Source organism: Acinetobacter sp. CIP-A165 (genome assembly GCF_000367985.1).
In the GTDB taxonomy this organism is placed as follows: domain Bacteria; phylum Pseudomonadota; class Gammaproteobacteria; order Pseudomonadales; family Moraxellaceae; genus Acinetobacter.
The window spans coordinates 1,465,765-1,523,435 of sequence record NZ_KB849202.1; the positions used below are offsets into that span (position 1 = coordinate 1,465,765).

Sequence of the window (57,671 nt, forward strand, 5' to 3'; positions counted from 1 at the left end):
CAAGTCAATGAGATCCATGCACGTGTGGCAGTCCTTAACAGATTTACGGAATTAGGTCGACCACTTACCCAAGTTACGCCTTAAATTTGGCTCAATTAGGGGCGCTTTGCATTTCAAATCTTTGTGCAACAAAGCCGTCTTGTTTAACAACCACACCTTCGCAATATATCAACCCTAACTCAAATAGGGAAAGAGCATCATTTTTTTCGGCTGCTCTTTTTAAATAATTTAACCCTTCTTCAACATTTCCTTCTTCAATATAAATAGAGCCTATAGAGCCCATTGCATCAACATCATTCAACTTAGCAGCTTTAAGATAATATTTTTTTGCATTTTCTATACTTTTTTTAACTCCAGTTCCAGTATAGTACTTAAAACTAGCATTATACATAGCGGAGACATTTCCATTATCTGCCGATTTTTTTGTCCACTCAAATGATTTTTTAGCATCATAAGTTCCACTCAGCGCTTTAAAATAAATATCAGCCAATATTAGTTGAGCATCACTATTACCCTCTTTTGCCAAATTTTCATAAATAGGTTCGAGTCTTTTATAATATTCTTTCTTTTCATCTGAGTTTGATAGCGCAGCTTCTGCTTGTGATCTTAACTGCTCAGCTTGTTCAAATGTCATATTTAAATCAGATGATGCATTTGAAGCATTACAAGCAGTAATACATATACTTACAGCGAGACTCACCAATAATTTCTTTTTCAGCATTCTTATGCAATCTCTTAAAATTTCATTTTGAATGACTAATATCTCTCAAAACACTTATTTGATAATTAAACAAGTAATTTAACTAATCTCATCGGATCTCTCATTAGGTTAGACCATTAGCATATTTATCAACAGGCTAAAAAGCCCCAAGCTATATAGAATACGCTTCATAGGGGCAAAGTCAGTTTGAGTAAATAGACCAAACTACTTATCATTCTCCATAAGAAGTTTTATATCATCTGGTATTGATGCATCTGGTATTTCATTATTCTTTATTTGACGTAAATAATTTTTAGCAATTTCTTCATTATTACTTGCAGCAAGTGTTAGCCACTTTTCCGCTTTTACCAAATCTTGAGTTACTCCATTAGTTCCAAAAAAATAGGCTGTGCCTAAATTCAGCTGAGCAAGCGAATATCCTTTTGATGCAGCTAACTCCGACCAATAAATGAATTTCTCTCCACTTTTTGGTACTCCATCACCAAATGCATATAATCCAGCCAATTCATTTTGGGCAATTACATCCCCACTTTCAGCAGACGTTTCTAAAAGTTTTAAATAATTTTCCTTATCGCCAGCTTCAGAATATTTCTGTATTTTTTGATATGAATCTTGCTCCGTTGATGTAATCTTTTCTGAATCAGGAAGTGTATTCGTTGATGTACCATTACTACAACCACTTACCATCAATAGGGGCTTTGTTGCACAAAGATTTGAAATGCAAAGCGCCCCTAATTGAGCCAAATTTAAGGCGTAACTTGGGTAAGTGGGCGACCTAATTCCGTAAATCTGTTAAGGACTGCTACACGTGCATGGATCTCATTCACTTGGCTATCAAAACTCCTTGCACTGAGTTTATCTCCTAATAATTTGATGCAATGCATCTTAGTTTCAACCAAACTTCGCCGATGATAGCCTGACCATTTTTTCCATAGTGTCCTGCCTAAACGTTTAATTGTTCGAAGTAATTCATTTCGCTCTAGCGAGCTACTCTTTGTATCTTTCCATGGTTTCGCATTTTTTCTAGGTGGAATCACCGCATGCGCTTGCCGATCTGCAATGACCTGACGGCATTGCTTGGTGTCATAAGCTCCATCGGTATAAACAGAGTTAATCTGCTCATCTTGTGGAATCTGATTAAGTAAATCACCAAGCACCTGTGAATCACTGACATTATTGGTTGTAAGCTGAACTGCTCGTATTTGTAGGGTTTTAGCATCTATACCAATATGAAGTTTACGCCATTGGCGACGATATTCAGGTCTATGTTTCTTGCGTTTCCATTCGCCCTCACCTAGAAACTTCATGCCTGTAGAGTCCATGAGTAGATGCAGCCCATCGCTACTTTTTTGGTAGCTGATTACAATATCAATATGCTTTTGTCTTCTACAAAGCGTACTGTAATCTGGTGCGGTCCAATTTAATCCGCAAAGTTTAATCAGACTTTGCACAAAGCCAGTGACCATACGTAAAGATAGACGGAATAAGGATTTAATCATTAAGCAGCATTGGATGGCTGCGTCGGAGTAGGTTTGATTTCGCCCTTGTTTGCCTTTTGATGGAGCATACCATTGCGTAGCAGGATCAAACCAAAGGGCAATATTTCCGCGATTAATGAGTGCTCGGTTATATGCGGGCCAATTGGTTGTGCGGTAGATTTTGTGTGTAGGCTTCTTCATTTGAAAATTATATCGCTGAAAAAGCCTTTACAGATAGGTTTGTGCAACAAAGCCTGTTTGAACTACAATCCCTTGTATTAAAAATTGACATAAACCAACCCACTCTATCTGAATATTCAAAAGATTATCTCTTATTTGATCATAATCTTTCAGAAATCATAAAGATCGTCAAAAGCACACAAGAGCAAAGCAATGTCATAGCTGTATTTTCTAAATGGGAAGCAGTTACGGCAACTCGTATTCATCTTCGCTTAATCTTTATGGTTAAAAAAGAATTTTCTGATACAAGACCTCTTGAACAGTTAGAATTATATGTGTCCTTGCAGCACTTGATTGATCCCACAGGTATTATCCAAACAACTTGGTCAAATTTGCCAGAGTTTTTAGGCGGACCGGAATATCACTGCAATGAGTTTAATTTTGGAAAGCGTCTTGAAATTCTTGAATCTTATCTTGTTAGTACTGATTTATATTGTCGCATTGTGGATGAAAAACCTTCATTTGAGGTGCAATTTCTTCAAAATTCCAAATGAATTGAGGAGTATCTAGCGTATATGTTAATCGCTAGTTACTCCACGAACCAGATTGATGATTGTGAGCATATGAAATGAAGTGAGATTTCGAAAATGATCGAAAAATACTATCGAGTGAAAGATTTAGTAAATTACCCTGAACGCCCTGCTAAAGATTATGTGGATCGTAGTGGTCGTCGCCGAAGACTTTCACATAAACCCGCAAGCACTGGCTTATTAAATATCGCAGAATCGACTTTTTGGAAAATGATTCGTCGTGGTGACTTCCCGGAACCGACATACTTAACCGCAAGTATGCCAACTTGGAAAGAAAGTCAGATTAAACAGTGGCTTGAACAAAAAGGGAAACAAGTCGCATAAGTATAACCAGCCTATCATCGATAGGCTGGTTTTTTATATAGACACTTAAAGTGTAGATTCCATAAGAAATTGCTATCTTAATTACAGTGTTTTCTCCCATCAGTATATTATGTACAAAATATTGTCTGTACAGAATATTGACACTTAAATAAAAGAGACTTATAGTTAGTATGCTTAGTCGCAATTGTAAGAGTAATAAGCTAACTAGTGTCTACCTAAGTATCTAAATTTAATGCCCAGAAGTGAATGACAAAAATACAGCCAGCCATAGTGTCCAAATGTAATGATCAATGTATCTAAAGAAGTGACCAAAATAGTGCTAAATGAAATGTCAAAATATAGTGGCGAATATCCTACAGATCGTAATTAATGACTTGTAATGCTTGAGTAATAGGAAAATTAAGACTATGCAAATTTTCACTTATACCGATGCTCGCAATAATCTGAAAACGGTTTTAGATCGTGTTATTGATGATTCAGATGTTGCAGTAATTACGAGGAAAGAAGGTCAACATGCCGTTGTAATGGGACAAGACTATTACAACAGTATAATGGAAACATTATACCTCATGTCTTCTCCAAGTAACGCAGCACACCTAGCGAAATCAATTGCAGAATTACGGGCATCTAAAGCAATCGAAAGAGAACTTTTAGATGAAACGGAAGACTAGTTTTACTCCAACAGCTTGGGAAGATTATGTGTACTGGCAAAGCCAAGACAAAAAAACGCTTAAGCGCATCAATACATTAATCAAAGAATGTTTACGTACTCCATTTGAAGGTATTGGTAAGCCAGAACCATTGCTTGGTGATTTAGCAGGTTTTTGGAGCAGGCGAATAGATGAGAAAAATAGATTAGTCTATGAAGTAACTGATGTGGCAATCACAATAATTTCTTGTCGTTATCACTATGAATAAAAGACAAGCCCTGACTGAATGTTGGGGCTTCTATCATTTACTACATAGCCCACTTTACAGCAACACGCTTACTTGGGCTGAAAGTCAAATTACTGCTTGGCATGAGCGTAAAGCAGCGTAATTTAAAAAGCAACTTGTGATAAACCAAATTACTTTATTCTCTTTATTTCAAGTATTACCCTTTATATAAATTTTGAGAAAAACATATACCGCATAACATAATGCCCCTAAAAAAAAGCACATATATTGCCCTAGACGCTTTCTTTCATTACTTTTAACAAGCTCTCTTAATTGCCCACCTAGTGGAAGTTTCCTAGTAGGATTTTGAAAAGCCTCAATATATCGACGGTTAAGATCATATCGCTCGGCTTGATTATATAAGTATAATGAACCACAAATAAAACTTAGCCCAAGTAAAACTAAGGCTGCCATCGGAAAGTAAATTAGACTACTCCAATATTCTTCTTTAATTTGAGTTAAAATATAACCAATTGAAGCAGTCGTAGCAGTTAATACCATAAATGCAGTTTTTTCTAGCGTATCAGCATTAAGTTTATGCAGATCACGAATCGCTTGAGCATCTTCTGACATATATATTTCCAAAACCTAATTACGGTTAATTATCAAGTAAAGACTCCAAATAGTCAGCCCATTCCTGCATCATTTCTCGACGGTTATTCAGAAACTTAGTTCGGTTGTAGGCTGTACCATTATTGTCTTTGACCTTATGTGCCAGTTGATGCTCAATAAAGTCCACACGCTGCTCTAGAATCTCATCTAGCATAGTGCGAGCAGTTGCCCTAAAGCCATGTGCCGTTTGCTCACCACCGTAACCTAGACGCTTTAAAGCTGAATTGATGGTATTGTCAGAAATAATGGTTTTGCCATCTCGACCAACAAAAATATGTTCCCTGTAAGGATGCAAATCAATGATGGATTCTATTAGATCAAAAGCCTGATCTGACAAAGGTACAATATGAAGTTGCTTAGTCTTGCTTGCGGTAAATTTGAAGCACCTCTCCTCACGATAGAAATACTCTTTTTTCAATTTACGAATCTCTCCTGGTCTTTGAAAGGTCAGTACAGAGATTTTTAACGCAACTTGGGTGGTCAGTAGGCAGCGTGGATAAAGTTTGGAATAGTTCCAGATTTTATTCAGCATAGGCGCTAGATCTTGCTCTTCTGTCACCGCAGCAAAATTCCCACCCTGTGGCTTTGGTAATTCAATATCCTCAATGGGATTATACTGAATCAGCTTTTTCTTACGCGCTGACTTAAAGATTTGGTTAAGGTCTGATTTAAGGCGCTTGGCAACTGACAAGGCACCACGCTCAATGATTCGTTTAAATACCTTAGCCTCTAGTATCTCTAATGTGAGTTGTGGAAAAGTTAAATCACCAATATAAGGATAGGCATCATGTTTTAAGCGACGAATTGTTTCTTCATCTTGCTTTTGTTCTAACTCACGTTTATACAACCATGCTTGTGTAACAATACGAAAAGTATTTTCGGCTTCTTTTTGTTTTTGAGATTTGGTTTCAATCCGCTCCATTGCTGGATCAATACCCTGCTTGATGAGTTTCTTATATTCATCACGAATAGTGCGAGCATCGTCTAACGAAACTTCTGGGTAAGTACCTAAAGATAAATCATTACGCTTACCTAAGAATGGACGTGTGTAATTGAATATCCAGTATTTGCTACCGCCCTGATCAATACGCAGATAAAGATTTCCACCATCTGACAGCTTATACATCTTATCAGGGTCAGGTTTGGCTTTTTTAACTTGTAAAGCACTAAGCTTATTGATTCCACGAGTTGCCATAGTTCACACATAAAAAAAATGCAGTAAGAAATAATCTTACTGCATTTTTTACTACTTTATAACACCCGATTGGCGTAGTGCGTCACGGCTTGTCATATTGTATATTTCTAACTTTAAACTTATAAATCATAAACTTATATAGTGTTAAACAGTGTCAGAAACTTGAATTTGGCGGAAGCGGTGAGATTCGAACTCACGGAGGGGTATAAGCCCTCGTCGGTTTTCAAGACCGGTGCATTAAACCGCTCTGCCACGCTTCCATGTGCGTAAGAATACAAAGCTTGTTTGCTTTATTCAAGGAATATTTAACTACAATGTATTCAAATGCATATTGTTTCATCAATTGTTAAAGTCGAGCAGCCAACTCTGCGCCATCACGAATCGCACGCTTGGCATCAAGTTCAGCAGCTAACTTAGCACCACCGATAATATGGTAGTTTGCAAAAGTCTGTTCACCCTCTTTAGGCATTAAATCTTTTACCGACTCTTGCCCTGCACAAACCACAATCGTATCAACACGTAATAGCTGATCGTGTCCGTTATGCTCAACCCATAAACCTTCATCCGTTACGGCTTTATATTGCACGCCACGAAGCATGCGCACAGCATGTTTTTTCAATTGTGCACGATGTACCCAACCTGAGGTTTTGCCTAAACCAATACCAAGGGGGGTAGTCTTACGTTGCAATAAAAAGATTTGACGTACAGGCATCTCAACTTCTGGACGCTGCATACCACCTTCAGAAATATAATTCGGGTTTGGATCAACACCCCATTCCCGCTGCCAATCTGCAAGCGGTTGTGGCTGAGGTTGATGTGCTGGTTTTAATAAAAACTCTGATACGTCAAAACCGATGCCCCCCGCACCAATCACTGCAACTTTATGACCGACTTCTGCCCCTCTTAATACTTCTGCATAAGATAGAACTTGTGGAGCGCTACTACCTTGGATTTTTAAAGCGCGAGGAACAACACCCGTTGCCACAATCACTTCATCAAAACCTTCACGCTCTAGTTGTTCACGACTGACTTGGCTATTCAAACGTAAATCAACGCCTGTTTGTTTGAGCTGTACTTTAAAATAACGAATGGTTTCGTGAAATTCTTCCTTACCCGGAACAACTTTAGCCAAATTAAACTGACCGCCGACATCGTTATTTGCTTCAAACAAAGTTACTGCATGTCCACGACTGGCTGCAACAGTTGCCGCTGACATCCCCGCAACACCACCACCAACAACTGCGATACGTTTTGGTTTTTGAGTTTTGATATAGACCAGCTCTGTTTCAAAAGCAGCACGAGGATTGACTAAACAGGTTGCACGTTGATTTTTAAAAGTATGATCTAAACATGCTTGGTTACATGCAATACAGGTATTAATTTCATCAACACGATTGGTCGCGGTTTTATTGACCCAATACGCATCCGCTAAAAATGGACGTGCCATTTGCACCATATCGGCTTTACCAGAAGCGATAATATCTTCTGCGACATCTGGCATATTGATACGGTTTGACGCGATCACGGGAATAGAAACGTGCTGTTTAACAAATGCGGTATAATCCACAAATGCGGCACGAGGAACAGAAGTCACAATGGTCGGAATACGTGCTTCATGCCAACCAATCCCCGTATTTAATAAAGTAACACCAGCTTTCTCTAATGCTTTCGCAACTAGAATAACCTCTTGCATGGTATTACCGTCATGTACTAAATCCAGTAGAGATAGACGGAAAGCAATAATGAATTTTTCACCAACTTTTGCACGAATTGATTTAACAATTTCCACCGCAAAACGCATACGATTTTCAATATCACCACCCCAACGATCAGTACGTTGGTTGACATGACGACTTAAAAATTGATTCAGTAAATATCCTTCCGAACCCATAATTTCAACGCCATCATAGCCTGCTTTCTTCGCTAAACTGGCACAACGCGCATAATCATCAATGGTATCTAAAATATTTTTATTGCTCATTCCACGCGGTTTAAACGGTGAAATGGGTGATTTCACAGAACTTGAAGACACTACAAAAGGCTGATAACCATAACGACCCGAATGCAAAATTTGCATTAAAATTTTAGCACCATGCTTATGTACGGCATGCGTTACCAGACGATGATGCGGAATATCGACTAAGCTATTCATGGTACCACCAGCAGGTAACAACCAACCTTGACGGTTTGGAGAAATACCACCTGTGATGATTAAGCCAACACCACCCTTCGCTCTTTCTTCAAAATAAGCAGCAAGTTTAGGGTAGTTAAAGAAACGATCTTCCAAACCTGTGTGCATAGAGCCCATCACCACACGGTTCTTAATGGTGGTAAAGCCTAAATGTAATGGTTTTAAAATATTTGCATAGCTAGTCATGGTATTCCTTCTCTATTTTTTGGCTTTGCAACTTGTTGCATAGTACTTTAATACTTTTTTTGCATTTTGGGATGACTCTTTTTCATATTTTCGGTGTTGAAAGTGTCAATTTTGCATGAGTATCTCAACAATTTTTATTTAAATAACAAAGCAGAATAATGATTTACAAATAGACTTCTTTCATAAATACCTTTTTGATTATCGCTATGGGAGAAACATAAAGAGATGTAAGTCATTATGAATGGGATCTCATGCATACAATGCTTATGCAATCCTTTGAATAAATTAAAATAAAAATCAGCCATGTACAACATAACTGATTTTTTTGATAAAAAGTCGAAGGACTATATACAGGTCAATTAAGTAATGGCACGATTTTTCGATATTTTGATTTTCAAAGCACTGATAAAAATTCCTAAGCAAATAAACGCCGCGCCAATTAAAATATTGACTGTTAATGGTTCATGCCAAACTAAATAGCCAAATAACAAACTTAAGATTGGAATACACATAATTGAAATTGAAGCAATAAAAGTATCGACCTGACTCACAATCCAATTCCATAACACAAAGGCAAAACCTGTCCCAATCACTGCGATATAGAAAAGCATCGACTCATTCAAAGGATTCAGCCAAACTTTAAAATCAATCGGTTCAAAGATTAAAGCGCCTATCAAAATCGCGCTGCCACCCATCAATAATTGCCAAATGGTCAGTTTTATTTTGTCATAAGTGGCAAAATTCTTTTTGATATAGACCGTTGCCATAGCCCAAAAAAAACCAGAGCCAATTAAAAGTACTTGCCCCATCAAGGATACATTCATGTGTAAATGATGGAGTTGTGGCCAAAGTATCGCGATCAGCCCCAAACTGCCGAACACTAATCCCAAAATTTTCTGAGCATTTAAACGTTCATTTAAAAAATAATGCGCTAAAACCCCAATAAAAATTGGCATGGTAAAAACCAGAACAGCAGATAAACCAGAGTCAACAAATTGCATCGCAAAAGTCTGTGTCGCATAGAATCCGAAACAAATCAATAAACTTGAAATGATCAATGACCTCCATTCCCCCTGTTTCGGCAAAATCGATTTTCTGAGAATGAATTGCAACACCATTAATGTCAAAGCAGCAAGAATCAATCGCGTAGAAATAAATAAGAATGGCGGGAAGACCAGTAAGCTATGTTTAACCAGTCCCCACAACGATCCCCAAACCAGACACAGTAACGCGATTGCGCTGATGACTCTAATATTCACGAGTTCTACTCAACAGATAGAAAGTGTGACCAGTTTAAATAATAAATGACATCATGAATAATGCTATGTTTTAATACATACATCATTTTTTATGATGTCACTTTGAAAAATGATTATGTCCATTTTTTGGAAATAGAGTTCTTTCATAAGCATTCAACCCCGCTGTGTATTTCTTCCATCTGGAGAATGAGCAACGATTGAAGTTCCGCAAGGGATTTATGCAAGCGCTCTAATGAATGAATTGTAATATTGAGGATAGAGCGTGAATATTGACATTAACGATATCAGATCATTTGTCACCGTTGCTGAACTGAAAAGCATTACGGCAGCGGCAAATAAGCTTAATTATTTACAATCCAATATGACCGCTAAAATTAAAAAAATTGAAAATCATTATAAACGGCAGCTGTTTATTCGTAAGCCCAAAGGTGTGGAGTTGACTGAGTCTGGAATGAATTTATATGCTCAATATAAAAAAATGATTTTCACTTGGGAAGAAACTGAAAATAAACTGTATCAGCAAGAAAACTGCTTACGTTTCGGCACCAATACCAGCTTAGGTGGCATGCGATTTTATCCCTCTTTTAGTCAGCTCTATTCAGCCTATCCTGACCTTTCAATCACCATGAAAACAGGTGCTACGGGTTTTATTGAAGATGAAATTTTACGAGGAAATCTTGATATTGCTTATGTACTCGGTCACCCCACACAAAAAAGCCTTCAATACATTCAGAAAGCCGATGATCAACTTGTGATCATTGGTAAAAATGTCATCAATCACGATAATCTTGAGGATTGCCTCAATCATCAGAATATTCTGCTTGCTTCAGAGGAATGTTGTTATGCCACCACACTGAATAATATTTATGCAGACTATCAACTCAGCAAAGGTGAGTTAACTCATATTTATGACCATGAAGCTTTAGTTCATTTTAGCCAATTGGGTATGGGCGTCTCGATGATTGCCAAATCTCTAATTAAAAAATTTAATATCCAATATTATATGGAAACACCTGAACCCTATCGGAATATTGGTTTATATTTGATCGCTCGTCATGATCATGTATTCACCCCGATTGAAAAACAATTGATCGGCTTGAATGATTCACTTTAAGTTAGGTCGATGATTTCGAGAAATCAAAATGCATATTAAACCTAAACTTTTATTCCACGGTTCATCTCAACATCTTGAACGACTGCAACCCACTCAAGCAGTGGGCGATGGACTAAAAGATAATGCTTTTGGTATATATGCAATCGAAAATAAATTGATCGCTCAGTTATTCTCAATTCAATATATCAGCCTAGCTAAAGACGCTAGATTCGCGATTAAGCTTGAGAATGATCAAGTGTTCGTGGAACTAGATCGGTGTACTGTCAATTGGGAGCGTGTGGGTTATGTCTATACCCTGCCGTCTGATCACTTTGTTAAAATTGATGATCTGCAATGGCTATCGACAAAAAGTGTGGTGCCACTGAAGATTGAACAAATTAATCCTTTCGATTTTAAAAAATACATACGCCAGTTGTAAAAATGAAAATATCTGTCCTCACATCCAATGGATATCGCATTTTTTAGCGATCTGATTTGCTTGGTGTGGGTTACTTGAAAATTGCGATTAAGATTAAAGCAATGTAACCTCTAAAAAGGTTTAAATTTTCCTTAAGATCAACTCGATTTTACAAAACCATGACGCACGAAAAGTGTTACAATAGTTCCGATTTTTGATTATCCAAGACCACCTGTTCGGGGTCTTATTTATAATGTTAGGACAAGCAATGACTGATAATGCAACTATCTTGCAGCACGTACCTGTAGGCAAAAAAGTTGGGATTGCCTTCTCTGGTGGTCTCGATACTTCAGCGGCTTTATTGTGGATGAAACAGAAAGGCTCAGAGCCTTATGCTTATACCGCAAACTTAGGTCAACCTGATGAAGATGACTATGATGCGATTCCAAAAAAAGCAGAAGCTTATGGTGCAGTCAAAGCTCGATTAATCGATTGTCGTTTACAACTTGCCTTAGAAGGTATTGCTGCGATTCAATGTGGTGCATTCCACATTAGCACTGGCGGTGTTCCTTATTTCAATACCACGCCTTTAGGTCGTGCAGTGACAGGTACGATGCTTGTAACTGCAATGAAAGAAGATGACGTCAACATTTGGGGTGATGGCTCTACTTATAAAGGTAACGATATTGAACGTTTCTATCGTTATGGTTTGTTGACCAACCCAGATTTGAAAATTTATAAGCCTTGGTTAGACCAAAACTTTATTGATGAGTTAGGCGGCCGTGCCGAAATGTCGCAATTCTTAATCGACAACGGCTTTGACTATAAGATGTCGAAAGAAAAAGCTTACTCAACTGATTCAAACATGTTGGGTGCGACGCACGAAGCTAAAGATTTAGAATATCTCGATGCTGGTATTAAAATCGTTGATCCAATCATGGGCGTAGCGTTCTGGAAAGATGATGTCGAAGTTCTGCCAGAACAAGTGAGCGTGACTTTTGAAGCGGGTACTCCTGTTGCTTTGAATGGCAAACGTATTGATGATCCTGTTGAGCTTATTTTAGAAGCCAACCGTATCGGTGGTCGTCATGGTCTAGGTATGTCTGACCAAATTGAAAACCGTATCATCGAAGCAAAATCTCGTGGCATCTATGAAGCACCGGGCATGGCGTTATTACACATCGCTTACGAGCGTTTAGTGACGGGCATTCATAACGAAGACACCATCGAACAATACCGTATTAATGGTTTACGTTTAGGTCGTTTATTGTACCAAGGACGTTGGTTTGACTCGCAAGCACTGATGTTACGTGAAACAGCTCAACGTTGGGTTGCAAAAGTAATTACAGGTACTGTGACTTTAGAATTGCGTCGTGGTAATGACTACACCATTATGAACACTGAATCTCCTAACCTCACTTATGAAGCTGAGCGTTTAACCATGGAGAAAGGTGATTCTATGTTTACGCCGATGGATCGTATTGGTCAGTTAACGATGCGTAACCTAGATATTACCGATACTCGCGCTAAACTCGGTCTTTATACAGAAACAGGTTTACTTGCTGTGGCGCAAGGTTCAGGTTCTGCGATTCCTCAACTTGAGAATAAATCAAAATAAGTGATTGATAAATAATTTTATCTTACTTGAAAAGGCTGAATAATTCATTCAGCCTTTTTTATTCACCATAAGAAAGATACATAAAACAAAATCATTCTATTTATAGAACAATATGTCGCATTAAAACACTATTAAGCATCATTATGAATCGATAATATGATGTTTAAGCAAAACATAATAATTTGGAGATGAAAGATGAATGCTTATCTACATCGTAGTGAAAACCGTGGCCATGTCAAAGCAGGCTGGTTAGATACTTATCATAGTTTTTCATTTGGTAGCTGGTATGACCCTAAATATATGGGCGTCAGTGCGCTACGTGTGATTAATGACGATACGGTTGCCGCACATAATGGTTTTGGTACCCACCCCCATGACAATATGGAAATCCTAACCTGTGTACTTGATGGTACGATTTCACATAAAGACAGCATGGGAAATGAAGGACAAATCAATGCTGGTGAATGGCAGTTAATGAGTGCGGGTACAGGTGTGACCCATAGTGAAATGAATAAGCATGATAAAGCCGTGCATTTATTACAGATTTGGATTCAACCCAATGTGCAAGATGCTGAGCCAACTTATCAGCAAATTTTGCTCAATCCTAAAGATCATCCAAACCAATGGCATTTAATTGCTGGCGATGAATCTGCACCCATGTTGATTCGTCAAGATGCTGAAGTGAAAACTGCGGTGATTGAAAAAGATCAACATTTAGAGATTGCAGCACAGAAGAAAGTAAATTATGTGCATGTGATTTCGGGTGAAGTAATGATTGCTGATCATTTGGTTAAAGCGGGCGATGCTTTGCTGTTTGATGAAACTGCAACTGTTACCGCACTACAAGACAGCCAAATGATTTGGTTTGATTTACCATAACCCACTATAAGTTGTAGACATTAAAAAAGCCCGATTTACGGGCTTTTCTACAACCTTGAACATTTTTAAAAAAGATCAGAATCGTTTCGTTCGTTGTTAGCTGTTATATACGGGTTTATCATATCTTTGTTCATTTAGGCAAGATCGCTCTTGAATCCCAAATAGTATATGACTTCCGTATTGTTTAAATTATCACCATTTTTAATTCGGGTCAAGGGGTTTGGAATATCACTGACATTCTAAAAAAGCTAAGCAATAAAAAGATTGATAAGATTTGACTTATCAGTCTTTTTTAAATCTTGGTAGGTATATCCAGACTCGAACTGGAGACCTCTACGATGTCAAGATTGCGTCAAAAGCGATCTAATCAATTGAATATTAATAAAATAATGCTCTTTTTTCACCTAAAATTCAGGTCAAAAACTGCTTACCTAACTTCAATAAAATCAGTCATTTAGAAATTCATTCCCCGAAAGTTTTTCGAGCACTTTTTAATCAAACACGAAAGTTTTCACTATAAAATTCGGGGATAAAATTACAGTAATCTTAACCTTTCATTTATGGTTAAATTCCATTGATGAGCATCCAACTTTCTGCGTAATGCTGCTTTCTCAGATTCATCTACATAACCCCAAGCGACGAATGAACCATCTATGAAATAGTCGTGTACGGATGAGGCAATATTCGGGTTAATTTTACGGATAGCATCACCGTACTCCTTCCACCACTGGCGACACCAAATCATGCAATGTGCTAAAGCAATCGTATTCATGTCTGCCGTTCTATGTTCTCTAAAGCTAAATAAAGCAATCAGATGATGGACGTATTCAACCGCTACAGGGATCTGATCAAGTGAGATCTCATCTATGCCTTTCACACTAAAACGTTGGTGAATGAGTTTGTAGGCATCAGAAAAGTTAAGATGTTTTGACTTTGCCACAAGCATATTCACAGCATCGTTTAAAACCACACGTTCCGTTTTATGGTTCTTGGTTTTAGGCTGTACTTCCCTATCCAGAATGTCTAAAACCCATTTTCGGAATTCTTTTGCGACTGCTGTCTTTGCAAACATAGCAATCAAATGACATCCACGTAATGAAAAAACTCTAACTTCTCGCTGTTGACCCTGCAACGTCATTTTGACGTTACGGGACATATGGTAGGAGAACTCATCTAAATTACGCTCGTATATTTTGTTTACTGCATCATCTCTCGCATATCCTAAAGCTTGACCAAGCTCACGAGAAGTAATCCATGCTTGCTGATCACACTCTACAATATTAAAAGTTGTTTCATCGAAAGTTAGTGCTAAACTAGCCATATCAATATCCTCATAGGTATTGGTAAGTGCCCCGCGATCCGCCAAGATTCTTCGGGGCATTTTTCTAAATAATGTCCACTGGACATATTGCAAATATATATGTCCACTTGATACTATGTCAACAGAATTTATTAGGACGATGTCATGGGTAAACATTTAGGTGTTGCTTATAATTTGCGTTTACAGCAAGAACTAAAAGATAAAATTGCAGAATCAGCCAAAGAGTTGAATCGCTCTATGAATGCGGACATTGTAGCGAGGCTGGAAGATAGCTTTGAGCAAAAGTTTGGATTTTTAGAAAGTGTGCCTACTGAGGAGCTTATGAAAGAGTTAGCGAAACGATTAAACGGGTTTAGCATAGTCGTAGATTAGTCTTACGAAATTATATTTTCTATTCAATAGATATATGTAAACATTATTTAAAATTATTTTTTAACGGGGCTTTATTTTGATTATTGGTATTTTTTTGCGTCATATAAAAACATATAAAGGAATTACATTTATCCCTCTTAGTGATGGAAGTAGTTTTTGTGGTATGGTTGGTGAAAATGGTATAGGAAAAAGTGCTGTTTTAGAATCATTAGAAACTTTTTTCCACAATAGTGAATGGAATATAAATAATGAGCATATTGCTAAAACAAAATCCAATATTCCCTATATTATTCCAATTTTTTTAATTGAAAAAGATAAATTAAAACTCTCATCAGATGAGAAAATTTTTATAGAAAAAATTGACTCTACTTTACGTAACAAAAGTACTACTGATATACCTTCAAAATCAATAGAGGTTGGCCAATTTGCCATTAATCATATTCAAGCAGTTATTAATAACTTAGATGATGAATCTAATTATTATTTTGTTGCCTTAGGTTTAAATAGCGATACATCGAAAAGCTTTGGAATTTTTAATAAAATTATTACTAATCAATTTTATGAGTCAAGCTCTTTAGAAGCGGATAAGGATTTTTCAGATACACAACCAAATAAAACTAAAGTTAGTGAAAATTTAAAAACTGAAGGTAATTTAGAAGAAGTAGATGAAGACCATTTAGAAGATGAAGACCATTTAGAAGATGAAGACCATTTAGAAGATGAAGACCATTTAGAAGATGAAGACCATTTAGAAGATGAAGACCATTTAGAAGATGAAGACCATTTAGAAGATGAAGAAGAGTTTAAGGATAATGATTCAGAAAACGAGGATAGTTCATTATCTAATAAAATATTAAAAAGCAATGTATTAGCTAAATTATTTAAAAAAATTATAGATCTTTATGATTATATCTATATACCTAAAGAATTAAGTGCTGAAGAGTTTACAAAATTACATAATCGTGAATTTGAAATTTTAATGGGTAAAACTTTTAATCAGTCGCTAAAAAGCTTTATTGATAAAAAGGTGGTAGATGATATTAATGGAAAACTTGAGAGTTTAATTTCAGATGTAACAAAGGATTTGGAACAATATACTTATAAGTCTCTACATACACGACAACAAAATCTAAAAACCACTGATGTTCATAAATTAATTACAGATGCATACTTTGGTAAAAGAGTAATTCATCTTCAAGTTGATAATAAAAAACCAATCCCTATCACCAAACTTAGTTCTGGAGAAAAGCAGAAAGCCATATTAAATATTGCCAGTACACTTTTAAATAAAAATGGTTCAAATCTTAAAGGTAAGTATGTAATATTTGCTTTTGATGAACCAGAATCGTCTTTACACATTTCTGCTTGTTTTGATATTTTTCAACAATTACATAAAACCAGTACATATTGCAATCAAGTAATTTTCACAACACACTGGTATGGCTATTTACCTGCAATTTTAGATGGTTGCACTGTTATTATTTCCAAAGATATTAGACTTCCGTCATAAATCAAAAAACGTACAATTTATTTGATCTTAAATTAATCAGCAAAATTATTTAATTCAAGAGATAATCCTTGGATGAAATTCAAAGATATTCAAAAATTATCAAACGTTAAGTTTCGTAGGCTTACCGGTGTTAGTTGGGCTACATTTAACCTCATGTTGGCCGAGCTAAATAAGCATTTACCTCGTCATATTGGTAAAGGACGACCGCATAAATTACCGTTGGAAGATCGTTTGCTCTTATGTATAGAATATTGGAGAGAATATCGAACATTTTTCCATCTTGGTATGAGTTACGGTGTATCTGAAACGAGTGCAATTCGTATCACACGTGTTATTGAAGATACCTTAATCCGTTCTGGAAAATTCAACTTGCCAAAACAACTTCCTAATCGAGATGAAGTGGATTGGGAAGTTGTTGTGATTGATGCCACTGAAATATTAGTTCAACGTCCAAAAAAAACAGAAGAAATGGTATAGCGGTAAAAAAAAGCGACATACCTTTAAATTTCAGCTATCTATGCACTATATAACAGGTGAAATACTGAGTGTATGTGGAAGTCATGGAAGCATGCATGATTTTAAAATATTTAAAAAAAGCATGAGGAAATTAAAATTTAAGCCCTTTTTTATCGTTGATAAGGGTTATTTAGGGATAAAGAAATTGGGTTTTGGATGCCTCATGCCATCTAAAGCAAAGAAAACTGAAAAACTAGATTCTGAATTAAAAAAGTTAAATAAAGAGATTGGTCGTAGACGAATTCAAGTAGAGCATGTATTTGGAAGGATGAAATGTTTTAAGATTTTATCTTGTGTATATAGAAATCGTCGTAAAAGATTAAACCTGCGGTTTAATTTACTTGCTGGCATATACAATTTAGATTGGGTGAAAGATAAACAATTAAATTGATTGAAAAATGATTTATGAAGGAAGTCTATTAATAGAGATCATCAGTTTGATTTTATTAATCTTTACAAATATAGAGAAGAAACTAAACAGTTGAGAAAACAATCTACTAAAGAAAAGCAGCTCCCTACTAGTATTCAGCTGAAAAGTATTAATGATTTAGTACAGTCTATTGTATGCGGAAGTATGTCAGACAATCCATTAAATTGGATAATATGTGAAGGGTCTTCAGAAAAAATTTATTTATCTTATTTTTTAAAAGACATTATTGAAAAGTATAATTTAAGAATTCTACCAATGGGTGGGCAACCAGAATTATTAAAACTTTACAGGCACTTATCAATTGCATTTAAAGATTTTGATGCAGAATTATCTGGAAAAGTATTTATGTTTTGTGATACGGATGAAATACCTAGAGATACGTTTCCTAAAGAAACGGAACATAAAAAACTAAAACTTACGCGTCTAATTAATAATGAAAATACAATGAAAACAGAATTAGTTCATATGAATAATAATATATCCTCATCAAAATCTGAACTTGAGAATGTTTTAAATGCAAAAACTTTTATTAAAACATTAGAAAATTTTAAGGATAATTACCCAGATGAACTAGTTGATTTAATCCCAGAAAACTATGCAAAATTTGAAAGTGGTAAATTTCTTCCCTCTCAGTGGGCATTAAGACTTACCCCTATTGAGAGTAAAAAAATATGGAGTTTTTTTGATTTAACACCTACTATAAAAAATGAGTTTGCTTACCAATATCTTAAAAATATAGAAAACGATAACGATTTGCCTTGGATTGATGAAATAAAAAAATTTTTTACAAGTTAAATCATCTAGTAAAAGAAAGCGCCTTTAGGCGCTTTCTTTTACCAGTATTGAACTTATGCTGCAGCGTCAACTTCACTATCATTTTTTTCCTCACTGCTCTTTATCTTAAACGCAACTGTATAAAAGTCATGTAGAAAGATGCCACAGCTTGCATATTTTTCCGTATATCTTAGACATAAATATCCAACGACTAAAAATAACGCTGGAATTGCGATCATTAATACAATTACTAATGGCATACCTTTTCCATAAAAATCCACCATAATTTGAAAATATTTATTCATAATTACAAATGGAATTAATCCAATAGATACGCAAGCACAGTAACCTATAAAATTAAATATAAAATAAATCCAATGAGATTTTCGCTTAAGCCCTATTACTGTCCCATCATCATCTCTTTCAAGCTTCAACATCCCTCTACTCTTTACGAACTCCTTTACCCAAAAATCCGCGTCTTCGTAGTCAACGAAAAATTTAGCTTCGCTATAGGTAAGTGCATCATTATTGAAAAGTGATTTAGCTAATCTATCTTTGTACAAAGTTGAACGATTTTCTAATCCCTCAGCTTCGAACTCATCTGCTAACTTTAAGGCTTCAGCCTTACTTTCTTTGGTATGCTTTAAATGAGCTAATCTGTTATTTAAAATTGACAATAAGATCGGCACAACAAGAACAGCTAATACCCCACCAATTTTTAATAAAGTTTCCATATCTAAAAATGCTATTTTATATAATTAAGTTTAAGAGTTATCCATTTATTGGTTTTTCTGAGCTTTGTCAACTAAATAGGAAAATAAAATGCTCTATCCGTGTTTATGTTGTGGTTACTTAACCAGAGGTGAACCATCAAACGGCGACTATGACATTTGCTCTGTATGCTTTTGGGAGGATGATCCTGTACAAGCGGAACATCATGATTCGGCTGGAGGAGCAAATGTGCCTTCACTTAATCAAGCCCGTGAAAACTTTAAAAAATATGGCGCGATTGAAGAATGCTTTGTTAAGAATGTGAGAAAGCCGAGAGATGAGGAGATTCCAAAGAGCTAATCATTTGTGATTAGTTTTGATTTTATCTTTGCAATTACCGCAATTTCAAATAGGAGATAAACCATTAAATATTACATTTTTATGACAGGCAGTCCTTATAAAAATGTTTAAATTCATGTAGATATTCTACTTAATTTGCCCTATTCTTCAATGAACTCTTAAAAGTGAAGCATTTTTGAAATGAGTGAAACAAGTCTTCTAAATGAATTAAATGCAACTATTGAATACTATGTCAATAGAAATGGATACCAACCCACGCGGATTATTTTAGGATATAAAGCGTATTCAAGCCTTATGAAAGACAAGACCTTTGCAGATGAATTAAACAATTCTGCAGTTAATCCAAACAAACGCAAATATAAAAAAATAAAAATAAAAGTGACCAAAGATGACCATCAACTAGAACTTGAATGATCATAGATACAAATAAAGCCCTCACTAGAGGGCTTTGACACATATCCCAACATGAACATTGCTATTGATCGTATGGGCTGAACATCCTGACAGGAAGCACAAAACTAAAACGCTCACATTCAATGATGACCATGAGCGTTTACAGTGATGAACTACTTTATTATGCGATTCGATTGTTGATCCAGCCATAGAAGAATTGCTCCTGTGTAGGGTTACGTTCGCATATTTCGATATAGCGTTGACCTTGCATGATGTTGAGCACTCGAATTAAGACCTTTTCACCCTCTTTACCACGTTTGGCCATAAAGGTTTTCAGTGCATTCAAAGTGGCTGGTCCATAGATTCCATCAATTACTAAATCTGGCCATCCACCTTTACCTTGATTGTTTAAAAGATTTAAAGCACGTTGCAGTAATGGTTTGGCAAAGCCCGTCCCACAGTTGACACCTGTATCCAGTAACTCTTCAGCAACGGCGTTACTAATCAGATTGACTTGATCAAATCGTGGCGAGATCCAATACTGTTTCCGATAAATGCCTTTGGCCACATCCAATGGCAAATCTCGCATGTGACCTTTAAAGCCACTCGCACGTGCGACCACTTCAGTGATACCAAACTTGGTCGCTCCTCCTCGGTCAGCAGGATTATTTACATACCCACCTTCACGTTTAATCAATTCATTAAGATATTGTTCGATGTTCATTTTTACTTTCCTTTAGGCGTAAAAAAACCGACCTAGTAGGTCGGTAGATTTTAAAAATTGTTAATTAAAACTATAGAATGGCTACAAAAAACCCCTCAAGATTTAACTTGAGGGGTTTTTCTTATAATCAAAGTTTAATCGATATGATTACTTTTGATTTTTAAGTTTCTTTTTCAATTTAGCTAATTTGCCTTCGTGTTTAGAGATTTTCTTAAGGCGCGCTTTAATTTGTTTCTTAAGGGATTTTACTTGTTTAGCCACGATGTTACTCCTTGGTTTGTTTATCCGCTGACTGATTTTTTTTTATAAAACTACGGATATATTTTCTTAACTCTCTAGCTGCACTTGTGTCCAAGCTATCACATAAGTGAATAAACTCATCACGCTCAGCTATATTAATGCGAATTAAGAGTTGACCATCTTTCTTATTAACCTTAGTTTTTTTGGGTAACTCAGTCATATCGTTTTAATTCCCAAAAGGTAACAAGAAAATGTATATACAATGTATATGCCATATCAATGAATGTCAACACCCCTAGTCTTTCGATAAAGCTATTGGTTATTAGCAATAAGGTGTGTAAACCTTGCCACACTAACAGTTGAACAGAATAAACCTCCCGAAAAAATCAGTGCATTAGTGGAACTATTAAAAGTTATCTTTATAGTTTTTCATTTCTTTAGCTACATCAAAGATGGTTGCATCCTCTCTTGCATTGACATAGTTGAACGTCCAGCGAATGATGGCCCAAAATGGCAAACCTGCAGCAAAGAAAATGCCCCCTATTGCACATAGACCCGACCAAGTTAAAAGATAATCATGCAATTCGAAGTGCTGAATTAAGAATCCACCACCGGCAATACTCCCCACCACCGTAGTGATTAAACTCACGACCCATTCACTGCGTGTACGAGGCATTCGAGTCATAATGACAACCAAATAACCCAAAACCACAGCTATAGCCGCAATGGCCATCAAAACCCACATACCATAAACTTTAATTACAGTTGCAACCCCAACACCGCTACTCATTGGCTCTGCCATTTTTCATTTCTCCAGATGTAAAAAAACCGCCTTTTGGCGGCTATTGATTCAGACATAATCTTTATCGTTTAAATAATATTGATCAGTGTAGTTTATTGCAGTGATTGAAGATCATCTCACCAAGCAATTCCAAAAGTATCGCGATTTGTCGGGCGCATGTGATCACTTAGAGCCGAGACAAAGACCATCTTTTCATGATCTACGTGCGTTGGTTATTTTCAATATTACCGAGAAATATGGCAAAGCTTATGCTCAGGCATTGGCTGGTCATGCCACTGAAAAAATGACGGATCACTACCTACAAGGACATGAAGAACCGAAGCCGCAACGAGTCAGTTTTAGATGATTTTTTAAATTCTAAATACGGCGATTTATTGTACTTATTCACATTAAAACCGAACGGAGTTCCCCGAAAATACCCCTAAAAGTCCCCGAAAATAAAAAAGCCCACTTTTTAAGTGGGCTTTAATATACTGTTTTCACAGTGAATTTTGGTAGGTATATCCAGACTCGAACTGGAGACCTCTACGATGTCAACGTAGCGCTCTAACCAACTGAGCTATACACCTAGAATGAAAAGCATGATATTCATTTTTTTGCATGATCACAAGTTTTTTTGACCTTGTTTGATCACAACCGCACAGTCTTTAAGCAACTTTTTAAATTGTTGTAGATCAACGCGATTTATTTGCTCTAAAAATACGATTTTCTGATACAGCACAATCACTTGTTTAAATGGTTGTTGATTTTCAACAGTTAAAGATAAACGCTGCATCCACGTTTGGAACGTTTCAGTGGGTATTTTCTGCAAATGCTTAGGAAGTTGCTTTTGAAATTTTAAAATCATCCGCTGATATACCGCTTGTTGCTTACGGTGTCGCCACCAAGCAAAAAACAAAAACGAAATTAAGATTCCACTTATACCGATGATTAACACCACAACATAACCATAAGTTGAATCAAGCCCGAGTTTAGATAGCCAGTTTTTCTGTTTTTCAGCGTCGTAGCCTACAACTTTGCTTTGCCATTGATAGCTTAAATAATCATTCCAAACACGTACATTTTTTAGAAATTTAAACTGTTGTAAGCGCCAAGCCTTCGCTTGCTGATCGCCCCAAATACGTTGGTCTTGCGCCAAATAATCCTGCATACCAGTATCAATACGTTGCGGCGCAATCATTGCGGTTGGGTCTATCCTTTTCCATTTTCCATCTAGATAAACCTCACTCCATGCATGCGCATCCAGTTGACGAACCTCCCAACTTTTCGCATCAAATGCTGGCTGCCCTCCTTGGTAACCCGTCACTACTCGAGCAGGAATTCCGACATAACGCATCAGCATCACGAAGCTAGATGCATAATGTTCACAAAAGCCTTTACGACTGGAAAATAGGAACTGATCTATACGATCGCCACCCAACGTTCCCGGACTTAATGTGTAGACAAAACCATTTTTACGATACCACCCTAAAACAGCTTGCACATATTTTTCAGGATGTTGATGGCTTTGCTCAAACAGCTTGCTCGCTAATTGTTGGGCTTTTTGATCTCGTGTTTCATCAAATCGAGTGTTTAATTCAAACTGACGTTCAGCGAGTACACTTGGCTCAGCGGTGCTTCGTCCTAACCAGTACATTTGTATCGGTTGGTTTCGTTTGATCAATTTTGTAGGACGAATACTATCGTCCTGATAGAGTTGTAAATATCGCTCTTGGGGAATAGAATACTCTAAGCCCATAATCCAATTGGCTTGTTCATCAGCAGGCAAATACTGATATGGCACAATCCGCCCAGTGCTTTGCGTGTTTTTTGCATGTTGATTAAAAATACTACTGGTCCATGTCACACCATCATATTCATCTAGAACTAAAGCACGCCAATACAGCTCTTTACGGTTTGGAAATTCATACATGTCAGCTACAACACGAAAAGCCAAAGCTGTGGACTGAGACAAACGTGCAATATCCCCGGGTGACATTCGATCGCTCATACCCGTAACAGCCCGATCATTCTGAATCGGAATGGCCCAAAGTGGTGGTAAGCGTGGGAAGAAAATAAACAACAAAATAAAAAATGGCGTTGCTATACCAATGAACTTAAAAATTTGTCTAACATCTTGTTTTAATTGATTGGAAGACAACGTATTTTGATTAAACAAAGCCGTTTGAATACGATACAAGCCCATTAAACACATAACAAATGTCATGAAGACAATCATTGCCATCCAAAAAGCTTGGCTATGTAAAAGTAAACTTGCACCTACGAATAAGGCAAAATTGAAAACAATCAATAAATCTCGGGTATTTTTAGCTTCAAGACTCTTGGCAAATAAACAGGTACTTAGTAAAGCGACACCCGGTTCAACGCCAAGCAGACTTTGATAGTGGAAATAGATCAGCGCAAATGAGACCAAGACAAAAATAATCAGTATCGGTTTCGGGAACGGGTTTAAATTTTGTTTGTGATAACGCCAAACTAAGATCAGCCACACAATTCCCCATAAACCACTCAAGGAAATTGGAACAAAGCCAACCTGCCCGAGTAGTACACACCCGAGCACAGCCAAGATAGTGAAAAAAATTGGTTTGTTCATGCTTAGGCCTGCGCAAGTAAGCGTTTTGCTTGAATCAACTGAGATGATCCTTGCCCACTTTCCAACCGAGCATGTGGCAGAATCAAGGCATAATCATCTCCAAACTGTTCACACTGCTCAATCAATCCCATCATAAAGCTTAATTTTTCTTCATGACTTTGTACGGGTATCTGCTGATAATCAATCTCTAAATGTTGATGATTGGCTTGAGCTTCAAACATTTTGATAAAAAAGCCTTGTCCCCGTGCGACTTGTTTCCATGCCACATTTTGATAAGAATCCCCTTGCTGAAAAGTTCTTAGCTCACGAAATTCATCCAGACTATCGTTGGTATGTGATGGTTGATTTTTATGTTCTTTTTGCCAATCATAAGCCTTAGGTGCAATCCATACCTTTTGCTTTAGATTTAAATAGGTCCAAGCGCGAACCAATCCCAAAGGATAGGTCGAATAGATTTTAATCGTATCAAAAGCATATTCGCCACGTTGTTGCGGAAAAAAACCCAGTTCAAGACTTTGCTGTGCTTGGTCTAAATAAAAAATTTGTTCCTGATCGTGCCATTGAACTCGTAAATATCGAGCTACATTTGATTTCTGTTTCAGAAAAAGTTTAAGTGTTAATACCTGCCCCACTTGTCCGACTTCAGTGTTCACGACTTCAATATGTAAAGCGTGCAACTGTTTAAAGGTTAAATAAAAACTAATACATAAAATCGCACTTAACAAGAAGCAAAACCCTAAAATCAGATTATTGCCATAGTTAATGCCAGCGATAAAAGTAATTAGAATCAGAGCAAGATATAAAAAACCATGTGTATGAATAAAAACCAAAATATCTTTTTGCAACAGCGTTTTGCTGCGATCAACCCGAAAGCGCTTTGCAATCCACTGCCGAACTTGCTGTTTGAATCGGCTTTGCATGCATCTATCCTCAACTACAACACATCGACCAATTGCAAAATTTGTTTCACGTCCACTTCTGCTATGCTTAAACGATGCGCAACTACAGCCACGAAAACAGTCTGCACATCATCTGTGGTGACAAAGCTACGACCTTCAACCAATGCATACGCTTGTGCTGCCGCTTTAAGTGCCAAAACACCACGCGTTGACAGACCATGCCGTTGTTTACGTGTTTCAGCAGCCAAATCTAAAATATAATTTAAGACGGCATTGCTTAAAAATACCTGCTGAGCCAATGAACGCAAATGTAATATATCGGCTTGATCAAATGCAGCCGCTAGCTGATGAATCAAGACATGACGGGAACTTTGCTGTAAGAGTAATTTCTCAGCTTGGCGTGATGGATAACCGAGAGACAAGCGCATTAAAAAGCGATCCAATTGCGACTCTGGCAATGCATAAGTACCACTTTGAAATAATGGGTTTTGTGTGGCGAGGACCCAGAAAGGCTGTGGCAATTCATAATGTACACCATCGACAGTGACCGCCCCTTCTTCCATTGCTTCCAGCAAGGCACTTTGGGTTTTTGGGCTACAGCGATTGATTTCATCTGCCAGCAAAATTTGAGTGAAAATAGGCCCTTTTTTAAACTCAAATAAATGTTCTTTCTGGTTAAACATATTAATCCCAATCACATCACTTGCCAGCATGTCATTGGTAAATTGAATCCGTTGAAACTGCAAACCTGTTAAACGTGCCAATGCACTGGCTAAGGTTGTTTTTCCAAGTCCGGGTAAATCCTCAAACAGCACATGACCACCAGCTAATAAACACGTCAGCGCCAATTTGGTTTGCTGTGGTTTATCCAAAATAAGCTGATTCACTTCGAGCAAAAAACTTTCGATCTTATGCCCATAATGATGAATATCTTGTTGTATTTTTTGATTTTGCTGATTGTTTTCTTGAACTGAAACTTTTTCCAGACCCCACATTATTCTATCCCCCAAAAATAAAACAGTGTATGAATCAACATACACTGTTTTAGATTTTTTTCAAAGAAATCAAATAATTTCTATTTCTAACAAGGGCATTTCTTCATCCCACCGCCCGCACTTGGATAGCGCGAATCTACACAGTGACGATAAAAAGTTTTAGCATCCATTGGGGTTAAATCTGGATGGTGTGTTTTCATATGTTGCACATAATTTTCATAGTCAGGTACACCGACCATTAAACGAAAACTCTGTTGCAAATGCTGCCATAAAACCGCGATTTTCGACCAGTTTCTTGGTGACAATAACAAATGTTTTTGCGACATGATGGTGAATTTAATGATCTTCACAATCACTGCACTTCCTTTACGAGCAATTTTAAAATCCATCATCACTCTCCTTTGATACTATTTGCAGTCATCGGCGTTTCGGTATAGACCGCAGGTGCTTCATTGGCTGTTGGTGTTGGACTTGCCAAGGCTCTACGAATCGCGCCAATCGAGGCAATAATCATCACAATTGCAACAATCATAAAGAACGCGCACAACCCTGCATTAATCTGATTTGACAATACAATAGTCTGCATCTCAGCCACAGATTTTGCTGGAGCAAGTACTTCACCACGTGCAATCGCATCCGAAAAACGATTGGCTTGAGCAAGGAAACCAATTTTAGGATTGTCATGGAAAATCTTTTGCCATCCAGCGGTCATTGAAGTAATGATCAAGAAAACAGTCGGTACAATCGTAACCCAAACATATTTTTCTTTTTTCATTTTAAATAGAATAACCGTACCTAAAATCAATGCCATCGATGCAAGGATCTGGTTACCGATACCAAATAAAGGCCATAAAGAATTGATACCACCTAGAGGGTCGACCACACCTTGATAGACAAAGTATCCCCAACCTGCAACCGCAACAAACGTTCCGATTAAGTTCCCAACGAATGAACTTGAGTTTTTCACTGCTGGAACAACGATACCCACCGTATCTTGCACCATGAAACGACATGCACGTGTACCGGCATCTACCGCTGTTAAAATAAATAAAGCTTCAAATAAAATCGCAAAGTGATACCAAAATGCCATCATCGAACGATTATTAAAAATTTCCGAGATGATATGCGCCATACCAATTGCAAAGGTTGGTGCACCACCTGTACGCGATAAAATCGAGCTTTCCCCCACTTCATGTGCCAAAACAGTCAACATTTCAGGGGTTACCACAAAACCTAGATTTCGTACTGCTTCCGCAGCAGTTTCAACACTTGTTCCCAAAACTGCTGCTGGTGCATTAATCGCAAAATAAATACCCGGATCTAAAACAGTGGCACAAATCATCGCCATAATACCGACGAATGATTCCATCAACATACCACCATAGCCAATCACACGAATATTGACTTCGTTATCCACCAGTTTTGGGGTTGTGCCTGACGCAACCAAGGCATGGAAACCTGAAATCGCACCACAAGCAATGGTAATAAATAAGAAAGGAAATAAACTTCCAGAAAAAACAGGACCTGTTCCATCAACAAAATGCGTCACTGCTGGCATTTTTAACTCAGGCATCGCAAATAAAATACCGACTGCAAGACCTGCGATCACACCAATTTTAAGGAATGTAGAGAGATAATCACGCGGTGCCAGTAACAACCAAACGGGTAACACTGAGGCAATAAAGCCATAGATTATCAGTCCCCACGTTAGTTGCGTTCCAGTTAAGGTAAAAAACTCACCCCAATAAGGATGTTTGGCAACATCGCCACCAAATACAATTGCCGCCATCATCAGGACAAAGCCGATAATCGAAACCTCTGCAATTTTACCGGGGCGCAGATAGCGCATGTATATGCCCATGAACAGTGCGATTGGAATGGTTGCCGCAATACTAAATACCCCCCATGGACTTTCGGCCAGTGCTTTGACCACGACTAAGGCCAATACAGCAAGGATAATCACCATCACGCCTAACGTACCCAGCATGACAATCACACCAGCAAAGGTGCCCAATTCCTGTTTTGCCATTTCACCCAATGAGCGACCGTCGCGTCTGGTAGAGATGAATAACACCAAGAAATCTTGTACTGCACCTGCGATGACCACACCCACTAACAGCCAAATTGTTCCGGGTAAATATCCCATTTGTGCAGCTAGAATAGGTCCAACTAATGGTCCTGCACCTGCAATTGCGGCAAAGTGATGACCAAATAAAACGTATTTATTGGTTGGCACATAGTCCAGACCATCATTCAAGCGATGCGCTGGGGTCAACCGTTTAGGGTTTAACTCAAAAACTTTAGTCGCGATAAATAAACTATAGAACCGATAAGCAATGCTATACACACAGACCGCAGCAAGGACCAGCCAAACTGCATTGACATGTTCACCTCGACTCACTGCGAGTATCCCAAATGAGATAGCGCCTACAATGGCAACCAAACTCCATAAAAGTTTGGAGGGAAGTGATGATTTTGTTTGTGTTGTTTCCATTCAGAACCTCTCAAATACATAACTTTTCGTTAGTTGTTACATGGCTTTCCATACCTATATTTTCTCTTCGGAAATATCTTCGTAAGTTTATCGTTTTTAAAAGTTGATTTATCTAATACTTTGGCATAAAAAAAGGGATGATTTTCATCATCCCCTCGATAATCTTATCGTTAGATTCGATTATGCACGTTCTAAATAATCACCGGTACGGGTGTCTACACGAACGCTTTCTTCTTGCTGTACGAATAACGGAACACGTACCACAGCACCTGTTTCTAATTTAGCAGGTTTACCACCACCGCCAGAAGTATCACCACGTACACCTGGATCAGTTTCAATGATTTTAAGAACCACGAAGTTAGGTGGGCTTACGGTCAAAGGTACGCCATTAAATAACATAATGGTACATTTTTCATTTGAGTCGTCTTTTAACCATTTCGCAGCATCACCCATCGCAGTTTTATCTGCAGCGATTTGCTCGAAAGAGACAGGATCCATGAAATTCCAAAGTTCGCCATCGTTGTAGAGGTATTCCATTTCAACTTCTACAATATCAGCCGCTTCCAAAGAGTCACCTGACTTAAACGTTTTTTCTAATACTTTACCAGAACGTAAATTACGCAATTTTACGCGGTTAAATGCTTGACCTTTACCTGGTTTCACATATTCATTTTCCATGATTGAACATGGGTTGCCATCAAGCATGACCTTAAGGCCTGCTTTAAAATCATTTGTAGAATAATAGGCCATGAAAGGCGCACTCCAAACTTAAAACTCAAATCTATTAATGCTAGACTAGGCACACAGCTGCGGCTAACACTATTTTTACGTATGGCATGATAAACTATTTACATCAAGAGAAAAACTGGCAATCACAACTCAGTGATCTAATTACCGATCCTTTAGAGCTGTTAAATCTGCTTGAGCTATCTACCGAACAGTTATTATCTGGGGCAATCCTCGCCTCTGAGCAGTTCAAATTACGTGTTCCTCGTGCATTCGTAGGGAAAATGAACATTGGCGATCCTTTAGACCCGTTATTACTGCAAGTTTTACCACACCATTTAGAACTTGAAGAACATCCAGCCTTCGTTACCGACCCATTAGGTGAAGAAGCCGCCAACCAAATGGCAGGTGTTTTACACAAATACCAATCACGGTTTTTACTCACTTTAACGGGCGCATGTGCGATTCACTGTCGCTATTGTTTTCGCCGTCATTTTCCATATCAAGAAAATCTGCCTAAGAATGATGATTGGATAAATATTAAGCAGTACATTGAGCAAAATCCGAAGATCAATGAAGTCATTTTAAGTGGCGGTGATCCACTCACCCTCAGCAACCGAAAACTCGCTTTATGGCTAGAACGTCTAGCATCTCTCCCTCAAATTAAAATACTGAGAATTCATTCACGCGTTCCGATTGTTATCCCCAACCGTGTCGATAAAGAGCTGATTTCTATTTTAAAAAACAGTAGGCTACGCATAATAGTAGTGGTACACTCAAATCACGCAGCTGAGCTTGATGATTACACTTGCTCAAAGTTATTACAGTTATCATTACATCATATTACCGTGTTAAATCAGGCGGTTTTACTCAAAGGTGTGAATGATTCTGCAAAAACGTTGACTGAGTTGAGTAGCCGTTTATTTGAAGCAAGAGTAATGCCGTATTACCTGCATGTTTTAGATAAAGTCAAAGGTGCTCAACATTTTGATTTAAGGTCTTCAGAGATAGACCATATATACAGTGATATATTAGCAAGTTTACCGGGATATTTAGTTCCAAAACTTGTGAGGGAAATTGCGGGCGAAAAAAATAAAACACCGCTTTTTGGGGCTCAAACATTCTGAGATTGATAACACAATGATGAACACAGCTTTTTCGGATATTTTTCAAATTCCAACTGTACTAAGACGGGACAAACTGAGTTTTTGTGACACAAACACCAAAAGTTTGAATGAATGGATTTCCAATCTATCCATCATGCAATTGGGCGATACATCCAAAGCACTCTTTGCCGCTTTATTAGAACTCAGCGAGTTAGAATGTTCGGAAACCTTGCGTTTTGACTTAGTCCAAGTGTTACACCCGACCATCGAAAATGTTTTAGGCAGTTTAGAAAAGAATTTTTTCAATCAAGGTGTGATTAGCTCTGATCGCAATGAACATATCATTGAACTCGCGATGCTATTACGCTGCTACTTTGCAGCGGTTTATATCAATATTGTTCGTCGTAGCAATGAACAGCTAGACCAGCAGAAATTCTCGATATTTGCACTCAATCAAAAGAAGAATTTGCAGACCGCAAGAACACTGGCAACCTTCCAATCTTTACAACAACTGACCCAACTCTTATACCAACAACATATGTTGTACAGTGAACCCGTTGCAGGACAATGGCTCATCGCACATCAACTCTATGATGCCGCTGTTACACATAGATATCACCATACCAACTTAGATCAAGTTCACGGCACATCGAGTTCATTGGGCAATATTTCTCAAGCCTACGCCCAACTCATTTTGATGGATATTTTTAATACCAATCAAATTCGCCAATCTGAAATACAAGCACTGTTCCAATGTAGTTTTGATTGGGCGAAGATGGTTCAAATTCTACCCAAAGAAACAGACTTAACCAAATATGTGGTCGACACAAGTAAAGATCACCCACCGATTTATAATAAAAAGCAAAGTTCAGGTTTTCTACCGAACATTTTTATTAGTACGCATAGCCTATTGGATCATGTCACGGCCACCCTACATAAAAATGCGGAATACGTGTCCAAAAACGAAAAAGTCTATCTCACCCCTGCTTTAAAATTTCATGTGCAGACAATTCTAGGAACGATCGCTGAGCGTCGCCATGAGCGTTATGAATATAATGCTCAGCTGCATATTTGTTTTGGTCTTTTGACCGCACATTTTTACCTGTCCAAAGCGAAGAACTTTTCAGAAACATTATTTCTAGATCATAGTTATGGGCTACAGAATGAATCAAGGTTCATGTCAGCTTGGGATAAAAAGAACACAACAGAAAATCAAGAGTCTGCGATTCAACGCTTAAACCGTGAGAGCAAAACGGTATATCAAGCAGATATATTGGATATTAGTGTCAATGGTTATCGTATTAAGTGGTCTGGAGATGCACCCAAGAACTTAAGAACAGGTGAATATATTCTCGTCAAAGAAACCTCACATGGACATTGGCGTGGTGGTGTGATTCGCTGGCTCAAACAGTCCTCTGAGAAAAGCTTAGAACTAGGCTTGGAAATACTAGCGCAAGAAATTTTCCCTTGTGCCGCACGTATCCAAGCCGATCTACATATTAGTAATTATCATCCAGTACTTTTATTAAAAAACCAAAATTTGGATGAAACCAAAACAACTTTAATATTACCAGGTTCGCAAATTTTTCGGGAACACCAAGCTGTTCATTTAAGATTGGGGAAAGAGGAAGTCAAAGTGTATTTATTAAACGCGCAACTCATTACCCAAAGTTTTGTTCAGTTCGAATTTGAACTACTGAATGATGAAGAACAACCTGTTCTTCGTCGATTTATGGCACAAAAAAATCTAGATAAAATTGATCAAGACTTATGGGAAGCATTGAAGTGAGAAATTCTTTACTCTCTAAAAAACTAAAACGGACTGAAACTCGTTTACTCATCATTGATGATAATCAATTACGGTATAATCAAATTTCGGCATTATTTGCGGCTCAAGATCATCAAATTCAAGCAACCCTACTTGATGACCTTAAAGCATTTGAAAAGCAACTGAACTTAGCTTGGGATATTGTGATTTTTGGTCGTGCATACGATCTGAAAATTGAACAAACCCTATCGCTCATTCAGGCCTCAGCACAGCCTAGCTTACCGGTTTTATTACTTGAACCAGATGATTATCAGGCTGAGCAATATCAGACTTATATTCATAAAGGTATTTATGATGTATTGAATCTCGAATCGCCAGAAAAATTTTACATCAACATCGTTCGCACACTTTCCTACAGTCGTTTGGTTCAAGCTGAGCATCGTTTATTAAGTGAATTAGAAGCAGCTCAAACCCAAGCCCAATCTCTAGTTGCCGAGAGCCATAAACCCGTTGCGATCTTACAAGAAGGCATTCATATCGAAGTAAATACCGAATATGCAACGCTATTTGGTTTTGACAGTGCCGACGATTTGGTTGGTTTACCGATTCTCGATGTTTTACAGCCTGAAGATTTAAGTCAGTTTAAGTTACGTTTCAAGAAGATCTCACAGGGTCAATTTGAGCAAGCACGCTTTGAACTACTTACTCAGAATCCCATCATAAAAAATAATCCGCTACACGTTGAGTTCCTCCCTTCTGGCAATGAAGATGAAATCCAACTCAATATTGAATGTGAGACAATACAACAATCTGTAGCTGCTGCGGCTCCAAGCACTACAGTAACTGAAAAGAGTTCGAGCTTATTTACGGCGTTACAGCAAATTAACCGACAACTCGCAAATCAGCCAGCCAATGCCAATGCACTGGTGTTGTTTAGTCTAAACAACTGCCCAAATGAAGTTTTTCAAAAGGATTGGCACGCGACAAAAGCCTATTTCTCCAATATTCCAAACTTTATTAAGGAACAAGTGAGTGTTCCTGTATATCAAGTTGATACCGCACTTTATGTCGCTTTATTCCAAGCAGAATCTAAAGTGGGGCAGAGTAAAACTTGAAGTGCGACATAAACCACCTAATTAATTTAAAGGGTTTATGGAGTATATAAAATTGTCATACCATCATCTTAACTTTGAAGATCGTACTGCATTAATGCTTGAGTCAAGAAAAGAAGGCTTTTCAGCCAGAAAATTTGCTGAACTCATTAAAAGACATCCTAGTACGATCTATCGTGAGCTTAAAAGAAATAGCATCAATGACGTTTATCAAGCTCAATATGCTTCTGATAACACCTTCGCTAGACGTAGACGTGGTCACAGAAAACTCAAAATCGATTCAATCCTCTGGAAATTTATTGTTGAAGCGATCCGTTGTTTATGGTCTCCTCAGCAAATAGCAAAGCGTTTAAAGACATTTCCTGATTTGGATCAAACAATGAATGTAAGCCATACAACGATTTATTCAACGATACGAGCATTACCAAAGGGTGAGTTGAAAAAAGACTTATTATCCTGTCTGCGTCATGAAAATAAAAAGCGAAAAGCTAACGGTGAACCTAAAAAAGATTCTATATTACAGGATATTAAAACTATTCATGAGCGCCCAGCCGAAGTTCAAGAAAGAAAAATACCGGGTCATTGGGAAGCTGATTTAATTAAAGGTAAAGACAATAAAAGTTCGATAGCAACACTTATTGAACGAAATACACGGCTCTGTATCTTGGCAACATTACCTGATGCAAAGGCAGAATCAGTGCGCAAGGCTTTAACTGAAGCTCTGAAATATTTACCTGCAGAACTGCGTAAAACGTTGACCTATGACCGTGGACGCGAGATGGCAGAACATAAAATACTTGAAGAAGATTTAGGCATAGATGTATATTTCTGTGACCCACATTCACCCTGGCAAAAAGGCACATGCGAAAATATGAATGGTTTAATTAGGCAATATTTACCTAAAGGGATTGATTTAAATCAGGCAGATCAGCATTATTTAAATCAAGTTGCCATGTCACTGAATACTCGTCCTAGAAAAGCGTTAGATTGGCTTACACCATTAGAGAAATTTGCTCAGCTTGTTGATTATCATAAGACTTTTCAAACTGTCGCACCTCATGTTTGAATTCGCCTGGTATTGAACTCATTATTGATTAGTTTGAACGGTCTGCAAAAGCCACAACTACTGATCACTGAACAATACAACTTCCCATTACATTTAAAACTGGGCTATTGTGAACTGACCAAACAGATTCCTGACGAAGCTCATTTTGAACGCATACTTTCTAAAGCATTCTTACTGGCGCTACCTGTCTTTAATACGCCTAAGATTGATACCAATATCGGTTTAACCACCGAACATATTCCAAAAACAGTTCAAATCAGCCTATTACAAGAGCTGAAACAGAAGTTAGATACAGGTGATATTCATCTAAAATATCAGCAAACTTATGACAAACAAGACCAATATACCCATACCTATGAAGTTTCTAGTGGGTTTATACATAACAACCAATGGCAGGATTTAAGTGATCTTGCTGATTTAAAAGATGATCCTGAGCTATCCGTTCAATTAGACCGCTGGATATTGGTAGAGGCATGTAAACAATTACATAATTTCATTACCCAATATCCAAAAGCAAAACTGATTATTAATCTCAACCATCACATCCTATTAAGTGATAAAAAGCTTCCTGAATTGGTTGCAAAATTACTGACCATTATTGGAAGTAAACAAGCCCATCCAATTATTTTGCAGTTCTCAGAGCAAGCACTGCAACAGAACCTAACACAGGCACAGCCTCAAATTGCTTTACTTCGCCAATATGGCGCTGAAGTTGCTATTCGTGATTTTGGTAACTCTATTTATAGCGATACGATTCTTCAGCAAATCGACACCCAATACGTCAGTTTTCACCCGACATTATCGAAAATGCTTGCATCAGATAAAGAGATGGTCGCTTTGCAAGAAAAGGTACTGCATTTCATTGCCCAGAAACCTGTTGAAATATTCTTAAATGAATTGAATGACATGAACTTATTTGCAAATGCATGGAATGTAGAGAGTCGTTTCTTACAAGGCAATTACTTTCAGAAGAAACTTGATCGCTTAACGGACGTACAAGATCAATAAACACAATATATGTAAGAAAATGATCATCGGGCGTAGTTAATACGCCCCTACATCAAATTTATGATCATAAAAAAACGGGCATATTGCCCGTTTTTTTTGTTTTCTTGATATTAACGTTTGATAGAACGTGACATACCAGAAAAACGTTGTTTGAATTTGTCGATACGGCCGCCTGTATCCACATTCTTTTGTTTACCAGTATAGAATGGGTGGCAAGCTGAACATACGTCAAGATAAAGAGTTTCTTTACCTAAAGCAGATTTAGTTTCAATAACGTTACCACATGAACAAGTAGCAACTAAAGTTTGGTATTTTGGATGAATATCGGCGCGCATGCTCGATGCTCCTAATTAGTAAGAAAGGCTTAAGCTGTTATCGCAATTGATCACTCTCAATATGAGGAAAGCAAAGTGTTTTACACTTGCAGATCAACACCACAACAGACCATTTCTTTTGACTCACCGAGACTCTAAAGGTCAGAGCAAAGCCAACAAGTGCCGAGCATTATACGCCAACAAAACAGATTTAGCGAATTATTCTTGTCTTGTTTTCGACCAATGATTGGCAATTATCCCACAAACCATCAACTGGATTTGATGAAAGATCATAATTGGTAAAACAATCATGCCTAAAGGTTGTCCTATAAATAAAATTTGCGCCATAGGCACCCCACTCGCCAAAGTCTTCTTTGAACTGCAAAAGAAAATTGTCGCTTGATCCGCTTGATTAAAACCAAGCCACTTTGGTAGATAGAAAGCCAATAGCATCACAATGGTAAGCAAGACTGAACACGCAAGGATTAAATACAATAAGGTTAAACCACTGACTTGCTGCCATAGACCAGCAACTACGGCACTGCTGAACGCCCCATAAACCACCATTAAAATAGAGCCTTGATCAAAGACCTTGACCAGACTTGGTCGTTTGAGCATTGCAGGAAAGATATAAGGGCGCAATATTTGACCTAATATAAATGGAACCAATAATAATAGTGTGATTTGAATAATTGACTGGGTTGGATCAAAACCATGTTGGCTTTGTCCAAGAATAAAATAGCTGACTAAAATAGGCGTAATAATCATACCAATGATATTGGAAAATGATGCACTACACACAGCACCTGCGACATTGCCTTTGGCCATCGAGGTAAATGCAATCGAAGATTGTACTGTTGATGGCAGAAAGCACATAAACAGAAAACCCCAATACAACTGCTGTCCCAAAAGCGGCTCTAAGATTGGTCGGGCCATGAGGCCGATTGCAGGGAAAAGTAGAAAGGTAAACGCAAAGACGAGAGCATGCATTTTCCAATGCAGCATGCCTTCAACCACAGCTTCACGCGACAACTTTGCACCGTGTAAGAAGAAAAGTATCGCGATAGCAACGGTTGTGAGAATATTAAAATAAGATGCAATCTGGCCTGAAACTGGTAAAAATGTTGCAAGTACAACCATCGCAACCAAGAGTAATGTAAAACGATCCAGTGCCAAAATTTTGAACATATCTTATTCCTACTCACCCACTAAGTACAATAAAGCCCAATACAATATTGTTGACCATTTGATCGACATATCATACTGGGCTATATAAATAATGCTAGCGCTTTTAAATGAGAAATCTTCAGCTTAAGATGAATTCAAATTAGTTATTACGTGCATTTTGATCCTGTTGAATTAACTCAATCTTATAACCATCTGGGTCTTCAACAAAAGCGATAACCGTCACACCACCCTTCATCGGACCTGCTTCACGAACCACTTTTCCACCACGCGCTTTGATGTCGTCACATGCCTTATAAGCATCTTCTACACCAATTGCAATGTGTCCATAAGCATTACCAAGCTCATAGCTCGAAGTATCCCAATTGTGAGTTAACTCAAGTACGGTATTGTTTTCTTCATCGCCATAGCCAACAAAAGCAAGGGTAAAACGCCCTTCTTCATAATCGCGTTGGCGTAGCAATTTCATACCAAGTACCTCAGTGTAGAACTTTAAAGATTGTTCTAAATTACCTACACGTAGCATCGTATGTAACATGCGCATCGTTATTCACCTGTCTGTTGTGTTGATGGTTTTTCATGCTCGCGTAACAGCTTTGCAACCCAAACCACGAGGATTAAGATTGGAACACCAATCAAAGTCGTCATTAAAAAGAAATTCGGGTAGCCCATATTGCTGACCATTGTGCCAGAGTAGCCACCCAATAATTTCGGTGTTAATGTCATTAATGAACTAAAAATAGCATATTGAACCGCAGTAAAAGAAACACTGGTTAAGCTCGATAAGAACGCAATAAATGCTGCGCCAGCCAAACCAGCAGCAAGATTATCCACCACAATCGCAAAATACAACCACAAGGAACTATACTGTTTGATGACTTTACCCTTGATCTCGACATCCCGAGTAGACTGAGGATTGATCAGTGGTAAAGGATCAATATTCACATCCAGTTCATTCCCTATGGTGAGGTTGGTATTCGACTGATAACGATGCGATATCGATAATATCGACTGATCGCCATCGAACACCGCAACATCAAGTTGCTTAGATGGCGAAGAAAGCAATTGTTTCGCTTCAATCACGCTGCTAAAAACACCATTTCGATCTAGTTTTGCATCAAAATTTTGACCATCCAAATCAACCACAATTTTTTGTGTCGCGGTTAATGGTTCACCAAAATACTGTCCTCTCACCACGATACTACCCGATTGTTCATGTAGGGTGATTTCATTATTACTGGTGATAGGCAACATCTGAATTTGTGGTTTTTGTGCATCTCCAACCAAATAAGGTTGTGAAATCGAGATCGGCTTTTCATGCACTTTATCGAGATAAGATGCAGTGACTTCAACTTTGTTCGCTTCACTCAAAACAGCGGGCGGCACTTGTAATTTCCAGAAACCCACTTCATCTGTAGGTACGTGATAAGACTGATTGCCAACTTGGACATGAACCTGATCTAATGGTTTTCCAGATTTTACTAAGCCAATAAAAATCAAATTGGTTGAACTCGCCAGCACTGCACCGATAAACATCAGCTTCATGATATTCATTCGTTGTGCCAGCAAACCACCCAAGAAACCACCAACCAAACTAAACAAGACACCATAAACTTTAACTGCTTCAGCAATTTGCTCTTTACTAAAGTTCAAATCTTGATAGAACACATTGGAAATCACCCCTGCGATAATGTCAGAGATTCGGAAGAAGCCGATCAGCAACAACAGCACCAACGCGAGTTTCACGCCATAGCGTTTAAAGAAATCTAGAATCGGTGCAACCCATGTTTCTTTCGCCATCTGTTGATTTACAACACCCATTTTGACCAGTCCAAAACCAATCAATAAAGCACAGGCAGTGGCTGTTAAAAACCGCAACGCTTCTAAGCCAAATAATGCTGCTGTGTCTTTAATCGCTGTTGCTTGAATCAACGCCTGTGTAAGTTGACCCGAATAGATATAAGTCAGCACAAACGTGGCGACTGCGATAAAAAAGACAAACACCAAACGGTAATAATCTGTTTTTTTGTAATTTTTATAAATACGATTAACTATAGGCTCACGGACGACCAGTGTGGTTACAATCCCGATCACCATGACAGCTGCCATGGTCAAATAGGTATATTTCCAAGCTTCGTAGATATAGTTGCCTTTAGCTGTACCTAAATAGGCAGCCAAGAATAAAGCACCTGCACCTGCAACGATCATCCCAATGCGATAGCCTGCATTATACGTCGATGCCAAAACCGTTTGCATTTCTGTTTCAGCCAACTCAATACGATATGCATCAATCACAATATCTTGAGTTGCCGCAGAGAAGCCCAGCAGTACCGCACCTGCTGCCATTTGAATTAAATAGCTTTGCCCCAGTGCAGGGTCAGAAAAAGCCATAATACAAATCGCACAAATAATCAGGCATTGTGCGATCAACAGCCAAGCACGGCGACGACCTAATGTTTTGGTCAAAAATGGAACTGGCAACTCATCAATCAATGGCGCCCAAACAAATTTAAATGAGTAGCCCAATGCCGCCCAACTAAAAAACGTCACCGCAGTTTTATCAATACCAGCCTCTCCTAGCCATAAAGATAAGCTAGAAAAAATTAAAAGGATCGGTATACCTGCTGAAAAACCAAGAAAAAACATAATCAGCGCACGGCGATCTAAAAATGCTTTAAATGCAGCCGCCCAACCAGAGGCTTGAGTCGTCATTGCTTATTATTTTCCAAAATGTTCAAATGTGCCTATTCAATCGTTTCTTGCCTCAGCTTGCAAGTTGCTTTATGCAATAATTAGGGTCTGTTGATATTTCAGCCATGCATTGCGTTATTGGCTAAAACCACTCAAACAAGGCATGAAACGTAGGCAATGGCAACTCCCTTGTCAAGTTTCATAACGAAGTTTGAGGCAGTTCTAGCCATAACCCTCCGGGACATGGACATTTTTTGCCGTTACTGCGTTATGCTTCGCTTATTTAGAATGACTAAATTTCACAAAACATGCCTTGCACCGCCTAAAAAATGTCCGCTGTCGCAAGCATCTGTGAAATGTCAACAGACCCTATTCTGTTTTGTCGATAAAAAACACAAGTTCGCTTGATCTTTAGACCCAAAACTGTATACCTTTAATTACTTAACTTTCGTTTCTTTGTTGGATAGCAATAGTGACCCAAAAACTCGACCAAATGACTGCAACAACTTTATCTCTAACACCAACAAACACGATTAAAGCAAATACCAATATTTTTCCAAATGCTTTTGAACAACCCGATATACAACCAACACTGACAAATACAGCTTTGCGCGCTGACCAACTAACGCATATTCCAGATTTAGCTAAAATCCCAAGCTCGACTAAACGCATTAAACCGCTGAATAACTTTTTAGGTCAAGATCGCGCCCGTGCTTCCGTTGAGGCTGGGATTTCACTCCCTTATTCTGGCTATAACATTTTTGCAGTGGGCACAGCAGGACTGGGTAAACGTACCATGATTAAACGTTTACTCCAGCAATACGCCAAAACCATGCCGACTCCTGATGATTGGGTCTATGTTAATAATTTCAAAAACCCAAGACAGCCAATTGCTTTGCGTTTTCCTGCGGGTCAAGGTACAAAGTTCCAAAATGCACTACAACAAGCATGGCAAATCAGCTTAAAGCAATTGGAACGTCGCTTTAGCGCAGAGAGTTATCACAATCGTATTGAACGCATTCGCCAAGACACAGGTGAGGTACAACAACAGGCATTGGTTGAACTCACCAAAGAAGGTGAAGAACTCGATTTAAAGCTCATTTCTCGTAATGACAAACATGTCTTTATTCCGATGTTACTCAAGAATGATGAATATCACGAGTTAACTCAAGATGACCTAAACACACTCACTAGCCAAGAACGAGCTGATATCAAATCAAATCTCCGCTATATGGAGAAAAAACTAGAACGTTTAGGTCTACACTTAGGCGATTTAGAGGATGACGCACGGGATCAAGTTTCGACCTTAAATCGTGACATTGCAGCGCAAGTAGTAATGCCAAGGATCAACCAGATTCTAAGCCGACATAAAGAGGTCGAACATCTCGAACAATACTTAAAACAATATGCTGATGACATTATTAATAATGTCGAACTTATTTTAGAACAAGAAGAAGATGATTTTACCCCTGCTTTATTCAATCGCGTGCCTGCGCGTTATCAAGCAAATGTAATTACATCAAACAAGCCAAACAGTGGTGCACCTGTCATTTTTGAAGACTTCCCAACTCATTACAATTTATTGGGTCATGTCGAACAGTTAACCCATAATGGCACCATTACCACAGACTTCACTTTGATTCGTCCTGGTTCACTACATCGCGCCAATGGTGGTTTTCTATTACTCGAAGCTGAGCATTTACTTGAACAACCTTACGCATGGCAAGGTTTAAAACGTGCCTTAAAATCAGGAAAACTCAAGCTTTCGTCTTTGGAACACATGCTGACTTTAACAGGTAGCATTTCGATTGAACCAGCGGCAGTTCCTTTAGATATTAAAGTGGTTTTACTGGCAGAGCCTGAAATTTATTATGAAATTTTAGAAATAGAACCTGAGCTTGGTAGTGTCTTTAAGATTCGTGCCGACTTTACCGATACATTACAACGTAATGACAGTAACGAACAGGCCTACATGCAATTGATCGCCGACTATGTGCAAGCAGATAAGCTATTGCCCTTTGATCGTTCCGCATTAGCCGCTTTGCTGACGGACTCTAGTCGCCAAGCTGAAGATCAAAGCTCTTTGTCATTACACGCTTCGACACTTGGTGATCTCATTCGAGAAGCCCATCATCATGCCTTTAAAGCGGATGACAAGCTGGTCACCAATCATCACGTCAATCAAGCCCTGCATCATCGCCAATATCGCTTGGGCTATCTCCGTGAGCTGTACTGGCAAGATTTATCGCGTGGCACACAATTGATCGAAACCTCAGGACATCGTCTAGGTCAAATCAATGCCCTCTCCGTGATTCACTACGCTGATGTTGAATTTGGCTTGCCTTCTCGCCTCACTGCTTCAGTTTACCAAGGTGGTGGCGATATTCTTGATATTGAACGTAGCGTAGAGTTAGGTGGCTCACTTCATGCCAAAGGTGTGTTGCTAATGTCTAGTTTCCTCAAAGCACATTTTGGGCGTGAGCAAATTCTACATTTCTCTGCGGCACTCGCTTTTGAACAAAGCTATGGACAAGTCGATGGTGACAGTGCCACCGTTGCAGAATTGTCAGCTTTAATCTCAGCAATCTGTCAGATCCCAATTGATCAATCTTGGGCAATTACAGGGTCGATGAACCAACTGGGTCAAGTTCAACCCATTGGTGGTGTCAATGCCAAAATTGAAGGTTTCTATGATGCATGTAAGTTGCAAGGTCTAACTGGCAAACAAGGGGTGATTATTCCACGCCAAAACATGCAACATCTGATGCTACGTCAAGACGTAAGTGAGGCTGTTCAAGCGGGACAATTCCATGTACATGCGATTGATACCATTGATCAAGCCTTAGAAATCTTAATGGCGCGCCCAGTGGGTACATTAGACAAAAAAGGAAGGTATAGTAAAAACTCTATCTATGCTGCCGTAATGGAACAACTGGAATATTGGCAAGCGATCGAAGATGGTGATGCCGTTGAGGATGAAACGCCAAAGAAAAAGAAAAAGCGGAAAAAAAGTAAGAAAGACACCAGTACAACTAAAGCATCTGAGGAGGTTTTAGCCGAGACTAAAACACTCAAACCCTTCACTAAAAAGCGACGTAAATAAAGAAAAAGCCATGTTCCGTTGAGGAGCATGGCTTTTTTTAAATCTTGAAGCTATGCAATTTCAATCGCCTTAAGCAACACCCTGTAAGGAACGTCCACCGGGTAGTTGAGCAAAATACTGTTTAAGTGCATCAATACAACGATGTACTTTTACTGGATATTGTTCACGCTTGGATGTGAGTGCTTGTAAGGTATAAACAGGCAGTTGCCAATCTGGTAAGACTTCAACCAACGAACCGCTGATCAGTTCTTTTTGAACATCCATATATAAAATACGTGCGATCCCAAGCCCCTGTTGACACAGTGATTTCGCTACAAAAACATTATTTGTGCCCAAACGTGTCTTCATATCAACATTCACGACATCACCACTTAAACCATGACGAAATGAAAAGTGCTGAAAGTTTTGCATCAAAGTGATGGGCAATAATTCATGATGACATAAATCTTGCGGATGAGTAATTGAGGGTGCTTGGTTCAAATAGCTAGGCGATGCAACTAAAACCTGATCGACACGCGCTAAAGGAACAATCGTTAGTTGGGGATCATCAACTTTTAAACTCATACGTATCGCAATATCAATACGTTCTTCAATCAAATCAATATAGCGATGGTCTGCTTCAAAATGAACAGCTAACCCCTTATGCGCTGACATCCAGTGAGAAAGTGCTGGAACGACATGTAATGCACCGAGTTCAGGCGTAGTTGCAATACGCAAATCGCCGACCAAATCATCACGCAACTCATTGATTCTAATTTTGCCACGCTCAGCCGCAGCCAGCATTTCTTGGCAACTAAAAAAAAATGCCTGCCCAGCCTCTGTAAGACTGAGTTTTCGTGTTGAGCGATGAAGTAATGTGACATCCATTTCTTGTTCTAATGAACGGATTTGTTGACTGACCGCACTTGTTGTTATTCCTAAATCCCGAGCGGCTCCGCTAAAAGAGCTTTTTTCTACAACGCAAGCAAAAACCCCCATTGCACGCAATTGATCTAACATAAACTTCCCTCTCAATTTATTAATATGCTTATTGTTCTAATAAAAGCAAACATAATAAGTATACAGAGAAGTCTATTGTTAGACTAGAGATTATTAACAATTTGTTGAGGGTTTGTTCACGTTATGAAACTAGTTAGGGAGTACTGTTGTTGGGTTAACTGGCTTACCATCCAACCGCACTTGGAACTCCAACATGACACGTGATGCCCCTGAAGAACCCATCTCTGCAATTTTTTGTCCAGCAGTCACGTTGTCTCCGCTCTTGACCAACATTTTGCTGTTGTGCGCGTAAGCAGTAATATAGCCATCAACATGTTTAACCAAGACCAAATTGCCATATTCTTTCAAGCCATCCGCAGCATAAACAACCTGCCCGTTTGCAGCAGCAAAGATTGGATCGCCAACATTGCCGCCATAACGCGTACCTTTAACATTACTTGCCAAATTGAAGGTTTGAATAATCGCACCATTTGATGGTTTAACCCAGCGTAGGCCTGAGGCCAAAGTAGATGATGAAGGATTCACAGGCACGACGGGAACAACAGGTCGTTGAGTCGGCGTGGTGACGGTCTGAGTTGGTGGAGTAACTGGTCGCTGTGTTGGTAAATTGACACTTTGACGCTGAATTGGAGCTGTTTGCGCCATCGCTTGTGTTGATGTTGTTCGCTGTGCAGCGGAACCTTTTAAGCGCAATGATTGGTTGACATAAATTCGATATGGCGGCGCAATATCATTGAGTGCTGCGATATCTAAATAGTTCATCCCATAACGATTTGCAATACGACTCAAAGTATCACCAGAACGAACTGTGTAATAGTTTGGTACGTGTGCATAACTTGCACCACCGCTCACCTGTGGTTTAGATGCACAACCTGTTACAACAGCCGCTGTTGCAACCGCCATAGACAATACGATTGTTTTGATCATTTTTTGTGAATGAAAAATCGAGACATGGTTTAAGTGCATCTTCGCCCTCATCGAAAAATCCTTAATCTATTTGCGCCTTAGAGTACCAAAAAAGTGAGAAAAAACGAGCATTCACGCACGATCTTCACAAAGTTATAACATTCAAGTTATTTACCATTCACATGATTATGCAAATTGTCTAACACAGTGTAATTGGTTGCATCCATTTGAATCGGTGTGATACTGACATATCCACTTGAAACAGCAAAGAAGTCTGACTGGATCTGGCTCGAGGCTTGTTGAGGATCAGTCACGGCCTCACCTGCAAGACCGATCCAATAGACTTGACGCCCTCGTGGGTCAACATGACTACTAATCGGTTTAGACTGCGCCCTGCGCCCTTGATAGGTGATTTGAGTCCCTTTGATCAGTTCAACATCAGGAATATTAATATTGAAAATATGACGTGGTGGCAAAATTGGCAAGCCTTGAGCAATGAAATCATGCACCCACTGTGCTGCTTGTGCATATTGTTGAGGGTGGTCGTATGCGCGTACATTTGCTCCTGCGAGTGATACCGCAATAGCAGGATGCTTCATTAATCGCCCTTCAAACGCTGCGCCCACAGTGCCTGAATATAAAACATCATCACCCAAATTCGCTCCATTATTGATACCACTAACCACAAGATCAAATTCGAAATCAAAAAGCCCATTGGTCGATAAATAAACACAATCCGCAGGTGTGCCATTTACCGCCCAAACATCTTCGGAAATCTGAATAGGACGTAAAGGACGATCTAAGGTTAATGCACTTGAGTAACCACTCCGCTCACTTTCAGGGGCAACCACAACAACTCGACCCAAAGGTTTTAATGCTAAAGCCAAAGCTTGGAGCCCAGGTGCGAATACACCATCATCATTTGCAATTAAAATATTCACTAAAATCCAGTCTCTCTCATTCGCGCTTGCTGCTACTTCAACCATGTATTGATAACATGTCAATAGCCCGTCTACTACACAGTTTTTTCAATTGAATTATTCATTGAATTATATATATTTATTACTTCATAGTATTAGAAATTTATACAATCATGAGACATTTATCTAAATTTATTCGAGTTTTTGGGGTTGCTTTCTCACTTTTAACAGCACAAGCAATTTATGCAAATGAAGCCGTTTCAGTTCAAGAAGCAAATGCATTGATCAAAGATGATATCGCCAATGCGCAAGTACTGATCGAAATGTGTCCAAAATTGATCGGTAAAAATGCCCAGTTCGACCAAAACATTAAAACAATCATAGCGTCTTATTTAAGTGGCTATTCAGACAAATCAGCTTCACTTGAAAGCTTGCAGCAAGATGCCGAGTTCAAAGCTTTGCTCAAAGATGCTCATGAGGCTGCAAAAGAAGTTGACCGAGCTGAGCAAAAGACAGTGTGCCAAGAAGTCGTAGATTTTGAAGCGTAATTAAAAGTATCGTCTATTTGTGGTTTTAAATATTAAACTTCTTTCATAGATCCCTTTTGTTTCAGCTCATAGGAGAAATACAAAAGGGCAAATAATGATGATAGAGGTCTGTTTAAAACCACATTTATTTCAACTCTGGCAACTTAAAAATACAATGAAATTACCAAGCATCTGGCTCACGAACCATATGGATAATGTTGGCTGGATTTGTAATCCATCCCCCTCGAAAGCCCTCTGGCAATGGTTCAATTGCATCGCAACGAACAACACCAGCATCACTAAGATGTTTAGCAGCCTTAGCAAAATCATCCGTAAATAATTCGAGCCAAATCTCGGCTTGGCTCATCTCTGGCGCGATATCAATCCATAATTTAACTTGACCGAATTCGAAGCCTACTTCCGCGCCCTTTTCTGTAATCTGCTTTAGACCGATAACATCACGATAGAAAGCAACAGTCGCTTCGAATTGATGTGGTGGTAGCTTCAATGCGATATCAATACCGCCTTCAAATTTGGTCGTCATATCCTGCTCCTTTTCCATTCACATTTCGATGATCGCAAACAGGCTTACTTTTGTTTAATTATAAAAGAAGGACTCGGCTTGCTCAGATTGACCGTAACTTCAACAATTTATTATTTAGATTGCTCATCTACTGAAACATTCTGAAAAGTTAGTCTCATCAGACATGATGTTTTGATTGTTTTTTAAAAATGTCTTAGAACAAATCGCAAGTCAAGTCAAGACCAAAAGCCACTCAACCTAGCGATTAAACTCTTTAATTTTTGAAGATGAATCAATTATTAAAGTGCCACAGTGGTTTAACTCGCGGGGTCTTTAAAACCACATTTCCTCCACTTTCCCTACAGCAAATATACAATTTTATTTTTCTTCTATGCTATAAGTTATTCAAATCGTTTAAGTCTTAATTTGAGTTTGGTTTGTTATGAAGAAAAATGTTTTTAAAACACTAGGTTTATCATTGCTTATTGCCTCGAGTGCTTTAACACCGGTTGCATATGCAGCAAATGCAAAACATGAGTCAGAAAACATTGAAGTGACTCCAATGTCACAAACAACAACACAAGAAGAGTTAGCCGCAATTTATGTGCTCTCTGAAATTTGTCCAAGTTTAATTGACGAAGATAAAAAGTTTACACAAGGCTACGAACGCTTGGTAAAAGAATATTTACCGAAAGAATCCAAAGCCGTTGATGTCCTAAATAAACGCGCAAAAGCAAAAGATTTCCAAAATGTCCTCGTTGAAGCACGCAAAGATGCTAAAGCTGCTTCTGATGAGAAGAATCGTCAAATTTGCGAAGATGTTCGAAATTATTAATTCAGTAACCACAAGAATGTATCAGGTATGACCAAATAAAAGTCATCGATATCTCTTAGTTACAATACTGTATGAAAAAGCCGACTTCTCCCATAGAAGTCGGCTTTGCTTTGTCCTAAAATGCTAGGCTCATCCCGTACCATACAAGATATTGGAACCACCTCGAATGACTAGAAAAAGCGCTATTGCTGCATTACTACTTTTGCCAAGCTTTTCATATGCAGCAACTGTCCTATCTGCTCCACCAGAATTAAACAATAAATCCTACGTATTAATGGATTATGAAACAGGTCAGATTCTCGCTGCAAAAAATGAAAATGAAAAACTTGCGCCTGCCTCTATGACCAAAATGATGACCAGCTTCATCATTGAACAAAAATTACTACAAGGCAAACTGACTGAAGAAGAGCAAGTCCGCATGAACGAATCGGCGTGGTGCCGTGGTAGTAGCGCTGAGTCGTGTATGTATGTTCCATTAAATAGTTCCGCAACTGTCCTTGATATGCTACGTGGCATCATTGTTCAATCTGGTAACGATGCATCAAAAGCAATGGCTGAGCATATCGCGGGCAATGAAGGTACATTTGCTCATATGATGAACCAAGAAGCTAAACGTCTTGGCATGACCAATACCAACTTTATCAACTCAACAGGTATGCCTGCTGAAGGTCATTACTCGACTGCAAAAGATATGGCAATCTTGGCGCAACATATCATTAAGGACAGCTCAAAATACTATCCAATTTATTCAGAAAAAGAATTTACCTTTAATGGCATTAAACAAGGTAATCGTAATGCTTTACTTTACACTGACCCAAGTGTGGATGGTTTAAAAACAGGTCATACAAATGAAGCAGGTTATTGTTTAACCACCTCAAGTAAACGTGGTCCAATGCGTTTGATCTCGGTGATCTTCGGAACACCAAGCATGAATGAACGTGCCAGTCAAACGCGTGCGCTCCTCGCTTGGGGCTTTGCAAACTTTGAGACTGCAAATGTCCAACCTGCTAACCAAGCCATTGCCAAAGCAAAAGTTTGGTTTGGTAAAGAAGATGACGTTCAAATTGGCTTAGCTGAAAACTTCAATGTCACCATGCCAAAAGGACAAGCTGATAAAATCAAAACTCAGCTCGTGGTACAACCACAACTCAATGCACCTTTGGCTCAAGGTCAAGTCATTGGAAAGTTGGTTGCTAGCCTTGATGGTAAAGTGATTGCTGAAAAACCACTTGTTGCGTTAAAACCGATCGAAGAAGCAGGTTTCTTTGCACGTATGATTGATCATATTAAATTATTCTTTGGTAACTTATTCTAAATCCTCATTTTTGAATAAGTGAATTAAGCACTCTGACTATTTAGTCCGAGTGCTTTTTTATTTTATAATTCCGCTATCTTTTATGTTGATGCCCCTTATGACCAAGAACATTCGCGCTTATTTAGACCAAACACCTAATATTGATTCAAGCTGTTATATCGATGACATGGCTGTCGTGATTGGTGATGTCAAATTAGCTGAGAATGTTTCAGTATGGCCATTTGCCGTGATTCGTGGTGATGTGAATTCGATTCAGATTGGCAAAAACAGTAATGTACAAGATCATTGTATGTTGCATGTCAGCCATAAAAATCAATCTAAACCAAACGGTTCGCCTTTAGTGATTGGTGAAGATGTGACTGTTGGGCATCATGTGACTTTACATGGCTGTACTATTGGTAATCGCGTCCTGATTGGGATTAATACCGTAGTGTTAGATGACGTGATTATTGAAGATGATGTGATGATCGGTGCAGGTAGTTTAGTTCCACCCCGTAAAGTCTTAAAAAGCGGTTATCTGTATGTTGGTAGCCCAGTTCAGCAAGTCCGCCCTCTCACAGATAAAGAAAAAGCATTTTTACCTTATTCGGCGCAGAACTATGTGAAAGTGAAAAATGATTATAAAAATCAAGTAATCACATAATTAAGAGATAACAATGATCAAAGTATCTAAAAAACTCTTATATTTGGGTTTTATTTTACCTTCATTAGTAACTTCATTCTTATTTCTGGTAATTGCGATATTTTCCACTTTCAGTGAGATATATCGTTATATTTCCAGTATTACTGTATTAGAAGCAATATGGTTTATCTTCAGAGCGATAGGTGTGTACTTGATGATACTACTATCTTGTGGTGTTCAATCCATCATCTATTCTTTTTTGATGAACTATATCATTTTCCCCAAAGTAAAAAGTCACTTTAGAATAGTTTTAATCAGTGGTGTACTCGGTGGGCTATCAACAACTCTACCAGTATTGTCCCTTTGTTTTTATTCTGCTTTAAATGGAACAAGTGATTCTTCAAACATTTATAAGAATGAAATTTTAATCATGCTTGGTCCCATATTTGGTTTTGGATTCGTAATTGGTCTGTTTTCAGGTTATTTTTTATTAAAAGCATACAAGTCACAAGAAAAGGCTTTAACCTAGCCATCTTGCCCCAAATTTTGTAGAATACATTTTTTAAAATCATGGTGCTTTCTATGACCGCTTGGACACCTCATGTCACAGTCGCCACTGTAGTCGAAAAAGACGGACGTTTTCTGTTTGTCGAAGAACACAGCGAGGGCTATGTACATACCGTGTTTAATCAACCTGCTGGTCATGTTGAATGTGATGAAACCATTATCCAGGCAGCAATTCGTGAGACCTTAGAAGAAACAGGTCATCATGTTGAAGTTGATCACTTACTCGGTATTTATACCTATACGCCACCGATGTTTCCTGATCGTACCTATTACCGTTTTTGCTTCTTGGCACATGTCACTTCAGTTGAAGAAAATGCGCAACTCGATACAGGCATCGTTGCTGCGGTATGGATGAATGTAGATGAACTACAAGAATCAGCACGTGCGCGTAGCCCATTGGTTTTAAAAGCTGTTCAAGATGCCCTCGCTGGCAAGAAATATCCTTTATCGCTTATTTATGAGCACCCTTTCTCTCCCTCATTAACCCCTCATTTGGATGCTTAATCCTATGCAACAACGTGTCATCGTCGGTATGTCTGGTGGTGTAGATTCCTCTGTTTCTGCCGCGCTTTTACTTCAACAAGGATATCAAGTTGAAGGTCTTTTCATGAAGAACTGGGAAGAAGATGATGGTACGGAATATTGCACAGCACTAGAAGACTTGGCTGATGCTCAAGCCGTTGCAGATAAGATTGGGATCAAACTACATACCGCGAACTTTGCGATGGAGTATTGGGATCGTGTGTTTGAGCACTTCTTAGCAGAATATGCGGCTGGACGTACGCCTAACCCAGATATTCTCTGTAATAAAGAAATTAAATTCCGTGCTTTCCTCGATCACGCGATGACTCTTGGCGCAGATTTTATTGCAACTGGTCACTATGCGCGTCGCGGTGCAACGATGCAAAACTCACGTGGTGAAACGTATGCACCGTTATTACGTGGTGTAGATAATAATAAAGATCAGACTTATTTCCTCCATGCAGTTCATGGTCGTGAAATTAATAAAACCTTGTTCCCTGTCGGTGAAATTGAAAAACCTCAGGTACGCAAAATCGCAGAAGAACTAGATCTCGCTACAGCCAAGAAAAAAGATTCAACAGGGATCTGTTTTATTGGTGAGCGTCGTTTTAGTGATTTCTTAAAACAATACCTCCCTGCTCAAGCTGGAAAAATTGTCTTAGACAATGGTAAAGAAGTTGGTGAACATCACGGCTTAATGTACTATACGCTGGGTCAGCGCGGTGGTATCGGGATTGGTGGTATGAAGGGTGCACAAGAAGGTGCATGGTTCGTATTACACAAAGATATTGCCAATAACCGACTGGTGATTGGACAGGGACACGAACATCCACTCATGCAAAGTACACAACTTTGGAGTGAGTCGATTGATTGGGTTGCTGGCGAACAAGAAATTCCGAGCACTGGTTTCCGATGTACTGCTAAAACACGTTATCGTCAGTCGGATCAAGCATGTACAATTTACCGCGATGAACAGACAGAAAATGGAATTCGTGTTGAATTTGATGAACCACAAAGAGCCGTTACTCCTGGGCAAAGTGTGGTGTTTTATTCAGGAGAGGTCTGCTTAGGCGGTGGTGTTATTCACCATACCAATGCACCTCAGCCAGATTTTATTTAAGGATATTGGAAGCGAAGCATGGCGGAGTTCCCCTTTCAGCCCACTCAAGCGTTGAATGTTAGACAAAACCGTGCTTTGGCATTGGCAGCTGTCTTTCAGGCAACTCAGCTTACGCATATGACGGCGATGGCAGGTCAACAAAGTATTGGTGACAGTGGTAATTTCTATTTAGAACTACTGATCAAAGCCAGTTTAAATATTCGTCCCGCCAGTAATAGTGCAACGCAGACTTTAGATTTTTTTAATCAACTCGCTGATATTTCATTGGGCTTAAAAACCCTAGAAGGCTGTATTACTCAGCCTTTTAATACCGCGCCGAAATCAAGAGTTCCTAAACTGGGCACTGCCAAACTTCCAATGTCTTATGCAATGGCACTATTGCAGTTAGAAAAGAAAGTTTATAGCAACCCAGAATATGTAAAAATCATTGAAAAAGCACAACAAAAAATCTTAAAACAGTTGTCTTTTTTCGATAATAACTATTTACACCCAAGTATTATTGCCAGTTTAGCGCAAACTTATGTTGAAACTGCGGGTCAAATTAATCCACGCATTTTAGTCCGTGGCAATGCTGAAGCTTTCAAAGATATGAACCATACCAATCGCATTCGAGCTTGCCTGTTTACCGGCATACAGCTTGCCCATTTATGGCGACAACTCGGTGGCAGTTCATGGGGTATGATTTTTAGCAAACGTAAGTTATTGCACGATATTCAAGCTCTCGCTCGTTTGCAGTATCAGGTGGTTTAAACCGATGCTACAACGAATTTATTTTTATGTTTATTCCAAGATTAAGGAATCTGTATGAATGCTTTAACCGCACTCTCACCACTTGATGGACGTTATGCAAGCAAATGCGATGCACTACGCCCTTTTTTGTCTGAGTTTGGTTTAATCCACGCTCGTGTCACAGTTGAAGTGCGTTGGTTACAAGCACTGGCAAATCGTGCAGAAATCATCGAAGTTCCAGCATTCTCTGCTGAAACCAATGCCGCTTTAGATGCGATTGTTGCAGACTTCTCTGAGCAAGATGCCAACCGCATTAAAGAGATCGAACGCACAACTAACCACGATGTAAAAGCAGTTGAATATTTCCTTAAAGAAAAAATTGCCAACATTGATGAATTAAAAAATGCAGGTGAATTTATTCACTTTGCATGCACATCAGAAGACATCAACAACTTGTCTCATGCATTGATGCTTAAAAATGGTCGTGAAGTTTTAGTTTCAAGTATGAAGCAACTTTTAAATGCGATTTCAGCTTTGGCAACCACCCATGCTGAACAACCAATGTTGTCTCGTACTCATGGTCAAACTGCTAGCCCTACTACGTTGGGTAAAGAAATGGCTAACGTTGCTTATCGTTTAGCACGTCAGATCAAGCAATTTGAAAATGTTGAATTACTTGGCAAGATCAATGGCGCGGTTGGTAACTACAATGCTCACCTTTCTGCTTATCCAGAAATTGATTGGGCTGCTCATGCGCAAGCATTTGTTGAGTCTTTAGGCCTAAGCTTCAACCCATACACCACGCAAATCGAACCGCATGATTACATGGCTGAATTGTTTGATGCATTACGTCGTTATAACACCATCTTGATCGACTTTAACCGTGACGTTTGGGGTTATATCTCGCTTGGTTACTTCAAACAAAAGTTAAAAGATGGCGAAGTGGGTTCTTCAACGATGCCACACAAAGTGAATCCAATTGACTTTGAAAACTCTGAAGGTAACTTAGGTATTGCCAATGCAGTATTGAGTCACCTCGGTGAAAAACTTCCTGTTTCTCGTTGGCAGCGTGACTTAACTGACTCAACTGTACTCCGTAACATGGGTGTTGGTTTTGCCCAAAGCTTGATTGCTTTTGATGCATGCCTAAAAGGCGTTGGTAAACTTGAGCTGAATGCACAACGTATTAATGAAGATCTAGACCAAGCGCAAGAAGTGCTTGCCGAGCCAATTCAAACCGTTATGCGTCGTTATAATGTTGAAAAACCATACGAAAAATTAAAAGCATTGACGCGTGGTCAAGCAATGACACGTGACATGATGGTTGATTTTGTGAATGGTGATGAACTATTACAAGTACCAGCAGATGAACGCGCGCGTTTAGCAGAGCTTACACCTGCTACATATACAGGTAATGCTGCTGAACAAGCAAAACAAATCAACGATTTGATCAACAAAATCTAAGCTGGCAATTCAATCACAAAAAAGCAAAGCCTCGGCTTTGCTTTTTTGTTTGTGATCAAATTTTAAAAACTAAATCCAATATTCAAATTAATACGATAAAGCCATTTGTCACTATTTGGAGAGACGGTTGAAGTAAAGCCTGTGGCATTGGTTGCACCACCAATGATATTGGCGTTTTTTCCCCATGTATAATCAGTCCACACCATAAATGGCGAAGCAATAAACATCATCCCTGTGGTATTCATTTGCGAATCAGACCAATCATCCCTTTTTTTGTCTAAATAACTATAATCATTGTAGAAACGGATTGCTTTGAGTTTCCCCATGTCTTGAACGGGTAAGGTATAAGCCAAATTTAAACTGGCTACTGTAGCCTCAGAAGCAATAAAATAAGCAGGGGTAAAACCATTCGCGCCCATCAGTGTCATATCATTGTTTACACCATCTGGATTTTTCGCATCATATTGATAATGTATTACCGAGCTTTGTAAATTAAAGCGTTTGTAATTGTTATCTGTATGCAAACCAACAGCATAATACTTACCATCTTTATCAGTAATTTTATTGTGTAGCTGAGCAATAGCACCTGAAACACCAAATTCTTGCTTGCCAAATTCGGTTTCTAACTTACGAACAATCCGTGTATTCACTTGATGACGTTTTTCATTTTGATAGCCTTGTTGTGTTGGGAATGCATTTTCAGCCAAATCATCATAGGTGGCACTTTCAGGAGAATAACGAAGATTGGTTGCGAGCATTTCAGGATAATAGCCCAGCTTCATGTCCCATTCTTTATTCTGAAAATTCCAATTCAAACCTGGAGCAATGTTATTACCATAACCCAAGAAAAATGGAATGTGATAAGTCCAACCATTTTGTGGATAAGGATAAATTGCAAAAGGTTTATAGACAAAACCAGCTTCTATGCTGTTATTTTCATCCAGATGATAACCCACATAGGCTTTTTCTATCGAGCGTTTACCTTGATCTTGAAAGAGGTAACTGGCGTTAAAATAGGCATCATCAAACTTACCTTTCAGATCAACTCGGAAAATATCAAAATAGAGTTTTCCAAAACCACCATTTGGTCCCTCCCAATTTTCGTAACGTTGATTGAGTCGAACCACACCACCCAGTTTGACAGAATCCGTCCCATCTTCACTTTTCCATTCTAGTGCTGAACTTTGTGCAAATGCATGAGATGCTGTACCCAAATAACATGCAGCAAGCATCGCGACCATCACTGTCTTTTTCATATCATATTCCTTCGCTTTGATACCAACCATCCTGTTGGCTCTGTTTTTTGTTTTACCTATAAAACATAGTTTTTATTGATTTGTAGACAAAAAATTTTGCCTACAAATCATTCTTTATCAGCCCTACCTAGCAATGCTGAGATGGATTAATACAATTTCTTTTGTGGCGGACCTGCAAAATTCAGTGGCCCAATTGAATGCATATCCAATTCGATGACGCTTGGTCCTTGGAAATCAACGGCCTGCTGAATGACTGTTTTAAAATCCTCTGCACTGCCAACTTTCCAGCTTTTCACGCCCATCGCCTCACCTAGAACTTTGTAGTCAGGTGTATGTAATTCATTGAAATATTGACGACCACCAAAGTAATTTTTTTGGATGCCACGCATCACCCCATAACCACCATCATTCATGATCATCAGTACCATATTGGTATTTTCTTGCGCCATAGTGGCAATTTCACCAATCCCGAGCATCAGACCACCATCACCGACCAAACCAATCACTTTCTTGTCTGGATTGGCAATCGAAGCGCCTATTGCGGTTGCTAAACCTAAACCAATTGCGCCTGCTAAAGAGTGAATATTTTGGTTTGGTGCTTGTACTGGGAATAAACGACTGCCCCACGTACTGCCTGACATGGTGATATCACGCACAAAGATGCCATCTTGTGGCAGTGCTGCACGAAGGTGATCACAGATCAAAGCATATTGATCAAGTTGTATACGTAAGGCATCAATTGCAGCCTGTTTTGCTTGAACCACGGCTGCATCATATTCCACATCGACTTTTGATACACCTTGTAAGCCAGTCAATACACGTTGTAATACATCTTTGGCATCGCCACAGATAAAGTTGCGAATTTTGTAATTACGTTGCTGTGCGACAGGGTTGGCATCGACCTGAATAATATTTTCAGGGAACTGCACTGAATAGGTTTTGGTTTCATTACTGCGTAAACGCGAACCGACCACAACCAACAAATCAGCATCTTTGAGCAGCTGCTCAACCCCTGCTGAGTTATGGAATGCACCTAGACTACGTGGATGATCATCTGTCAATACACCACGTGCATGGGTTGAAGATACTACTGGAATACCGAGATCAGCAATAGCTTTGACTTCATCAACACTATTGAGCGTACCACCGCCGATCCAAAAAATTGGACGTTTGGCTTTTTTGATTTCATCAACGATTAAATCAACTTCAACTTGATCTGCTTGTGGCAATTCGAGTGCTTTGACTGGACCTAGATTCAGTGGTAAGTCAATTTCAGCTGCTTGAACATCAATCGGTAGCTCCACACTGACCGGCCCCATGGGTACTGTAGTGGCTACGCGAATCGCTTCACGAATTACGCCTACAGCATTGTCAGGGCTGGTAATACGAAAAGCGGCTTTGCTTGATGCACGTAAGAAGGTGAGCTGATCTTTGGTTTCATGAATGAAACTTGCATCACGATCTAAATATTCACGTTCAACTTGACCAGTTAGATGTAACACTGGGCTACATGCATTCACCGCTTCAATCAATGAACCGACCGCATTCCCTGCACCTGCGCCAGTACTGGTTAAAGCGACACCTAAACCTTTAAAGCGTGAATGACCATCTGCCATAGTGACCGCACCCGCCTCACCGCGTGCGGCCACAAAACGGATTTTTTCACGGCGACCGACTGCATCAGCAATCGGTAAGTTATGAATCGAGATCACGCCATAAATACTATCCACTTGATGTGCTTCTAAAACACGCGCGATGGCTTCGCCTACATTTACACGTTCTGTCATTGGTTTATTCCTCAAAAACTATTCATTCCATGAATTTATTAATCACACCAAGGATTTGGCTGCTCGCTCAATCCCATATAAATACTTTTTTGCTGCATGTAAGATAAAATGCCTAAACGCCCTTTTTCACGTCCGATACCACTTTCTTTAAAGCCACCAAATGGCGCAGAAATCGAGAATTTTTTATAGGTATTAATCCAGACTGTTCCGACTTCTAAAGCACGGGCAAGTTGCCATGCCTTACGGTAATTTTCAGTCCAAATCCCTGCTGCCAAACCAAAACAACTATCATTGGCTTGAGCAATCAGATCAGCTTCATCGTCATATTTCATGACGACTAATACAGGCCCAAAAATTTCTTCCTGACAAGTTTGTGCTGAATTATTGAGACCCGTGATAATGGTCGGTAAATAAAAACTACCCTTTGCCAACTCACCCTCAGTCAACGCATGACCACCAACAAGGATTTGCCCTCCTTCTTTTTTGGCTAATTGGACATAAGCATCCACTGATGCTAAGTGTTTAGGGTTAATCAAAGAACCGAGATGCACACCTGCTGTTTCGGGATGTCCAACCCGCAAGCTTTTGGTAATTTCAACCAAGCGATTTAGGAATTGCTCATAAATACTGCTATGCACAAACAAGCGAGCGCCTGCAATACATGCCTGTCCTGCTGAACTAAAAAT

Annotated in this window: 58 protein-coding genes, 2 tRNA genes and 3 pseudogenes (1 of these 63 running past the window's edge); 32 read left to right on the forward strand and 31 right to left on the reverse strand. The window is 38.8% G+C overall.

What is annotated here, in order from left to right; translation table 11 throughout:
• Positions 1–91: 91 nt before the first annotated feature.
• The 3 genes from F991_RS12430 to F991_RS12440 all read right to left on the reverse strand — a co-directional run bounded on the left by F991_RS12430 (position 92) and on the right by F991_RS12440 (position 2,400).
• The gene (locus F991_RS12430) at positions 92–721 is read right to left on the reverse strand and encodes a tetratricopeptide repeat protein (protein WP_004671830.1); all 630 of its coding nucleotides are present in this window, start codon (positions 719–721) and stop codon (positions 92–94) included.
• A 204-nt stretch (positions 722–925) separates the two neighbouring features.
• Entirely contained in the window at positions 926–1,465 is a 540-nt protein-coding gene (locus F991_RS12435) for a tetratricopeptide repeat protein (protein WP_228127774.1), read from the reverse strand.
• A gap of 2 nt (positions 1,466–1,467) precedes the next feature.
• Complete coding sequence (locus F991_RS12440) at positions 1,468–2,400, reverse strand: IS5 family transposase (protein WP_004671835.1); 933 nt, start codon at positions 2,398–2,400, stop codon at positions 1,468–1,470.
• A 41-nt stretch (positions 2,401–2,441) separates the two neighbouring features.
• On the opposite strand from F991_RS12440, the gene F991_RS12445 reads away from it, so the two are divergent.
• From F991_RS12445 to F991_RS17905, 5 genes are all read left to right on the forward strand, one after another.
• Positions 2,442–2,933: a hypothetical protein gene (locus F991_RS12445; protein ID WP_004671837.1), complete on the forward strand. Its 492-nt coding sequence runs from the start codon at positions 2,442–2,444 to the stop codon at positions 2,931–2,933.
• A gap of 93 nt (positions 2,934–3,026) precedes the next feature.
• Positions 3,027–3,293 (forward strand): helix-turn-helix transcriptional regulator, encoded by a 267-nt coding sequence (locus F991_RS12450; protein ID WP_004671838.1) that lies wholly within the window; start codon positions 3,027–3,029, stop codon positions 3,291–3,293.
• A gap of 407 nt (positions 3,294–3,700) precedes the next feature.
• Positions 3,701–3,964 (forward strand): type II toxin-antitoxin system Phd/YefM family antitoxin, encoded by a 264-nt coding sequence (locus F991_RS12455; protein WP_004671839.1) that lies wholly within the window; start codon positions 3,701–3,703, stop codon positions 3,962–3,964.
• Entirely contained in the window at positions 3,948–4,211 is a 264-nt protein-coding gene (locus F991_RS12460) for a Txe/YoeB family addiction module toxin (protein ID WP_004671840.1), read from the forward strand. Before F991_RS12455 ends, F991_RS12460 begins: the two co-directional genes overlap by 17 nt.
• On the forward strand, positions 4,204–4,332 hold the full coding sequence (locus tag F991_RS17905) for a hypothetical protein (RefSeq protein WP_265588198.1): 129 nt from the start codon (positions 4,204–4,206) through the stop codon (positions 4,330–4,332). Before F991_RS12460 ends, F991_RS17905 begins: the two co-directional genes overlap by 8 nt.
• A gap of 47 nt (positions 4,333–4,379) precedes the next feature.
• On the opposite strand, the gene F991_RS12465 is transcribed toward F991_RS17905, so the two are convergent.
• From F991_RS12465 to F991_RS12485, 5 genes are all read right to left on the reverse strand, one after another.
• Entirely contained in the window at positions 4,380–4,802 is a 423-nt protein-coding gene (locus F991_RS12465) for a hypothetical protein (RefSeq protein ID WP_004671841.1), read from the reverse strand.
• 25 nt (positions 4,803–4,827) lie between these two features.
• A complete protein-coding gene (locus tag F991_RS12470) occupies positions 4,828–6,036 on the reverse strand; it encodes a tyrosine-type recombinase/integrase (protein WP_004671842.1) in 1,209 nt (402 codons plus the stop codon).
• 169 nt (positions 6,037–6,205) lie between these two features.
• Positions 6,206–6,296: transfer RNA gene (locus F991_RS12475), tRNA-Ser, on the reverse strand.
• An 86-nt stretch (positions 6,297–6,382) separates the two neighbouring features.
• The gene (locus tag F991_RS12480) at positions 6,383–8,413 is read right to left on the reverse strand and encodes an NADPH-dependent 2,4-dienoyl-CoA reductase (protein WP_004671844.1); all 2,031 of its coding nucleotides are present in this window, start codon (positions 8,411–8,413) and stop codon (positions 6,383–6,385) included.
• Positions 8,414–8,772: 359 nt separating this feature from the next.
• Positions 8,773–9,672, reverse strand: coding sequence for a DMT family transporter (locus F991_RS12485; protein ID WP_004671845.1), 900 nt, complete (start codon positions 9,670–9,672; stop codon positions 8,773–8,775).
• Positions 9,673–9,934: 262 nt separating this feature from the next.
• On the opposite strand from F991_RS12485, the gene F991_RS12490 reads away from it, so the two are divergent.
• The 4 genes from F991_RS12490 (at position 9,935) to F991_RS12505 (ending at position 13,680) form a co-directional block, all read left to right on the forward strand.
• Positions 9,935–10,786: a LysR family transcriptional regulator gene (locus F991_RS12490; RefSeq protein ID WP_004671848.1), complete on the forward strand. Its 852-nt coding sequence runs from the start codon at positions 9,935–9,937 to the stop codon at positions 10,784–10,786.
• A gap of 28 nt (positions 10,787–10,814) precedes the next feature.
• Entirely contained in the window at positions 10,815–11,204 is a 390-nt protein-coding gene (locus F991_RS12495) for a hypothetical protein (protein ID WP_004671850.1), read from the forward strand.
• 232 nt (positions 11,205–11,436) lie between these two features.
• Positions 11,437–12,801 (forward strand): argininosuccinate synthase, encoded by a 1,365-nt coding sequence (gene argG / locus F991_RS12500; RefSeq protein WP_171063446.1) that lies wholly within the window; start codon positions 11,437–11,439, stop codon positions 12,799–12,801.
• A gap of 195 nt (positions 12,802–12,996) precedes the next feature.
• Positions 12,997–13,680, forward strand: coding sequence for a pirin family protein (locus F991_RS12505; protein ID WP_004671854.1), 684 nt, complete (start codon positions 12,997–12,999; stop codon positions 13,678–13,680).
• Between the two features lie 535 nt (positions 13,681–14,215).
• Here F991_RS12505 and F991_RS12510 read toward each other — a convergent pair.
• Entirely contained in the window at positions 14,216–15,001 is a 786-nt protein-coding gene (locus F991_RS12510; protein ID WP_034595569.1) for a BRO-N domain-containing protein, read from the reverse strand.
• Positions 15,002–15,145: 144 nt separating this feature from the next.
• On the opposite strand from F991_RS12510, the gene F991_RS12515 reads away from it, so the two are divergent.
• The 5 genes and pseudogenes from F991_RS12515 to F991_RS12540 all read left to right on the forward strand — a co-directional run bounded on the left by F991_RS12515 (position 15,146) and on the right by F991_RS12540 (position 18,624).
• Positions 15,146–15,373 (forward strand): Arc family DNA-binding protein, encoded by a 228-nt coding sequence (locus tag F991_RS12515; protein ID WP_004671859.1) that lies wholly within the window; start codon positions 15,146–15,148, stop codon positions 15,371–15,373.
• 76 nt (positions 15,374–15,449) lie between these two features.
• A complete protein-coding gene (locus F991_RS16865) occupies positions 15,450–16,883 on the forward strand; it encodes an AAA family ATPase (protein WP_051064208.1) in 1,434 nt (477 codons plus the stop codon).
• A gap of 72 nt (positions 16,884–16,955) precedes the next feature.
• A complete protein-coding gene (locus tag F991_RS12525; protein ID WP_000669095.1) occupies positions 16,956–17,360 on the forward strand; it encodes a transposase family protein in 405 nt (134 codons plus the stop codon).
• Positions 17,361–17,397: 37 nt separating this feature from the next.
• Positions 17,398–17,790: pseudogene (locus tag F991_RS17260) on the forward strand (transposase family protein); the annotation flags it as partial.
• Between the two features lie 90 nt (positions 17,791–17,880).
• Complete coding sequence (locus tag F991_RS12540; RefSeq protein ID WP_004671861.1) at positions 17,881–18,624, forward strand: hypothetical protein; 744 nt, start codon at positions 17,881–17,883, stop codon at positions 18,622–18,624.
• A gap of 53 nt (positions 18,625–18,677) precedes the next feature.
• On the opposite strand, the gene F991_RS12545 is transcribed toward F991_RS12540, so the two are convergent.
• Positions 18,678–19,337, reverse strand: a complete 660-nt coding sequence (locus tag F991_RS12545) for a hypothetical protein (protein WP_004671862.1) — start codon at positions 19,335–19,337, stop codon at positions 18,678–18,680.
• A gap of 88 nt (positions 19,338–19,425) precedes the next feature.
• Here F991_RS12545 and F991_RS12550 point away from each other — a divergent pair, with 88 nt between their 5' ends.
• Positions 19,426–19,674, forward strand: coding sequence for a CPCC family cysteine-rich protein (locus F991_RS12550; RefSeq protein ID WP_004671863.1), 249 nt, complete (start codon positions 19,426–19,428; stop codon positions 19,672–19,674).
• A 180-nt stretch (positions 19,675–19,854) separates the two neighbouring features.
• Positions 19,855–20,088 carry a hypothetical protein gene (locus F991_RS12555; RefSeq protein ID WP_004671864.1) on the forward strand — a complete coding sequence of 78 codons (234 nt, stop codon included), beginning with the start codon at positions 19,855–19,857 and terminating at the stop codon, positions 20,086–20,088.
• A gap of 160 nt (positions 20,089–20,248) precedes the next feature.
• Here the strand turns inward: F991_RS12555 and F991_RS12560 are convergent, their stop codons facing one another.
• The 3 genes from F991_RS12560 to F991_RS12570 form a co-directional block, all read right to left on the reverse strand.
• Positions 20,249–20,791: a glycoside hydrolase family 108 protein gene (locus tag F991_RS12560; protein ID WP_004671865.1), complete on the reverse strand. Its 543-nt coding sequence runs from the start codon at positions 20,789–20,791 to the stop codon at positions 20,249–20,251.
• A 265-nt stretch (positions 20,792–21,056) separates the two neighbouring features.
• Positions 21,057–21,251 carry a hypothetical protein gene (locus F991_RS12565; RefSeq protein ID WP_004671866.1) on the reverse strand — a complete coding sequence of 65 codons (195 nt, stop codon included), beginning with the start codon at positions 21,249–21,251 and terminating at the stop codon, positions 21,057–21,059.
• Between the two features lie 186 nt (positions 21,252–21,437).
• A complete protein-coding gene (locus tag F991_RS12570) occupies positions 21,438–21,833 on the reverse strand; it encodes a hypothetical protein (protein WP_004671867.1) in 396 nt (131 codons plus the stop codon).
• Between the two features lie 100 nt (positions 21,834–21,933).
• On the opposite strand from F991_RS12570, the gene F991_RS12575 reads away from it, so the two are divergent.
• Positions 21,934–22,179 (forward strand): site-specific integrase, encoded by a 246-nt coding sequence (locus tag F991_RS12575; protein ID WP_004671868.1) that lies wholly within the window; start codon positions 21,934–21,936, stop codon positions 22,177–22,179.
• A gap of 146 nt (positions 22,180–22,325) precedes the next feature.
• Here F991_RS12575 and F991_RS12580 read toward each other — a convergent pair.
• The 7 genes from F991_RS12580 to efp all read right to left on the reverse strand — a co-directional run bounded on the left by F991_RS12580 (position 22,326) and on the right by efp (position 29,564).
• Positions 22,326–22,402 (reverse strand) — tRNA-Val (locus F991_RS12580).
• A gap of 35 nt (positions 22,403–22,437) precedes the next feature.
• Positions 22,438–24,426, reverse strand: coding sequence for a transglutaminase TgpA family protein (locus tag F991_RS12585; protein WP_004671870.1), 1,989 nt, complete (start codon positions 24,424–24,426; stop codon positions 22,438–22,440).
• 2 nt (positions 24,427–24,428) lie between these two features.
• Positions 24,429–25,346 carry a DUF58 domain-containing protein gene (locus tag F991_RS12590; RefSeq protein ID WP_004671871.1) on the reverse strand — a complete coding sequence of 306 codons (918 nt, stop codon included), beginning with the start codon at positions 25,344–25,346 and terminating at the stop codon, positions 24,429–24,431.
• Positions 25,347–25,360: 14 nt separating this feature from the next.
• Positions 25,361–26,320, reverse strand: coding sequence for an AAA family ATPase (locus F991_RS12595; RefSeq protein ID WP_004671873.1), 960 nt, complete (start codon positions 26,318–26,320; stop codon positions 25,361–25,363).
• 86 nt (positions 26,321–26,406) lie between these two features.
• A complete protein-coding gene (locus tag F991_RS12600) occupies positions 26,407–26,712 on the reverse strand; it encodes a YbdD/YjiX family protein (protein WP_171063447.1) in 306 nt (101 codons plus the stop codon).
• Positions 26,712–28,814, reverse strand: a complete 2,103-nt coding sequence (locus F991_RS12605; RefSeq protein ID WP_004671875.1) for a carbon starvation CstA family protein — start codon at positions 28,812–28,814, stop codon at positions 26,712–26,714. Before F991_RS12605 ends, F991_RS12600 begins: the two co-directional genes overlap by 1 nt.
• Before the next feature lie 180 nt (positions 28,815–28,994).
• Positions 28,995–29,564 carry an elongation factor P gene (gene efp / locus F991_RS12610; protein ID WP_004671876.1) on the reverse strand — a complete coding sequence of 190 codons (570 nt, stop codon included), beginning with the start codon at positions 29,562–29,564 and terminating at the stop codon, positions 28,995–28,997.
• An 86-nt stretch (positions 29,565–29,650) separates the two neighbouring features.
• On the opposite strand from efp, the gene epmB reads away from it, so the two are divergent.
• The 5 genes and pseudogenes from epmB to F991_RS12635 form a co-directional block, all read left to right on the forward strand.
• Positions 29,651–30,667, forward strand: a complete 1,017-nt coding sequence (gene epmB / locus F991_RS12615) for an EF-P beta-lysylation protein EpmB (protein WP_004671877.1) — start codon at positions 29,651–29,653, stop codon at positions 30,665–30,667.
• Positions 30,668–30,680: 13 nt separating this feature from the next.
• Entirely contained in the window at positions 30,681–32,435 is a 1,755-nt protein-coding gene (locus tag F991_RS12620; RefSeq protein ID WP_004671878.1) for a hypothetical protein, read from the forward strand.
• A pseudogene (locus F991_RS12625) lies at positions 32,417–33,508 on the forward strand (PAS domain S-box protein); the annotation flags it as partial. The gene F991_RS12620 and the pseudogene F991_RS12625, both read left to right, overlap by 19 nt.
• Positions 33,509–33,623: 115 nt before the next feature.
• Positions 33,624–34,592, forward strand: coding sequence for an IS30 family transposase (locus F991_RS12630; RefSeq protein WP_081398964.1), 969 nt, complete (start codon positions 33,624–33,626; stop codon positions 34,590–34,592).
• Positions 34,593–34,601: 9 nt separating this feature from the next.
• Positions 34,602–35,600, forward strand: a pseudogene (locus F991_RS12635) (EAL domain-containing protein); the annotation flags it as partial.
• Positions 35,601–35,710: 110 nt separating this feature from the next.
• Here F991_RS12635 and rpmE read toward each other — a convergent pair.
• The 4 genes from rpmE to F991_RS12655 form a co-directional block, all read right to left on the reverse strand.
• Positions 35,711–35,935 (reverse strand): 50S ribosomal protein L31, encoded by a 225-nt coding sequence (gene rpmE / locus F991_RS12640; protein WP_004671881.1) that lies wholly within the window; start codon positions 35,933–35,935, stop codon positions 35,711–35,713.
• A gap of 198 nt (positions 35,936–36,133) precedes the next feature.
• Positions 36,134–37,102 (reverse strand): bile acid:sodium symporter family protein, encoded by a 969-nt coding sequence (locus tag F991_RS12645; RefSeq protein WP_004671882.1) that lies wholly within the window; start codon positions 37,100–37,102, stop codon positions 36,134–36,136.
• Positions 37,103–37,241: 139 nt separating this feature from the next.
• Positions 37,242–37,643, reverse strand: a complete 402-nt coding sequence (gloA, locus tag F991_RS12650) for a lactoylglutathione lyase (protein WP_004671883.1) — start codon at positions 37,641–37,643, stop codon at positions 37,242–37,244.
• Between the two features lie 2 nt (positions 37,644–37,645).
• Positions 37,646–39,811, reverse strand: a complete 2,166-nt coding sequence (locus F991_RS12655) for an AmpG family muropeptide MFS transporter (protein WP_004671884.1) — start codon at positions 39,809–39,811, stop codon at positions 37,646–37,648.
• Between the two features lie 451 nt (positions 39,812–40,262).
• Between F991_RS12655 and F991_RS12660 the strand changes: the two genes are divergently transcribed.
• The gene (locus F991_RS12660) at positions 40,263–42,893 is read left to right on the forward strand and encodes a Lon protease family protein (RefSeq protein WP_004671885.1); all 2,631 of its coding nucleotides are present in this window, start codon (positions 40,263–40,265) and stop codon (positions 42,891–42,893) included.
• A 69-nt stretch (positions 42,894–42,962) separates the two neighbouring features.
• Here F991_RS12660 and F991_RS12665 read toward each other — a convergent pair whose 3' ends face one another.
• From F991_RS12665 to surE, 3 genes are all read right to left on the reverse strand, one after another.
• Complete coding sequence (locus F991_RS12665) at positions 42,963–43,892, reverse strand: LysR family transcriptional regulator (RefSeq protein WP_004671886.1); 930 nt, start codon at positions 43,890–43,892, stop codon at positions 42,963–42,965.
• A gap of 129 nt (positions 43,893–44,021) precedes the next feature.
• Entirely contained in the window at positions 44,022–44,858 is an 837-nt protein-coding gene (locus F991_RS12670) for a peptidoglycan DD-metalloendopeptidase family protein (protein ID WP_004671887.1), read from the reverse strand.
• Positions 44,859–44,965: 107 nt separating this feature from the next.
• Complete coding sequence (gene surE / locus F991_RS12675) at positions 44,966–45,739, reverse strand: 5'/3'-nucleotidase SurE (protein WP_034595663.1); 774 nt, start codon at positions 45,737–45,739, stop codon at positions 44,966–44,968.
• 152 nt (positions 45,740–45,891) lie between these two features.
• Between surE and F991_RS12680 the strand changes: the two genes are divergently transcribed.
• Entirely contained in the window at positions 45,892–46,266 is a 375-nt protein-coding gene (locus F991_RS12680) for an MCR_0457 family protein (protein WP_004671889.1), read from the forward strand.
• A 160-nt stretch (positions 46,267–46,426) separates the two neighbouring features.
• Here the strand turns inward: F991_RS12680 and F991_RS12685 are convergent, their stop codons facing one another.
• Positions 46,427–46,789 carry a VOC family protein gene (locus F991_RS12685; RefSeq protein ID WP_004671890.1) on the reverse strand — a complete coding sequence of 121 codons (363 nt, stop codon included), beginning with the start codon at positions 46,787–46,789 and terminating at the stop codon, positions 46,427–46,429.
• A gap of 421 nt (positions 46,790–47,210) precedes the next feature.
• Here F991_RS12685 and F991_RS12690 point away from each other — a divergent pair, with 421 nt between their 5' ends.
• The 8 genes from F991_RS12690 to purB all read left to right on the forward strand — a co-directional run bounded on the left by F991_RS12690 (position 47,211) and on the right by purB (position 53,942).
• Positions 47,211–47,603 carry an MCR_0457 family protein gene (locus F991_RS12690; RefSeq protein WP_004671891.1) on the forward strand — a complete coding sequence of 131 codons (393 nt, stop codon included), beginning with the start codon at positions 47,211–47,213 and terminating at the stop codon, positions 47,601–47,603.
• 166 nt (positions 47,604–47,769) lie between these two features.
• Positions 47,770–48,918 carry a D-alanyl-D-alanine carboxypeptidase PBP5/6 gene (gene dacC, locus F991_RS12695; protein WP_004671893.1) on the forward strand — a complete coding sequence of 383 codons (1,149 nt, stop codon included), beginning with the start codon at positions 47,770–47,772 and terminating at the stop codon, positions 48,916–48,918.
• A 97-nt stretch (positions 48,919–49,015) separates the two neighbouring features.
• A complete protein-coding gene (locus F991_RS12700; protein WP_004671895.1) occupies positions 49,016–49,561 on the forward strand; it encodes a gamma carbonic anhydrase family protein in 546 nt (181 codons plus the stop codon).
• Positions 49,562–49,574: 13 nt separating this feature from the next.
• Positions 49,575–50,069 (forward strand): hypothetical protein, encoded by a 495-nt coding sequence (locus tag F991_RS12705; protein ID WP_004671898.1) that lies wholly within the window; start codon positions 49,575–49,577, stop codon positions 50,067–50,069.
• Positions 50,070–50,122: 53 nt separating this feature from the next.
• Positions 50,123–50,611, forward strand: a complete 489-nt coding sequence (locus tag F991_RS12710) for an NUDIX hydrolase (RefSeq protein WP_004671900.1) — start codon at positions 50,123–50,125, stop codon at positions 50,609–50,611.
• A gap of 4 nt (positions 50,612–50,615) precedes the next feature.
• Positions 50,616–51,749, forward strand: a complete 1,134-nt coding sequence (gene mnmA / locus F991_RS12715; protein WP_004671902.1) for a tRNA 2-thiouridine(34) synthase MnmA — start codon at positions 50,616–50,618, stop codon at positions 51,747–51,749.
• An 18-nt stretch (positions 51,750–51,767) separates the two neighbouring features.
• A complete protein-coding gene (gene hflD / locus F991_RS12720; RefSeq protein ID WP_004671904.1) occupies positions 51,768–52,499 on the forward strand; it encodes a high frequency lysogenization protein HflD in 732 nt (243 codons plus the stop codon).
• A gap of 54 nt (positions 52,500–52,553) precedes the next feature.
• A complete protein-coding gene (purB, locus tag F991_RS12725) occupies positions 52,554–53,942 on the forward strand; it encodes an adenylosuccinate lyase (protein ID WP_004671906.1) in 1,389 nt (462 codons plus the stop codon).
• Between the two features lie 62 nt (positions 53,943–54,004).
• Here the strand turns inward: purB and F991_RS12730 are convergent, their stop codons facing one another.
• From F991_RS12730 to F991_RS12740, 3 genes are all read right to left on the reverse strand, one after another.
• Positions 54,005–55,198 (reverse strand): hypothetical protein, encoded by a 1,194-nt coding sequence (locus F991_RS12730; protein ID WP_034595664.1) that lies wholly within the window; start codon positions 55,196–55,198, stop codon positions 54,005–54,007.
• A gap of 146 nt (positions 55,199–55,344) precedes the next feature.
• On the reverse strand, positions 55,345–56,985 hold the full coding sequence (locus F991_RS12735; RefSeq protein WP_004671908.1) for a thiamine pyrophosphate-binding protein: 1,641 nt from the start codon (positions 56,983–56,985) through the stop codon (positions 55,345–55,347).
• Positions 56,986–57,023: 38 nt separating this feature from the next.
• A protein-coding gene (locus F991_RS12740) for an aldehyde dehydrogenase (protein ID WP_004671909.1) crosses the window boundary here: on the reverse strand, positions 57,024–57,671 show its final stretch. 819 nt of this gene lie beyond the right edge of the window; the window shows 648 of its 1,467 coding nt (coding positions 820–1,467); the start codon falls outside the window, past its right edge; it ends in the stop codon at positions 57,024–57,026.

Excerpts from the sequence above, each read along its gene's own strand:
- F991_RS12645 (WP_004671882.1), bottom strand. The coding sequence starts at position 37,102 with ATGTTCAAAATTTTGGCACTGGATCGTTTTACATTACTCTTGGTTGCG.
- F991_RS12440 (WP_004671835.1), bottom strand. The coding sequence starts at position 2,400 with ATGAAGAAGCCTACACACAAAATCTACCGCACAACCAATTGGCCCGCA.
- F991_RS12570 (WP_004671867.1), bottom strand. The coding sequence starts at position 21,833 with ATGGCAGAGCCAATGAGTAGCGGTGTTGGGGTTGCAACTGTAATTAAA.
- F991_RS12585 (WP_004671870.1), bottom strand. The coding sequence starts at position 24,426 with ATGAACAAACCAATTTTTTTCACTATCTTGGCTGTGCTCGGGTGTGTA.
- purB (WP_004671906.1), top strand. The coding sequence starts at position 52,554 with ATGAATGCTTTAACCGCACTCTCACCACTTGATGGACGTTATGCAAGC.
- F991_RS12710 (WP_004671900.1), top strand. The coding sequence starts at position 50,123 with ATGACCGCTTGGACACCTCATGTCACAGTCGCCACTGTAGTCGAAAAA.
- F991_RS12700 (WP_004671895.1), top strand. The coding sequence starts at position 49,016 with ATGACCAAGAACATTCGCGCTTATTTAGACCAAACACCTAATATTGAT.
- F991_RS12550 (WP_004671863.1), top strand. The coding sequence starts at position 19,426 with ATGCTCTATCCGTGTTTATGTTGTGGTTACTTAACCAGAGGTGAACCA.
- F991_RS12455 (WP_004671839.1), top strand. The coding sequence starts at position 3,701 with ATGCAAATTTTCACTTATACCGATGCTCGCAATAATCTGAAAACGGTT.
- F991_RS12590 (WP_004671871.1), bottom strand. The coding sequence starts at position 25,346 with ATGCAAAGCCGATTCAAACAGCAAGTTCGGCAGTGGATTGCAAAGCGC.
- F991_RS17905 (WP_265588198.1), top strand. The coding sequence starts at position 4,204 with ATGAATAAAAGACAAGCCCTGACTGAATGTTGGGGCTTCTATCATTTA.
- hflD (WP_004671904.1), top strand. The coding sequence starts at position 51,768 with ATGGCGGAGTTCCCCTTTCAGCCCACTCAAGCGTTGAATGTTAGACAA.
- F991_RS12555 (WP_004671864.1), top strand. The coding sequence starts at position 19,855 with ATGAGTGAAACAAGTCTTCTAAATGAATTAAATGCAACTATTGAATAC.
- F991_RS12450 (WP_004671838.1), top strand. The coding sequence starts at position 3,027 with ATGATCGAAAAATACTATCGAGTGAAAGATTTAGTAAATTACCCTGAA.
- efp (WP_004671876.1), bottom strand. The coding sequence starts at position 29,564 with ATGGCCTATTATTCTACAAATGATTTTAAAGCAGGCCTTAAGGTCATG.
- F991_RS12685 (WP_004671890.1), bottom strand. The coding sequence starts at position 46,789 with ATGACGACCAAATTTGAAGGCGGTATTGATATCGCATTGAAGCTACCA.
- F991_RS12495 (WP_004671850.1), top strand. The coding sequence starts at position 10,815 with ATGCATATTAAACCTAAACTTTTATTCCACGGTTCATCTCAACATCTT.
- F991_RS12655 (WP_004671884.1), bottom strand. The coding sequence starts at position 39,811 with ATGACGACTCAAGCCTCTGGTTGGGCGGCTGCATTTAAAGCATTTTTA.
- F991_RS12665 (WP_004671886.1), bottom strand. The coding sequence starts at position 43,892 with ATGTTAGATCAATTGCGTGCAATGGGGGTTTTTGCTTGCGTTGTAGAA.
- F991_RS12605 (WP_004671875.1), bottom strand. The coding sequence starts at position 28,814 with ATGGAAACAACACAAACAAAATCATCACTTCCCTCCAAACTTTTATGG.
- F991_RS12460 (WP_004671840.1), top strand. The coding sequence starts at position 3,948 with ATGAAACGGAAGACTAGTTTTACTCCAACAGCTTGGGAAGATTATGTG.
- F991_RS12600 (WP_171063447.1), bottom strand. The coding sequence starts at position 26,712 with ATGATGGATTTTAAAATTGCTCGTAAAGGAAGTGCAGTGATTGTGAAG.
- argG (WP_171063446.1), top strand. The coding sequence starts at position 11,437 with ATGTTAGGACAAGCAATGACTGATAATGCAACTATCTTGCAGCACGTA.
- rpmE (WP_004671881.1), bottom strand. The coding sequence starts at position 35,935 with ATGCGCGCCGATATTCATCCAAAATACCAAACTTTAGTTGCTACTTGT.
- F991_RS12525 (WP_000669095.1), top strand. The coding sequence starts at position 16,956 with ATGAAATTCAAAGATATTCAAAAATTATCAAACGTTAAGTTTCGTAGG.
- F991_RS12620 (WP_004671878.1), top strand. The coding sequence starts at position 30,681 with ATGATGAACACAGCTTTTTCGGATATTTTTCAAATTCCAACTGTACTA.
- F991_RS12595 (WP_004671873.1), bottom strand. The coding sequence starts at position 26,320 with ATGTGGGGTCTGGAAAAAGTTTCAGTTCAAGAAAACAATCAGCAAAAT.
- F991_RS12515 (WP_004671859.1), top strand. The coding sequence starts at position 15,146 with ATGGGTAAACATTTAGGTGTTGCTTATAATTTGCGTTTACAGCAAGAA.
- F991_RS12480 (WP_004671844.1), bottom strand. The coding sequence starts at position 8,413 with ATGACTAGCTATGCAAATATTTTAAAACCATTACATTTAGGCTTTACC.
- F991_RS12470 (WP_004671842.1), bottom strand. The coding sequence starts at position 6,036 with ATGGCAACTCGTGGAATCAATAAGCTTAGTGCTTTACAAGTTAAAAAA.
- epmB (WP_004671877.1), top strand. The coding sequence starts at position 29,651 with ATGATAAACTATTTACATCAAGAGAAAAACTGGCAATCACAACTCAGT.
- F991_RS12670 (WP_004671887.1), bottom strand. The coding sequence starts at position 44,858 with ATGCACTTAAACCATGTCTCGATTTTTCATTCACAAAAAATGATCAAA.
- F991_RS12430 (WP_004671830.1), bottom strand. The coding sequence starts at position 721 with ATGCTGAAAAAGAAATTATTGGTGAGTCTCGCTGTAAGTATATGTATT.
- F991_RS12730 (WP_034595664.1), bottom strand. The coding sequence starts at position 55,198 with ATGAAAAAGACAGTGATGGTCGCGATGCTTGCTGCATGTTATTTGGGT.
- F991_RS12510 (WP_034595569.1), bottom strand. The coding sequence starts at position 15,001 with ATGGCTAGTTTAGCACTAACTTTCGATGAAACAACTTTTAATATTGTA.
- F991_RS12735 (WP_004671908.1), bottom strand. The coding sequence starts at position 56,985 with ATGACAGAACGTGTAAATGTAGGCGAAGCCATCGCGCGTGTTTTAGAA.
- F991_RS12630 (WP_081398964.1), top strand. The coding sequence starts at position 33,624 with ATGCTTGAGTCAAGAAAAGAAGGCTTTTCAGCCAGAAAATTTGCTGAA.
- dacC (WP_004671893.1), top strand. The coding sequence starts at position 47,770 with ATGACTAGAAAAAGCGCTATTGCTGCATTACTACTTTTGCCAAGCTTT.
- F991_RS12705 (WP_004671898.1), top strand. The coding sequence starts at position 49,575 with ATGATCAAAGTATCTAAAAAACTCTTATATTTGGGTTTTATTTTACCT.
- gloA (WP_004671883.1), bottom strand. The coding sequence starts at position 37,643 with ATGCGCATGTTACATACGATGCTACGTGTAGGTAATTTAGAACAATCT.
- mnmA (WP_004671902.1), top strand. The coding sequence starts at position 50,616 with ATGCAACAACGTGTCATCGTCGGTATGTCTGGTGGTGTAGATTCCTCT.
- F991_RS12505 (WP_004671854.1), top strand. The coding sequence starts at position 12,997 with ATGAATGCTTATCTACATCGTAGTGAAAACCGTGGCCATGTCAAAGCA.
- F991_RS12545 (WP_004671862.1), bottom strand. The coding sequence starts at position 19,337 with ATGGAAACTTTATTAAAAATTGGTGGGGTATTAGCTGTTCTTGTTGTG.
- F991_RS12465 (WP_004671841.1), bottom strand. The coding sequence starts at position 4,802 with ATGTCAGAAGATGCTCAAGCGATTCGTGATCTGCATAAACTTAATGCT.
- F991_RS12680 (WP_004671889.1), top strand. The coding sequence starts at position 45,892 with ATGAGACATTTATCTAAATTTATTCGAGTTTTTGGGGTTGCTTTCTCA.
- F991_RS12560 (WP_004671865.1), bottom strand. The coding sequence starts at position 20,791 with ATGAACATCGAACAATATCTTAATGAATTGATTAAACGTGAAGGTGGG.
- F991_RS12565 (WP_004671866.1), bottom strand. The coding sequence starts at position 21,251 with ATGACTGAGTTACCCAAAAAAACTAAGGTTAATAAGAAAGATGGTCAA.
- F991_RS12690 (WP_004671891.1), top strand. The coding sequence starts at position 47,211 with ATGAAGAAAAATGTTTTTAAAACACTAGGTTTATCATTGCTTATTGCC.